The 57380-nt window shown below is 58.4% G+C and carries 50 protein-coding genes, 1 tRNA gene, 2 rRNA genes and 4 pseudogenes (2 of these 57 running past the window's edge); 19 read left to right on the top strand and 38 right to left on the bottom strand.

The window, feature by feature from the left end; genetic code table 11:
* From ATU_RS19825 to ATU_RS19750, 16 genes are all read right to left on the bottom strand, one after another.
* Nucleotides 1-314, bottom strand: partial view of an LLM class flavin-dependent oxidoreductase gene (locus ATU_RS19825; RefSeq protein WP_010973673.1) — the beginning only. It extends 727 nt beyond the left edge of the window; 314 of the gene's 1041 nt are visible here — the first part of the coding sequence; it begins with the start codon at nucleotides 312-314; the stop codon falls past the left edge of the window.
* Nucleotides 311-1249: a flavin reductase family protein gene (locus ATU_RS19820; protein WP_010973672.1), complete on the bottom strand. Its 939-nt coding sequence runs from the start codon at nucleotides 1247-1249 to the stop codon at nucleotides 311-313. The genes ATU_RS19825 and ATU_RS19820 overlap by 4 nt, the downstream gene beginning before the upstream one ends.
* Nucleotides 1246-2091, bottom strand: coding sequence for an alpha/beta fold hydrolase (locus ATU_RS19815; RefSeq protein ID WP_010973671.1), 846 nt, complete (start codon nucleotides 2089-2091; stop codon nucleotides 1246-1248). The genes ATU_RS19820 and ATU_RS19815 overlap by 4 nt, the downstream gene beginning before the upstream one ends.
* 11 nt (nucleotides 2092-2102) lie before the next feature.
* A complete protein-coding gene (locus ATU_RS19810) occupies nucleotides 2103-2705 on the bottom strand; it encodes an amino acid synthesis family protein (protein ID WP_010973670.1) in 603 nt (200 codons plus the stop codon).
* A 117-nt stretch (nucleotides 2706-2822) separates the two neighbouring features.
* Nucleotides 2823-4001 carry an iron-containing alcohol dehydrogenase gene (locus ATU_RS19805; protein WP_010973669.1) on the bottom strand — a complete coding sequence of 393 codons (1179 nt, stop codon included), beginning with the start codon at nucleotides 3999-4001 and terminating at the stop codon, nucleotides 2823-2825.
* 80 nt (nucleotides 4002-4081) lie between these two features.
* Nucleotides 4082-4813 carry an amino acid ABC transporter ATP-binding protein gene (locus ATU_RS19800; protein ID WP_010973668.1) on the bottom strand — a complete coding sequence of 244 codons (732 nt, stop codon included), beginning with the start codon at nucleotides 4811-4813 and terminating at the stop codon, nucleotides 4082-4084.
* Between the two features lie 29 nt (nucleotides 4814-4842).
* Nucleotides 4843-5532, bottom strand: coding sequence for an amino acid ABC transporter permease (locus ATU_RS19795; RefSeq protein WP_006316017.1), 690 nt, complete (start codon nucleotides 5530-5532; stop codon nucleotides 4843-4845).
* Nucleotides 5533-5609: 77 nt separating this feature from the next.
* The gene (locus tag ATU_RS19790; RefSeq protein WP_010973666.1) at nucleotides 5610-6470 is read right to left on the bottom strand and encodes an ABC transporter substrate-binding protein; all 861 of its coding nucleotides are present in this window, start codon (nucleotides 6468-6470) and stop codon (nucleotides 5610-5612) included.
* 183 nt (nucleotides 6471-6653) lie between these two features.
* Entirely contained in the window at nucleotides 6654-7349 is a 696-nt protein-coding gene (locus ATU_RS19785; protein WP_010973665.1) for a GntR family transcriptional regulator, read from the bottom strand.
* A 154-nt stretch (nucleotides 7350-7503) separates the two neighbouring features.
* Nucleotides 7504-8388, bottom strand: a complete 885-nt coding sequence (gene purU / locus ATU_RS19780) for a formyltetrahydrofolate deformylase (protein WP_010973664.1) — start codon at nucleotides 8386-8388, stop codon at nucleotides 7504-7506.
* Nucleotides 8389-8476: 88 nt separating this feature from the next.
* Nucleotides 8477-9784: a type III glutamate--ammonia ligase gene (glnT, locus tag ATU_RS19775; RefSeq protein ID WP_010973663.1), complete on the bottom strand. Its 1308-nt coding sequence runs from the start codon at nucleotides 9782-9784 to the stop codon at nucleotides 8477-8479.
* Between the two features lie 85 nt (nucleotides 9785-9869).
* Entirely contained in the window at nucleotides 9870-11198 is a 1329-nt protein-coding gene (locus ATU_RS19770; protein ID WP_010973662.1) for an FMN-binding glutamate synthase family protein, read from the bottom strand.
* A gap of 16 nt (nucleotides 11199-11214) precedes the next feature.
* A complete protein-coding gene (locus ATU_RS19765; RefSeq protein ID WP_010973661.1) occupies nucleotides 11215-11901 on the bottom strand; it encodes a GltB/FmdC/FwdC-like GXGXG domain-containing protein in 687 nt (228 codons plus the stop codon).
* A 37-nt stretch (nucleotides 11902-11938) separates the two neighbouring features.
* Complete coding sequence (locus ATU_RS19760; RefSeq protein WP_010973660.1) at nucleotides 11939-12844, bottom strand: class II glutamine amidotransferase; 906 nt, start codon at nucleotides 12842-12844, stop codon at nucleotides 11939-11941.
* Nucleotides 12845-12940: 96 nt separating this feature from the next.
* On the bottom strand, nucleotides 12941-13621 hold the full coding sequence (locus ATU_RS19755) for a helix-turn-helix domain-containing protein (RefSeq protein ID WP_035257882.1): 681 nt from the start codon (nucleotides 13619-13621) through the stop codon (nucleotides 12941-12943).
* Between the two features lie 33 nt (nucleotides 13622-13654).
* On the bottom strand, nucleotides 13655-14629 hold the full coding sequence (locus ATU_RS19750) for a GlxA family transcriptional regulator (RefSeq protein WP_010973658.1): 975 nt from the start codon (nucleotides 14627-14629) through the stop codon (nucleotides 13655-13657).
* Nucleotides 14630-14719: 90 nt separating this feature from the next.
* Here ATU_RS19750 and ATU_RS19745 point away from each other — a divergent pair, with 90 nt between their 5' ends.
* Genes ATU_RS19745 through ATU_RS19730 form a run of 4 tightly spaced genes read left to right on the top strand, consistent with a single transcriptional unit; the run spans nucleotide 14720 to nucleotide 19771 of the window.
* Nucleotides 14720-15970 (top strand): sarcosine oxidase subunit beta family protein, encoded by a 1251-nt coding sequence (locus ATU_RS19745; RefSeq protein WP_010973657.1) that lies wholly within the window; start codon nucleotides 14720-14722, stop codon nucleotides 15968-15970.
* Nucleotides 15971-15994: 24 nt separating this feature from the next.
* The gene (locus ATU_RS19740; protein ID WP_010973656.1) at nucleotides 15995-16270 is read left to right on the top strand and encodes a sarcosine oxidase subunit delta family protein; all 276 of its coding nucleotides are present in this window, start codon (nucleotides 15995-15997) and stop codon (nucleotides 16268-16270) included.
* The gene (locus ATU_RS19735; protein WP_010973655.1) at nucleotides 16267-19230 is read left to right on the top strand and encodes a sarcosine oxidase subunit alpha; all 2964 of its coding nucleotides are present in this window, start codon (nucleotides 16267-16269) and stop codon (nucleotides 19228-19230) included. Before ATU_RS19740 ends, ATU_RS19735 begins: the two co-directional genes overlap by 4 nt.
* Entirely contained in the window at nucleotides 19223-19771 is a 549-nt protein-coding gene (locus tag ATU_RS19730) for a sarcosine oxidase subunit gamma (protein ID WP_010973654.1), read from the top strand. Before ATU_RS19735 ends, ATU_RS19730 begins: the two co-directional genes overlap by 8 nt.
* A 23-nt stretch (nucleotides 19772-19794) precedes the next feature.
* On the opposite strand, the gene ATU_RS19725 is transcribed toward ATU_RS19730, so the two are convergent.
* The 3 genes from ATU_RS19725 to ATU_RS19715 all read right to left on the bottom strand — a co-directional run bounded on the left by ATU_RS19725 (nucleotide 19795) and on the right by ATU_RS19715 (nucleotide 24919).
* The gene (locus ATU_RS19725) at nucleotides 19795-20625 is read right to left on the bottom strand and encodes an SDR family NAD(P)-dependent oxidoreductase (RefSeq protein WP_035257877.1); all 831 of its coding nucleotides are present in this window, start codon (nucleotides 20623-20625) and stop codon (nucleotides 19795-19797) included.
* A gap of 74 nt (nucleotides 20626-20699) precedes the next feature.
* A complete protein-coding gene (locus tag ATU_RS19720) occupies nucleotides 20700-23810 on the bottom strand; it encodes an efflux RND transporter permease subunit (protein ID WP_010973652.1) in 3111 nt (1036 codons plus the stop codon).
* Nucleotides 23810-24919, bottom strand: a complete 1110-nt coding sequence (locus ATU_RS19715) for an efflux RND transporter periplasmic adaptor subunit (RefSeq protein WP_010973651.1) — start codon at nucleotides 24917-24919, stop codon at nucleotides 23810-23812. Before ATU_RS19715 ends, ATU_RS19720 begins: the two co-directional genes overlap by 1 nt.
* Nucleotides 24920-25016: 97 nt before the next feature.
* Between ATU_RS19715 and ATU_RS19710 the strand changes: the two genes are divergently transcribed.
* The 5 genes and pseudogenes from ATU_RS19710 to ATU_RS19695 all read left to right on the top strand — a co-directional run bounded on the left by ATU_RS19710 (nucleotide 25017) and on the right by ATU_RS19695 (nucleotide 28082).
* On the top strand, nucleotides 25017-25604 hold the full coding sequence (locus tag ATU_RS19710; RefSeq protein ID WP_010973650.1) for a TetR/AcrR family transcriptional regulator: 588 nt from the start codon (nucleotides 25017-25019) through the stop codon (nucleotides 25602-25604).
* 146 nt (nucleotides 25605-25750) lie between these two features.
* Nucleotides 25751-27049, top strand: coding sequence for a beta-ketoacyl-ACP synthase II (gene fabF, locus ATU_RS19705; RefSeq protein ID WP_010973649.1), 1299 nt, complete (start codon nucleotides 25751-25753; stop codon nucleotides 27047-27049).
* A 55-nt stretch (nucleotides 27050-27104) separates the two neighbouring features.
* Nucleotides 27105-27479 (top strand): annotated as a pseudogene (locus tag ATU_RS19700) (cell division protein FtsZ); the annotation flags it as partial.
* 72 nt (nucleotides 27480-27551) lie between these two features.
* Nucleotides 27552-27693 (top strand): annotated as a pseudogene (locus ATU_RS26705) (IS3 family transposase); the annotation flags it as partial.
* Nucleotides 27694-27878: 185 nt separating this feature from the next.
* Nucleotides 27879-28082: a cold-shock protein gene (locus ATU_RS19695; protein ID WP_035216621.1), complete on the top strand. Its 204-nt coding sequence runs from the start codon at nucleotides 27879-27881 to the stop codon at nucleotides 28080-28082.
* A 624-nt stretch (nucleotides 28083-28706) separates the two neighbouring features.
* Here ATU_RS19695 and ugpQ read toward each other — a convergent pair.
* The 5 genes from ugpQ to ATU_RS19670 form a co-directional block, all read right to left on the bottom strand.
* Nucleotides 28707-29453: a glycerophosphodiester phosphodiesterase gene (gene ugpQ, locus ATU_RS19690; RefSeq protein WP_010973645.1), complete on the bottom strand. Its 747-nt coding sequence runs from the start codon at nucleotides 29451-29453 to the stop codon at nucleotides 28707-28709.
* A 12-nt stretch (nucleotides 29454-29465) separates the two neighbouring features.
* Nucleotides 29466-30578 (bottom strand): ABC transporter ATP-binding protein, encoded by a 1113-nt coding sequence (locus ATU_RS19685; protein WP_010973644.1) that lies wholly within the window; start codon nucleotides 30576-30578, stop codon nucleotides 29466-29468.
* A 5-nt stretch (nucleotides 30579-30583) separates the two neighbouring features.
* Nucleotides 30584-31642 (bottom strand): carbohydrate ABC transporter permease, encoded by a 1059-nt coding sequence (locus ATU_RS19680; RefSeq protein ID WP_010973643.1) that lies wholly within the window; start codon nucleotides 31640-31642, stop codon nucleotides 30584-30586.
* A complete protein-coding gene (locus ATU_RS19675; protein ID WP_010973642.1) occupies nucleotides 31642-32553 on the bottom strand; it encodes a carbohydrate ABC transporter permease in 912 nt (303 codons plus the stop codon). Before ATU_RS19675 ends, ATU_RS19680 begins: the two co-directional genes overlap by 1 nt.
* 67 nt (nucleotides 32554-32620) lie before the next feature.
* Nucleotides 32621-33994 carry an ABC transporter substrate-binding protein gene (locus ATU_RS19670; RefSeq protein WP_010973641.1) on the bottom strand — a complete coding sequence of 458 codons (1374 nt, stop codon included), beginning with the start codon at nucleotides 33992-33994 and terminating at the stop codon, nucleotides 32621-32623.
* An 89-nt stretch (nucleotides 33995-34083) separates the two neighbouring features.
* Here ATU_RS19670 and ATU_RS19665 point away from each other — a divergent pair, with 89 nt between their 5' ends.
* Nucleotides 34084-35232 (top strand): ROK family transcriptional regulator, encoded by a 1149-nt coding sequence (locus ATU_RS19665; RefSeq protein WP_010973640.1) that lies wholly within the window; start codon nucleotides 34084-34086, stop codon nucleotides 35230-35232.
* A 139-nt stretch (nucleotides 35233-35371) separates the two neighbouring features.
* On the opposite strand, the gene tet(30) is transcribed toward ATU_RS19665, so the two are convergent.
* Nucleotides 35372-36556 (bottom strand): tetracycline efflux MFS transporter Tet(30), encoded by a 1185-nt coding sequence (tet(30), locus tag ATU_RS19660; RefSeq protein WP_010973639.1) that lies wholly within the window; start codon nucleotides 36554-36556, stop codon nucleotides 35372-35374.
* An 88-nt stretch (nucleotides 36557-36644) separates the two neighbouring features.
* Between tet(30) and ATU_RS19655 the strand changes: the two genes are divergently transcribed.
* Nucleotides 36645-37292, top strand: a complete 648-nt coding sequence (locus tag ATU_RS19655) for a TetR/AcrR family transcriptional regulator C-terminal domain-containing protein (RefSeq protein WP_010973638.1) — start codon at nucleotides 36645-36647, stop codon at nucleotides 37290-37292.
* 26 nt (nucleotides 37293-37318) lie between these two features.
* Here ATU_RS19655 and ATU_RS26700 read toward each other — a convergent pair.
* A pseudogene (locus tag ATU_RS26700) lies at nucleotides 37319-37480 on the bottom strand (GNAT family N-acetyltransferase); the annotation flags it as partial.
* A 538-nt stretch (nucleotides 37481-38018) separates the two neighbouring features.
* Here ATU_RS26700 and ATU_RS19650 point away from each other — a divergent pair.
* From ATU_RS19650 to ATU_RS19640, 3 genes are all read left to right on the top strand, one after another.
* Nucleotides 38019-38912, top strand: coding sequence for a helix-turn-helix transcriptional regulator (locus tag ATU_RS19650; RefSeq protein WP_046033695.1), 894 nt, complete (start codon nucleotides 38019-38021; stop codon nucleotides 38910-38912).
* A gap of 90 nt (nucleotides 38913-39002) precedes the next feature.
* Entirely contained in the window at nucleotides 39003-39713 is a 711-nt protein-coding gene (locus ATU_RS19645) for a YbhB/YbcL family Raf kinase inhibitor-like protein (RefSeq protein ID WP_010973636.1), read from the top strand.
* 29 nt (nucleotides 39714-39742) lie between these two features.
* Nucleotides 39743-40432 (top strand): class I SAM-dependent methyltransferase, encoded by a 690-nt coding sequence (locus tag ATU_RS19640; protein WP_035257871.1) that lies wholly within the window; start codon nucleotides 39743-39745, stop codon nucleotides 40430-40432.
* 439 nt (nucleotides 40433-40871) lie between these two features.
* Here the strand turns inward: ATU_RS19640 and ATU_RS19635 are convergent, their stop codons facing one another.
* Both ATU_RS19635 and ATU_RS19630 read right to left on the bottom strand, forming a co-directional pair.
* The gene (locus ATU_RS19635) at nucleotides 40872-41453 is read right to left on the bottom strand and encodes a flavodoxin family protein (protein ID WP_010973634.1); all 582 of its coding nucleotides are present in this window, start codon (nucleotides 41451-41453) and stop codon (nucleotides 40872-40874) included.
* A gap of 100 nt (nucleotides 41454-41553) precedes the next feature.
* Complete coding sequence (locus ATU_RS19630) at nucleotides 41554-41901, bottom strand: DoxX family protein (RefSeq protein ID WP_035257867.1); 348 nt, start codon at nucleotides 41899-41901, stop codon at nucleotides 41554-41556.
* A gap of 134 nt (nucleotides 41902-42035) precedes the next feature.
* Here ATU_RS19630 and ATU_RS19625 point away from each other — a divergent pair, with 134 nt between their 5' ends.
* Together ATU_RS19625 and ATU_RS19620 are read left to right on the top strand one after the other, a co-directional pair.
* Entirely contained in the window at nucleotides 42036-42608 is a 573-nt protein-coding gene (locus ATU_RS19625; RefSeq protein WP_010973632.1) for a TetR/AcrR family transcriptional regulator, read from the top strand.
* 52 nt (nucleotides 42609-42660) lie between these two features.
* Nucleotides 42661-42942, top strand: a pseudogene (locus ATU_RS19620) (LacI family DNA-binding transcriptional regulator); the annotation flags it as partial.
* A 219-nt stretch (nucleotides 42943-43161) separates the two neighbouring features.
* On the opposite strand, the gene ATU_RS19615 reads toward ATU_RS19620, so the two are convergent.
* From ATU_RS19615 to ATU_RS19590, 6 genes are all read right to left on the bottom strand, one after another.
* Entirely contained in the window at nucleotides 43162-44028 is an 867-nt protein-coding gene (locus ATU_RS19615; RefSeq protein WP_035257866.1) for an aldose 1-epimerase, read from the bottom strand.
* Nucleotides 44015-45202, bottom strand: a complete 1188-nt coding sequence (locus tag ATU_RS19610; RefSeq protein WP_010973629.1) for a galactarate dehydratase — start codon at nucleotides 45200-45202, stop codon at nucleotides 44015-44017. The genes ATU_RS19615 and ATU_RS19610 overlap by 14 nt, the downstream gene beginning before the upstream one ends.
* 44 nt (nucleotides 45203-45246) lie before the next feature.
* Nucleotides 45247-46971 (bottom strand): ABC transporter ATP-binding protein, encoded by a 1725-nt coding sequence (locus tag ATU_RS19605; protein WP_035257864.1) that lies wholly within the window; start codon nucleotides 46969-46971, stop codon nucleotides 45247-45249.
* A gap of 10 nt (nucleotides 46972-46981) precedes the next feature.
* On the bottom strand, nucleotides 46982-48106 hold the full coding sequence (locus tag ATU_RS19600; RefSeq protein WP_006316066.1) for an ABC transporter permease: 1125 nt from the start codon (nucleotides 48104-48106) through the stop codon (nucleotides 46982-46984).
* A 9-nt stretch (nucleotides 48107-48115) separates the two neighbouring features.
* Nucleotides 48116-49102, bottom strand: coding sequence for an ABC transporter permease (locus ATU_RS19595; RefSeq protein ID WP_010973627.1), 987 nt, complete (start codon nucleotides 49100-49102; stop codon nucleotides 48116-48118).
* A 110-nt stretch (nucleotides 49103-49212) separates the two neighbouring features.
* Entirely contained in the window at nucleotides 49213-51162 is a 1950-nt protein-coding gene (locus ATU_RS19590) for an ABC transporter substrate-binding protein (RefSeq protein WP_010973626.1), read from the bottom strand.
* A gap of 303 nt (nucleotides 51163-51465) precedes the next feature.
* On the opposite strand from ATU_RS19590, the gene ATU_RS19585 reads away from it, so the two are divergent.
* Genes ATU_RS19585 through ATU_RS19575 form a run of 3 tightly spaced genes read left to right on the top strand, consistent with a single transcriptional unit; the run spans nucleotide 51466 to nucleotide 54050 of the window.
* Nucleotides 51466-52197, top strand: a complete 732-nt coding sequence (locus tag ATU_RS19585) for a FadR/GntR family transcriptional regulator (protein WP_010973625.1) — start codon at nucleotides 51466-51468, stop codon at nucleotides 52195-52197.
* A 43-nt stretch (nucleotides 52198-52240) separates the two neighbouring features.
* A complete protein-coding gene (locus ATU_RS19580) occupies nucleotides 52241-53122 on the top strand; it encodes an SMP-30/gluconolactonase/LRE family protein (protein WP_010973624.1) in 882 nt (293 codons plus the stop codon).
* A gap of 31 nt (nucleotides 53123-53153) precedes the next feature.
* Nucleotides 53154-54050 (top strand): dihydrodipicolinate synthase family protein, encoded by an 897-nt coding sequence (locus ATU_RS19575; RefSeq protein ID WP_010973623.1) that lies wholly within the window; start codon nucleotides 53154-53156, stop codon nucleotides 54048-54050.
* 69 nt (nucleotides 54051-54119) lie between these two features.
* Here ATU_RS19575 and ATU_RS19570 read toward each other — a convergent pair whose 3' ends face one another.
* The 4 genes from ATU_RS19570 to ATU_RS19555 all read right to left on the bottom strand — a co-directional run.
* Nucleotides 54120-54281 (bottom strand): hypothetical protein, encoded by a 162-nt coding sequence (locus ATU_RS19570; RefSeq protein WP_155276040.1) that lies wholly within the window; start codon nucleotides 54279-54281, stop codon nucleotides 54120-54122.
* Nucleotides 54282-54374: 93 nt separating this feature from the next.
* Nucleotides 54375-54451, bottom strand: a tRNA-Met gene (locus ATU_RS19565).
* A gap of 241 nt (nucleotides 54452-54692) precedes the next feature.
* Nucleotides 54693-54807: ribosomal RNA gene (gene rrf / locus ATU_RS19560) — 5S ribosomal RNA — on the bottom strand.
* 267 nt (nucleotides 54808-55074) lie between these two features.
* Nucleotides 55075-57380: ribosomal RNA gene (locus tag ATU_RS19555) — 23S ribosomal RNA — on the bottom strand (it continues 494 nt past the right edge of the window).

Below are 57380 nucleotides of genomic sequence, written 5' to 3'. Positions count from 1 at the left end.
CCGATATCGAGACGGCCATCACAGATGAGATCGGTCATCGCCGCTTCGCCGGCAAGCTTGATCGGATGCCAGAAGGGCGCGATGACCGTACCGGTACCAAGACGTGCCGTCTTCGTGCGGCGCGCGAGATCGGCAATCGTCACGAAGGGGTTGGGCGCAATGGTGAAATCCATGCCGTGATGTTCGCCGGTCCAGATGGCATGCATGCCGCCGCGATCGGCGATTTCGCAAAGGGTGACGAATTCCTCGTAGAGGGTCTTGTGATCCTGCGAGGCGTCCAGCCGCTCCATGTGGACGAAGAGGGAAAATTTCATGGGTTTACCGCCTTCATGGAAATGGGATGAACCTTGCCGGCGGTCTCGTTGCCGACATAGACGCCGAAATTGCCGATGGAGCTTTCCAGCGCGAAGCGATTGACGATATCCGCCGTTGCGCCGGAGTCGAATTTTGCGGAGCCGAGCGCGCCGGGCGACAGGAAGCGGCCCTGACGCGGTGCATCATCGCCCTCGGCAAGTGCGTGGTAGACGATATGCTGGCGGCCATCCGCCTTGTTTTCGTAAACGGAGTATAGAAAACCTGTCCTGACGGAGAGGCCCGTCAGGTCCTGAAGGCGCGATGTCAGCGCCGCAACCGGATCGCCGCCTGCGACGACACAGCCGGGCAGCGACAGAACATCATCTCCAACAAGGTAAATCTCGCCACGGCGTTCCAGCACCGCGCCGACAACAATTTCACCCTCGGCCGCTGCTGACACCGCCTTGGCGGCCAGCATCGGCGTGAAATATCCGCCGCGCGCATAACCGAGACCGTTCAGGCCACTATTATCGAAAGCACCGATACGGCCGAGCAGGATGACATGATCACCCGCCTCGATAACCTCCTGCATGGTGCATTCGAACCAGGCTGCGACTTCAGCAAAGACGGGCGAACCCTGCGGCGCATCCGACCATTCGGCGGCGGCAAAACGATCCTCCACCGGGCGCGCGAAGGTATTGGACAGGTCTTTCTGGCTTTCCGACAAAATGTTGACGGCGAAGTTTTTCGCGCCGGTCATTGTCGCGAAATTGCGCGAGGTACGCGCGAGGCAGATCAACAGCAGCGGCGGATCGAGCGATACCGAAGTGAAGGAATTTGCGGTGAAGCCCACGGGCTTTCCCGCATCATCCCGCGTGGTCACGATCGTTACTCCCGTTACGAAAGCGCCGAAGGCGTCGCGTAGCGCGCGCGGGTCAAGCGTTGCAACAGTCATTGCGGCTCCTCCTCAATAGCCAGCCATTCGGCCATCAATGCATTGACAGTTTCAGGTGCGGTCAGATTGACCATATGCCGGTGCGCCTCGACGATACGAGCGTAACCGCGCGGCGTGATCCCCGCCATCTGCTCGGCCATCAGCGGCGTCGAATTCGGATCGTCAGAACCGGTCAGAAACAGCGCCGGGCAGGTGACAGACGGCCAACGGTCCGCATAAATCTCATCTCCGCCCGCAAAGGCGGTGTAGGCAACCGCGTAACCTTCCGGATCGACCATTTCCAGCCAGCCGCGTGTCAGTTCCCGCGCATGCTGGCTCTTGGCGTCATCACCGAACCAGCGCAGCAGCGGTCCTTGCTTGTCCACGCCTTCGGTGCGGATGGCCGCAGCCCGTGCAAGCACCGCCGCCTTCGCCGCGGGATCACGGCGATAGACACCGTTCAGGTAACCAACGCGCGCGACACGATCGCTGAAGGTCGCAGCGGCACCGCCGGAAATCAGCGCCCCCATGGAATGGCCGGCGACATTGGCGCGGTTGATCCGCATATCGTCCAGAAAACGGCCGAACCAGCCGACAAAATCCGTAAGCGTACTGCCCGCAGGCAACCGTTCGCTGCCGCCATGACCCGGCATATCGACCGCGATGACACGGTGCGTGCGGGAAAAGACGTCGATCTGCGGCTCCCAGGCTTCAAGCCGCATGCCGACGCCGTGGATGAGGATCAGCTCTTCTCCGGCACCGGCTTCGAAATAAGCCGCCCCACCCTCGGTCATCTTGCGAGGGAGCGCGGCAGCACCTGCCTTTGCAACATTGACCCGTGACGTGGTGGCGGCCTCCTGCATTGACGTCACCCTCAAACGCCGGCCGGATTGGCGACGTCCTGACCGAGATCCTGCAGATCCTGGTAACGGTCGCCAATACGGTGATGGGGCCGGCCGCCGACGGAAGCACCGAGCGCGACCACGATCTCGTCCGCAGCCGGGGCATCGGGAATGGAAGTCTGTATGGTCAGATAATGCGAGCGGCGGCCTTCATCGTTCTTGTCCATCAGCGGGATCATGATCGGCGCATTGCCCGGACCACGGGTATTGCAGAAGGCGAGGTAAGACTTGGCGCCCACCGCCTGACGATAATGATTGCCGAAGCGCAGCGTGTGAATGAGCGCGGAGGCATGTTCGATTTCGCCATCCAGCCCGACAACCGCCGCCTTGCCATAGGCCTCCACGGCCTCGCCAGAGCCAACGGCATCAAGGATCATCTTCGTCAGCAGCTCCCCGAGCACAGGCGCACCGGCATGGATTTCCGGCTTGAGGTTTTCCACGAAGCCTTTTCCCGCCCAGGGATTTTTCACCACCGCAATCGCGCTGAACAGCTTCAGAGGCGTTGCGGCGGCCCTGCCTCCCTCAATCAACGTCGTTTCGACCTGCAGCAGGGTCTTGCGGATCTGGATGGACATGGGCGTTTTCTCCGTAAATATGATGTCTTATGGTATGCCATAATATATGACTGTCAAGTACCGCATGATTTTTCGTCAGAAAGTGGAAAATCATTAACATTAACAGATATTTATGACTTAAAATTCCGCGATGCTTCCGTCATAGGCGAGTTCATATAGCCTCGTCATTTCGGCAACTGTGGGCACTCGGGGGTTATTTGCCGGCGTACCCGAAGCAAGGCCCTGCCGCACCATTTCCGGCACAAGATCGAGATAGCGGCTCCTGTCGATACCGAACTCTTGTGGGGTCGGCACCTTCAACCGCCTGTTCAGGCCGAGGAAAGCCTCCACCAGCTTCGCACCGGAGACCTGATCGCTATCTGTCGCGGCGGCGGAGCCGAGCGCCCGCGCGGCCGCAGCATAATGCGGAAGAGCGGAATTCAGCGAAAACTGCGTGACCAGCGGCAGCACCATCGCATTCGACATGCCATGCGGTACATGGAAAAACGCGCCGACTGGACGGCTGAGGCCATGGATCAGTGCGGTCGATGTATTGGAGACGGCAAGCCCGGCATGGGTCGCGCCCAGCATCATCGCTTCACGCGCATCCCGGTCATCAGGGTTATCAGCCACTTTTTCAAGATTGGCGCCGATCAGCTTCAGGGCGGAAAGCGCCAGCGCCTCGGAATGGGCGTTACCATTGCGGTTGACCAGCGCTTCCAGCGCATGGGTCAGCGCATCGATGCCGGTATCGACCGTGACACGGTAAGGACATGTCAGCGTCAGCTCATAATCGATGATGGCCGCGACCGGCAAAGCGGCGGTGCCGAGGATCAGCATTTTTTCGCTGGCAGCCGTGTCGGTGACGACGGCGGCGCGGGTCACTTCCGAACCGGTACCGGCCGTCGTCGGAATGGCAATCACCGGCATGACGGCGAAATCCACGATCCGCGGCACTTTCAGGGCGCGCAAATCCTCCCCGCTCGTTGCAACGATGGCGCCCGCCTTGGCCGTATCCATGGCGCTGCCGCCACCAAGTGCGACGAGACTGTCATGGCCGCCATCGGAAATGCGTTTCACCAGGGTGGCGATGGATATATCCGTCGGGTCTTCCACGACGTCCGAGAACACGGCGGCCTCGATGCCTTCCTCGGCCAGCGCCTGCAAAAGCGCATCGGCATGGCCGAGCTTCTGCAATACGGGATCGCAGACCAGCAGGGGGCGATGGACGCCAAGCGATTTTACCACGGCGGGTAATCGAAATCGGCTGCCGCCGCCGATAAGCATTTCGCGGGGCATCAGGACACGGTTTATCATTGCGGTTCTCCGCCACTATCATTCTGCGTTGTTCGGAATGGCCGAAGCAGATTTACGACCCTGCTCCGGCATGCATGGGCCTAGTGGGCCAGGATTTTCGACAGGAACGAGCGGGCTCTTTCCGTCTTCGGATCGGTGAAGAAACTGTCGCCCTCACCGATCTCGACGATCTTGCCGCCATCCATGAAGACGATGCGGTCCGCCACCTTGCGGGCAAACCCCATCTCATGCGTCACCACCATCATCGTCATGCCCTCCTGGGCGAGCGAGACCATGACGTCGAGGACCTCGTTGATCATTTCCGGATCGAGCGCCGATGTCGGCTCGTCGAACAGCATCGCAACCGGGTCCATGGCCAGCGCGCGGGCAATGGCGACGCGCTGCTGCTGCCCACCCGACAATTGGCCGGGATATTTTCTGGCATGCGCCGTCAGTCCCACCCTCTCCAGCAGCGCATTGGCCTTGGCCAGCGCTTCCGCCGGTGTACGGCCCAGAACCTTCTCCTGCCCGATGCAGAGATTTTCGAGGATCGTCATATGCGGGAAGAGTTCGAAATGCTGAAATACCATGCCCACTCTGGAGCGCAGTTTCGGCATATCGGTCTTTGGGTTGGTCACTTCCACGCCATTGACGGTAATGACGCCGTTGCCGATCGTCTCGAGTGCATTGACGCATTTGATCAGCGTCGACTTGCCCGAGCCGGAGGGCCCGCAGATCACGACGACTTCGCCCTTGGCGACATTGAGGCTGCAATTGGTCAGAACCTGGAAATGCGGCCCGTACCATTTATTGACGGATTGCAGTTCGATCATGCTGGTTGTTTGCGACATCGGACCGCTCCTTAATGTATGTCAGTCGACATGGGACCATAGGCCTTGCCGAAGCGCTTCTCGATACGGCGCTGAATGAGTTCCCAGGCGGTCGTCATGGCCAGATAATAAAGCGCCGCGACGGTGAACAGCTCCAGCACGAGGAACTTTTCCTGAATGAGCACCTGCGTGCGGCGCAGAAGCTCCTCCATGGAAATGATCGAGGCGATCGATGTCGTCTTCAAAACGCCGTTCACGGAGTTGCCAAGCGGCGGGATGATGATGCGGAAGGCCTGCGGGGCAACGATGTAGCGCATCACCTGCGCCTCGGTCATGCCGATGGCCCGCGCCGCATTGATCTGGCCCTTCGGCACGGCGGCGATGCCCGCCCGGACGATTTCAGAAAGATAGGCCGCTTCGCAGAGCGACAGGCCGATAAGGGTGGATTGCAGCACCGTCAGCTTGATGCCCATTTGCGGCAGGCCGGTATAGATGATGATGAGCTGCACCAGAAGCGGAGTGCCGCGAAAGATCCAGGTGTAGAAATAGGCCGGACCGGACAAGAACCGGTATTTAGACATGCGCATGACCGCAATGACGAAACCCAGCGCAAGACCCGCCGTCATGGCAAACACCGTGAGACCGAGCGTCACCAGCGCGCCCTCGAACAGATAATAATTCGTCAGATATTCGAAGAAACCTTCCCAGTTCCAACCCTTCACGTCTTTCTCCAATTCATGCGGGAACGGTCGCGGCGGGAGCTTTCCCCGCCACGATGACAGTTCAAGATGGGTGGAATTCAGCCTTCCGGGCCGAGAACGGCGAGGTCGCCGGGCGCCATGCTGACACCGTAGCCGCCCATCAGCTTTTCGAGAGAACCATCGGCCCTCATCTCCTTCAGGGCGGCGGAGACGGCGTCGGCCACGTCCTTGCTGCCGAAGGAGAGCGAACCGGGCGTGGGATACATGCCAGAAAGCGCATGGGTGAATTCACCGCGATCCTGATATTGCTTGGCAACGGGGTCGATGGAAACGGCCGCCTGCACCTGGCCAGCGCGCAGCGCCTGATAGACGGTCGCATAATTGTCGAACAGGTTGATGGTCATCGGCGCGAGACCGCGCTTCTTGAAGTCCTCGTTCAGTTCCTTGATCTTGCGCTCGGCGTAACCGCCGATGTCGGTGCTGACGGCCTTTCCGGCGAGATCGTCGATCTTGGTGATGGGATCGGAAGCCCCGACGGCTGTGGAAATGCTGATGGCGAGATTTTCATAGGGGATCATGAACAGGATCTTGCGCCGCTCCGCCGTCACGAACAGGCCGGCATTGATCATGTCCCAACGCCCGCCCTGCAGACCCGGCACCATGGTGGCATATTCGGTGCTGATATATTCCGGCTTCAGGCACAGACGTTTGGCAATCTCATAACCGAGTTCAATACGAAGACCTTTCAGGACACCCTGCTGATCGGCATAGGCCATTGGCGGCAGGGTCGGGCTGGTGGCCATGACGAGATGACCGGGCTTGATGAGATGGTCGTCGGATATTTTCGGCGTGCAATCCTGCGCGACGGCGGCACCGGCGAAAAGAGTGACTGCGGCACCGGCCAGGAGGGTTTTGGCGCGCACGGCTATGCGTTTCCGGGAAATCGGATTCCAGTTCATATTAAGCTCCGCTCTTTATATTATTGATTATGGCATACCATCACACCAAACGGTTTACCCTGTCAAGAAGCGGCTAATTATTTTTCTAAATTATTGAAAAACAACGATAAAGTAAATAAGAACACCTATGCGGCTCCCGGCAGGGGAGCCACAAGAATGGATCGATTTCAGCCGAAAAATCCGTCAGTCGGCGGTTTTTTGCGCCGTCAGGACGGCTTCGGCAATGGCACAGGCGCTGGTCACATGATCGAGCGCGGCTTTGTAAGCGGCGTCACCGTCCCCCTTGCGGATGGCATCGACGATCTTCTCCATCTGCGCCGGACCGTCGGTATCGCGGCTTTTCGTCTTGATCGTCATGGAGCGCAGATGGTTGATCCGCACCGTCAGCAAATTGACGACGCCCCAGGCGACATGCCGGTCGATCTTGCTGAACAGCGTCTGGTAGAAGGACGAGGTATGCGTGAGCACGCCCGGCATATCCTTGGCGACATAACTTTCGCGGATGCGCCTGAGCGAAACCTCCAGGGCCTCGACAATGGCAGGATCGCGGCGTTCGGCGCAAAGACGCGCCGCCATTCCTTCCAGCGCACCACGGATTTCATAAATCTGCTTGGCCTCGTCGAGATCGAGCAGCGCAACCATCGGGCCTTTATTCGGCAGGTTCGCCACCAGCCCTTCGGATTCCAGATGCCGCAGGACTTCTCGCACGATGGTGCGGGAAACACCGAGTTGGGCGCAAAGTTCGCGCTCAACCAGACGGTCGCCCGGGCGGAAATAACCATTCACGATCGCATCCCGCACCTTGTCGAGCGCGAGTTCCCTCAGCGTCTTCGTCGGACGCTCAACGCGAATGGCAGTTCCCTGCAAAGCACCGGTCATGGTATCACCTCGTTTGGCACATCCCGCCTGCGCTCGCCGCACGCCGAAGCAGGTTCTGGCTCTTTATATTATGGCGTACCAACTTATTTAGCCGCGCATCATCTTCATGGCAACAGCCAAGGCGCGGCGGGCGGTCTGACCAGACCGAAACACCTCATCCCATCCTTTCCGATGCATAGGAACCGGGACTGGGTGGAAACACCACCGTTCGGCTGCCGTTCAAAAAGACGCGCCGATGAATATGGGCGTGGATGGCACGCGCCAGCACCTGCGCCTCCACGTCACGGCCAAGCGAGACATAATCCTCGGCCGACTGGGCATGGGTGATGCGAACGATATCCTGCTCGATGATCGGCCCTTCATCCAGATCGGCCGTGACATAATGCGCCGTCGCACCAATCAGCTTCACGCCGCGCTGATAGGCCTGTTTGTAGGGGTTGGCGCCCTTGAAGGACGGCAGGAAGGAGTGGTGGATATTGATGATCTTGCCAGACATCGCCTCGCACATCCTGTCGGAAAGCACCTGCATGTAGCGCGCCAGAACGACAAGCTCCGTGCCGGTGCTTTCAGCGATCTCCATGATCCGGGCTTCGGCCTGCGGCTTGTTCTCCTTCGTCACCGGAATGTGGTGAAAGGGAATATCGTGATTGACGACGACCTTCTGGTAATCGAAGTGGTTGGAGACGACGCCGACAATATCGATCGGCAAGGCCCCGATACGCCAGCGGTAAAGCAGGTCATTAAGGCAATGACCGAAACGCGACACCATCAGCAGAACCTTCATCCGCTCAGCCTGATCATGCAGCGCCACCTCCATGCCGAATGTCTTTGAAATCGGCGCGAGCCCCGCCATCAGCGCCTCCCGCGTCGCGCCTTCCTCGGAGATGAAACCCACCCGCATGAAAAAGCGACCGGTGCCGAGATCATCGAACTGCGAACTGTCGACGATGTTACAGCCCTTCTCCGCCAGAAGGCCTGAAAGGGCCGCGACGATGCCACGGGTGGATTTGCATGTTACGGTGAGGACGAAATTCGTCATCTGGCGCCTCTCTGTCATCGATATGGGAAAAACCCGCGCGGTTTGACGCGCGCGGGAAAAGCCGCAAGGGCGGCGGGGAAAACCGGGCTCAGACGTCGAGCGTGGTCTGGTGCTCCCAGGCGGTGAACTGTGCGCAATAGCTGTTCCACTCCCCCTGCTTGAGCTTGAGATAGGCCTTCGAGAATTCCATGCCGAGCGCCTGCTGCAACTCCGCATCCTTCTCATATTCGCGCAGCGCATCGAGAAGATTGAGCGGCAACTTCGGTGCATCCGTGACGGTATGGCCTTCACGATACATGTCGATATCGTAGTGCGGGCCGGGATCGGCCTTGGAGCGAACGCCGGAGAGACCGGCGGCGATGATGATGGCCTGCAGCAGATAGGGGTTCACCGCACCATCCGGCAGGCGCAGTTCGAAACGCCCCGGACCCGGCACACGCACCATATGGGTGCGGTTATTGCCGGTCCAGGTCACCGTGTTCGGCGCCCAGGTCGCGCCGGAAATGGTGCGCGGCGCGTTGATGCGCTTGTAGGAATTGACCGTCGGATTGGTAACCGCCGCGAGCGCTGAAGCGTGTTTCATGATGCCACCCAAAAAGGTCTTGCCTTTAGCCGAGAGGCCGAAGGGCATTTCCTTGTCGGCGAAGGCGTTGACCTTGCCGTCCATATCCCAGACCGAGATATGCGCATGGCAGCCGTTGCCGGTCAGCCCCTTGAACGGCTTCGGCATGAAGGTGGCGCGCAGCCCGTGCTTTTCGGCGACGGATTTGACCATGAACTTGAAGAAGGAATGTTTGTCGGCAGTCTGGAGCGCATCGTCATATTCCCAGTTCATCTCGAACTGGCCATTCGCATCCTCATGGTCGTTCTGGTAGGGCTTCCAACCCAGCTCCAGCATGTAGTCGCAAATCTCGGCGATAACGTCATAACGGCGCATCACCGCCTGCTGGTCGTAGCAGGGCTTTTCCGCCGTGTCGTATTCGTCGGAGATTTTCGCACCGTCAGGCGAAATCAGGAAAAATTCCGGCTCGACGCCTGTCTTGACCCTGAGCCCCTCGCCCGCCGCTTCCGCGATGAGTTTTTTCAGCATCACGCGCGGTGCCTGCTCCACCGGCTGGTCTTCCATGACGCAATCGGCTGCCACCCAGGCGACGTCCTTTTTCCACGGAAGCTGGATGACCGAGGAGGCGTCCGGCACGGCGAAAAGATCGGGATGGGCAGGCGTCAGATCGAACCATGTGGCGAAACCGGCAAAACCCGCGCCGCCTTTCTGCATATCGGCGATCGCTTCCGCCGGCACCAGCTTGGCGCGCTGGCCGCCGAAGAGATCGGTATAGCTGATCATGAAATATTTGATGCCCTTTTCGGCAGCAAATTTGGAGAGGTCCAGTGTCACGTCATTCCCCTTTTTTTGGTATCAGACACTTCTTTGAAAAAAGACGGGCACATCCTCCCAAATGCGCCCGTCCGTTCTTTGTGGCTTAAAAGCTGCCTTTCCCCGGGAACCAGTTCGTTCCCGCCAGCGGAACCTGCGCCATGGCAGCCGCCTCCATGGTCAGCGCCACCAGATCTTCCGGCTCCAGATTATGGAGATGGTTCTTGCCGCAGGCGCGCGCGATGGTCTGCGCTTCGAGCGTCATGACCTTCAGGTAGTTGGCAAGGCGGCGACCGGCGGCGACGGGATCGAGACGCGCGGCCAGTTCGGGATCCTGCGTGGTGATGCCGGCGGGGTCTTTGCCTTCGTGCCAGTCATCATAAGCGCCGGCCGTGGTGCCGAGTTTCTGATATTCCTCTTCCCAATGCGGATCGTTATCACCCAGCGCCACCAGCGCCGCCGTGCCGATGGCGACAGCATCCGCACCAAGCGCCAGCGCCTTGGCAACATCGGCACCCGAACGGATACCGCCGGAGACGATCAGTTGCACCTTGCGGTGCATGCCGAGATCCTGAAGCGCCTGAACGGCGGGGCGAATGCAGGCAAGTGTGGGCATGCCGACATTTTCGATGAAGACATCCTGCGTGGCAGCCGTGCCGCCCTGCATGCCATCAAGCACCACCACATCGGCACCTGCCTTCACCGCCAAGGCTGTGTCGTAATAGGGCCGCGCACCACCGACCTTGATGTAGATCGGCTTTTCCCAGTCGGTGATTTCGCGCAGTTCGAGGATCTTGATTTCCAGATCATCAGGACCAGTCCAATCAGGGTGGCGGCAGGCGGATCGCTGGTCGATGCCCTTTGGCAGGTTGCGCATATTGGCGACGCGATCAGAAATCTTCTGGCCGAGCAGCATGCCGCCGCCGCCCGGCTTCGCGCCCTGGCCGACCACGACCTCGATGGCATCGGCACGGCGCAGATCCTTCGGGTTCATGCCGTAACGCGAGGGCAGATACTGGTAAACCAGCGTCTGGCTGTGGCCGCGTTCCTCATCCGTCATGCCGCCGTCGCCCGTCGTCGTGGAGGTGCCGGCAATGGTCGCACCACGGCCGAGCGCTTCCTTGGCGTTGCCCGAAAGCGCGCCAAAACTCATGCCGGCAATGGTGATCGGCGTTTTCAGCGTGATCGGCTTCTTGGCGAAGCGCGTGCCGAGCGTCACGGTCGTATCGCATTTCTCACGATAACCTTCGAGCGGATAACGCGAGATGGAGGCGCCGAGAAACAGCAGGTCGTCGAAATGCGGCACCTTGCGCTTGGTGCCTGCGCCGCGAATGTCATAGATGCCGGTCGCGGCTGCGCGGCGGATTTCCGCCAGCGTGTGGTCGTCGAAGGTCGCGGATTTACGCGGCGGGGTGAAGGGGTTGTGATAGCTCATCTGAATATCCCTCGCCTCAATACGCGTCGGCGTTGTCGATGTTGAAATTATAGAGCGTGCGGGCAGAGCCGTAGCGCTTGAACTCTTCCGGCCGAACATCCGAGACGCCGGCCTTTTCGAGGAGTTCTGCGAGCTTTTCGAGATGTTCGGGCCGCATCTCTTTTTCGATGCAGTCGGCACCCAGGCTTTTGACCGAGCCGCGCACGAAAAGCTTCGCCTCATAAAGGGAATCGCCGAGCGCATCGCCAGCATCGCCACAAACGACGAGATGGCCGGACTGGCCCATGAAGGCAGACATATGGCCGATATTTCCCTTCACGACGATATCGATGCCCTTCATGGAAATGCCGCAGCGCGAGGCGGCATTACCCTTGATGACCAGCAGCCCGCCGCGGCCTGTGGCACCGGCATATTGCGAGGCATCGCCCTCGATGACGACGGTGCCCGACATCATGTTCTCAGCGACACCGGGCCCGGCCGAACCATGAACGGTAACAGTGCCGCCATCATTCATGCCGGCACAATAATAACCGACCGAACCGTGCACATCGACGGTAACGGGGCTGTCGATGCCGACAGCGACGGCATGGTGGCCGCGCGGATTGACGACTTCGAATTCGGTATCGTTGACACCGGAGGAAAGACCGTGAAGTGCGCTATTCAATTCACGCAAGGGCGTGTGGGAGAGATCGAAAACTGGCATGGATTATGACTTTCAAAACAGGCGCCGATGACGGGTCTCAGGCAGCCTTTTCATGGTCCCAGAAATAGACGGTCGCCGGTTCCGGCTCCCACACCCGGGCATTTTCAATGTCGGGCAGGTTGACCAGAGCGCGATATTCCGAACCGAAAGCGACGTATTGATCGGTCTCGGCCATGACTGCCGGCTTGCAGGCGATGGGGTCGCGCACCACGCCGAAACCGGATTTGGTGCCGACGACGAAGGTGAAGAAACCGTCGAGATCGTCGAGCGCACTTGTCAGTGCCTCGCCCAGATCCTTGCCCTTGGCCATTTCCGCCGTGAGATAGGCGGCCGCCACTTCCGAGTCGTTCTGGGTCTCGAACGTCATGCCCTCGCGCACCAGTTCGCGGCGCAGATTATTGTGGTTGGAAAGCGAACCATTATGCACCAGGCACTGGTCGGCACCGGTGGAGAAGGGATGCGCGCCAAGCGTCGTCACCGCCGATTCCGTCGCCATGCGGGTGTGGCCGATGCCATGGCTGCCGGCCATGGAACGGACGTCGAAACGGGTGACGACATCCTTCGGCAGGCCGGTTTCCTTGTAGATTTCCACACTGTCGCCAGAGCCCATCACCCGCACATTCGGCCGGATGGCGGCGAGAACCGCACGAATACCGTCAAGCTTCTGCGACGGAATATCCAGCACCGCATGGGTGCTTTTCACCGTGACCGAGGCTTCAACGCCGTTTTCCTTCAGCGCTTCGGCAAGGCCGGAAAAATCAGTGGTGGGATCGGCCGACTGGATCGTCACTTTCGCGCGGCCATCGGCCGCACCTCCATAGATCGCGATGCCGGCTGAATCCGGCCCACGATCGGTCATGGTGACGAGCATGTCCGAAAGCAGCTGACCCAGCTGCGGTTCAAGGCTTTTGTCTTTCAGGAATAGTCCAACAATGCCGCACATCGACAGGCACCTCCATTCGTTTCTGCATGAAGGGCTAACATATGGAATTCCATTCCGTCAACTATCAGGAATATTTTTTTCTTCTAAGGCAAAATCTCAATCACTGGTCATCCGCCGTTGCGGATAGGAAATGATCGATAGATAACGCGCGGGAAGTTTTACCAGCTCTTCCGGCCCGTGCGGCGCATCGGCGTCGAAAAACAGGCTATCGCCGGCCTGCATGGTGAAAAGCTGTTCGCCATGGCGATAGACCACCTCGCCTTCCAGCATGTAGAGAAACTCCATGCCTTCATGCTGGAAGGTCGGGAACACATCCGAATCCGTGGTGAGCGTGATGAGATAGGGCTCGACGGTGACGCCGCTGGTATTGTTGTCGATATGGCCAAGCAGGCTGTATTGATGACCGGCGCGGGTGCCGCGGCGCTCGATATTCACCCCCTGCCCCGCCTTGACGAAAGTGGCGCTGCGCGGCTCCTCGAAACCACGGAAGAAGGCCGTGATCGGCACGCCCAGCGCCTTGGAGAGCGTTTGCAGCGTGGTGAGCGACGGCGAGATATTGCCGTTCTCGATCTTCGAGAGCATGCCCACGGATACGCCGGTCGCCGATGCAAGATCGGTGACGGTAATGCCGAGCTTCTTGCGATAGGCGCGAACCTCGTGGCCGATTGCCATTTCCAGATTGTTGACCCTCGGCTCGCGAACGGCATGCGGGTCCTGCGACAGGAACTGCGCAGCGTCGCTCTGGTTGGCATCCTTGGCCATGGTGTCCTCCGGCATTATCGTGTTTCCCTTCCTTACAGGAAAACTATTTTAATTCAGAGGAAATCTTTGCCGCATGGCATTCGGCGTCTGGCCGAAGCGGGTCTTGAAGCTCCCTGAAAAATGACCTGCACTGGAAAAACCGGTGGCAAAGGCCACTTCCGCGATGGAGAGCGGGCTTTGCTCCAGCAATCGCCGGGCGTGATCAAGGCGGATTGCGCGGTATGTCTCCAGAAAACTCGACTTCAGATGGGTCGCGAAAAGCCGGTCGAGGTGGCGCGCGCTTGTGCCCGCCAGTTTTGCCATCGTCTGTCGGTCGAGCGGGCTTTCAATTGTCGTTTCCATTTTTTCCAGCACGGTCAACAAGGCCGGATGGTTGGTGCCATAACGTTCCGCAGAGGAACCGCGCTGCGGTGCGCCGGGTTCGGCGACGGCCGTGTGCAGGTACCAGTCGCTGACACGCCTTGCGAAATGTGCGCCCATTCTCTGCGAAATCATCGCATGCATCATGTCGAGGGGGGCAACGCCGCCGGCGCAGGTGATGCGGTCGCCATCGAAAACAAACCGCGCCTGCCGGGGCGTGAGATGGCCAAAGGCCTCTTTCAGCACCGGCGCATGTTCCCAATGGATGGTGAAATCGCGGTTTTCCAGCAATCCCGCCGCTGCCAGCACATAAGCGCCGCTGGAAATGCTCCCGATCCTGACACCCTGCCGCGCCAGCCGCCGTAACGTCCCGTAAGAATTTTCCGCAGCGGTCCAGTCCTGCGGCCCGCCGCCCGCACAGACGAAAATCGTGTGGCATTTCTCGCCGGCAGCGGCAAGCGCCTCACAGCTAACAATGATGCCGGACGAACTTCTGACGGCCTCGCCATCAAAAGACAGGGGAACCGCATCGTAAAGATCGGTTCCAGCGATCAGATTGGCGGCGCGCAACGGCTCCGCAGCCGAAGCATAGGACATCAGCGCAAAATTCGGAACGAGGATAAAACCAATGCGCTGGATATTCTTCGGCTCGATGATCGTCATGTCTCTTTTTTAAATCATAATGTCCCTTATCTGCAATCCCCATCCGAACGGCATCGCTAAGCTTGCTCGATATCGTTCGAGGTACGCCAGATGCGCTATTCTGCTTTTTCGATTTTCAAGAACGGCCTTTTCGGCAACAAGGCGTGGAAACCCGCATGGCGGGAGGTGTCGCCGAAACCGCATTATGACGTCATCATCGTTGGCGGCGGCGGGCATGGGCTGGCGACGGCCTATTATCTCGCCAAGGAATTCGGCATCACCAATGTCGCCGTGCTAGAGAAAAACTACATCGGCTCCGGCAATGTCGGCCGCAATACCACGATCATCCGCTCCAATTATCTGCTGCCGGGCAATAACCCGTTCTACGAACTTTCGATGAAGCTATGGGAAGGGCTGGAGCAGGATTTCAATTTCAACGCCATGGTTTCCCAACGTGGCGTGCTCAATCTCTTCCACTCGGATGCGCAGCGCGATGCCTATACAAGGCGCGGCAATGCCATGCGGCTGCACGGCGTCGATGCCGACTTGCTGGATCGCGCCTCGGTCAAGGCGATGTTGCCATTTCTCGATTTCGACAATGCCCGCTTCCCCATTCAGGGTGGATTGCTGCAAAAGCGCGGTGGCACCGTCCGTCACGATGCCGTCGCCTGGGGTTATGCGCGCGGTGCAGACAGCCGGGGCGTCGATATCATCCAGGGGTGCGAGGTAACAGGCATCCGCCGCGAAAACGGCGCGGTCGTGGGCGTCGAGACGAGCCGCGGCTTCATCGGCTGCGGCAAGCTGGCTTTGGCAGCGGCGGGCAATTCTTCACAGGTCGCCGCCATGGCCGGGCTGAAACTGCCGATCGAAAGCCATGTGCTGCAGGCTTTTGTGTCGGAAGGGCTGAAACCCTTCATCGATGGCGTCGTCACTTTCGGGGCGGGGCATTTTTACGTCTCGCAATCCGACAAGGGCGGCCTCGTCTTTGGCGGCGATATCGACGGCTACAATTCCTACGCCCAGCGCGGCAATCTGGCGACGGTCGAACATGTGGCGGAAGCCGGCAAGGCGATGATACCGGCGCTTTCCCGCGTCCGGGTGCTACGTTCCTGGGGCGGCATCATGGATATGTCGATGGACGGCTCGCCGATCATCGACCAAACCCCGATCGACAATCTCTATCTCAATGCCGGCTGGTGTTACGGCGGCTTCAAGGCGACACCCGCTTCTGGTTTCTGCTTCGCCCATCTTCTCGCACGCGGCACACCGCAGGAAACGGCAACGGCCTTCCGACTGGATCGTTTCCGGCGTGGTTATCTCATCGATGAAAAAGGCCAGGGCGCCCAGCCCAACCTTCATTAATCCAGCGGATCAAGGACGTTCGATATGGCAAGTCTCGTATCCTGCCCGCATTGCGGGCCAAGACCCAAGGAAGAATTCACCGTCAAGGGTGCAGCCCTCCAAAGGCCCGCCGCCGATGCTGGCTCCGATGAATGGTTCGACTATGTCTATCTGCGCGACAATCCGCGCGGCTCCTATGAGGAATATTGGCACCACACCTCCGGCTGCCGCCGCTGGCTGGTCGTGGCCCGCGATACCGTCACCCACGAAATATCCGCCTGCCGCGACGCTGCCGAAAAGACGAAAGTGACAAGCGCATGAGTTCCCACCGCCTGAAGACTGGCGGTCAGATCGACCGCTCCAAACCGCTTTCCTTCACCTTCGACGGCAAGACGATGTCAGGCTTTGCGGGTGACACCCTTGCCTCCGCCCTGCTCGCCAATGGTCAGCAACTCGTCGGCCGCAGTTTCAAATATCACCGCCCGCGCGGCATATTGACGGCTGGCGCCGCCGAGCCGAATGCGCTGATGACCATTGGCAGCGGTGGCCGCACCGAGCCGAACACACGCGCCACCATGCAGGAGCTTTATGCCGGGCTGGAAGCGAAAAGCCAGAACCGCTGGCCCTCCCTCGATTTCGATATAGGCGCAATGACCGGCCTGCTGTCGCCCTTCCTCGGCGCGGGGTTTTACTACAAGACCTTCATGTGGCCCGCCGCCTTCTGGGAAAAAATCTACGAGCCCTTCATCCGCAAGGCGGCCGGTCTCGGCAAGGCGAGCTACGAGGCGGACCCGGATGCCTATGACAAATGCTGGGCGCATTGCGATCTGCTGGTGATCGGCGCGGGCGCTACAGGACTTGCGGCAGCCCTTGCCGCCGGCCGCGCTGGCGCGCGCGTCATCATCGTCGATGAACATTCCGTCGCAGGCGGCGGGCTTCTTTCCGAAACCGCGACCGTTGGCGGCAGAAGCGCTGCGGATTTCGCCGCAAGCTGCATCGCCGAACTCGAAGCCCTGCCTGATGTGACGGTGCTGACGCGAACAACGGCTTTCGGCTGGTATGACGGCAATGTCTTCGGCGCGGTGGAGCGGGTGCAGAAACACCTGGCCAACCCGAAATCGCATGTGCCTGTGGAACGCCTGTGGCGCATTGTGGCCAAGCGCGCGCTGCTCGCCACCGGCGCAGAAGAGCGGCCGCTGGTGTTTGGCGGCAACGACATTCCCGGCGTGATGATGGCCGGCGCGATGCGCAGCTATCTCAACCGCTATGCCGTCAGCCCCGGCAAAACGGCGGCGATTTTCACCACCAATGACAGCGGTTATGCACTCGCCCGCGATCTGGAGGCACAGGGCATTCCTCTTGCCGCCATCATCGATAGTCGCGAGCAGGGTCATCCGGGCTATGACGGCAAGGCGCGTGTCATCAAGGGTGGCGTCGTCTCGAATGCAAAGGGTGGCAAGGCGCTTTCCGCCATCGAGATTTATGCGAACGGACGCACGGAAAACCTCAATGTCGATGCGCTGGCGATGTCGGGCGGTTTCAGCCCGGTCATCCATCTCGCCTGCCATCGCGGCGGCAAACCGGTCTGGTCGGAAGACCATGCCGCTTTCCTGGCGCCCGGCAATCTCAAGGGCCTGGAACTCGCCGGTGCTGTATCTGCGACAAACGGCATCGCAGCCTGCCTTGAGGATGGCGGGCGAAAGGGCGCGGCACTTGCGCAAAACCTCGGTTTTGCAGCGACCGCACCCGCATTCGGCATGGTGGAAAACGATATCGTGGCTCCTCCCGCAAAGGCGCTCTGGTCCATCCCCGGCATCAAGGCGAAAGCCTTTATCGACTACCAGAACGATGTTCATCGCAAGGATCTGGGCCTCGCCATCCGTGAAGGTTATGGCCATGTCGAACTGGCCAAGCGTTATACGACAAACGGCATGGCGACCGATCAGGGCAAGCTTTCCAATGTCAATGCCGTCGGGCTGCTGGCCGAAGCGCGTGGGGTTTCCCCGGCGGAGGTCGGCACGACCACCTTCCGGCCTTTTTATACGCCCGTCTCTTTCGGCGCCCTGACAGGAGCCTATCACGGCCATCATTTCCAGCCGGCTCGCAAATCGCCGCTGCATGGCTGGGCCGAGAAAAACGGCGCGGTCTTCGTTGAAACCGGTCTCTGGTATCGCTCCTCCTGGTTTCCCCGCAAAGGCGAAAGCGGCTGGCGGGAAAGCGTCGACCGCGAGGTATTGAACGTCCGCAAAAATGCCGGGCTCTGCGACGTCTCGATGCTTGGCAAGATCGAAATCTGTGGCAAGGACGCCGCCGAATTTCTCAACCGGGTTTATTGCAACGCCTTTCTCAAGCTACCGGTCGGCAAGGCGCGTTATGGCCTGATGCTGCGCGAAGACGGCATGATTTATGACGACGGGACCACCAGCCGGCTGGAGGAAAACCGCTTCTTCATGACGACCACCACGGCCTATGCCGCTGGTGTGATGAACCATCTGGAATTCTGCGCCCAGGCGCTCTGGCCGGATCTCGACGTGCGGCTCGCCTCCGTCACCGACCAATGGGCGCAAATGGCGATTGCCGGGCCAAAGGCACGGGACATTCTTCAAAGGATCGTCGATGACGACATTTCGGATGAGGCCTTCCCCTTCCTTGCCGCCAAAGAAGTCTCGCTGTTTGGCGGGCAATTGCATGGGCGCCTGTTCCGGATTTCCTTCTCCGGCGAACTGGCTTACGAGCTTGCCGTCCCCGCCGGTTACGGCGAGAGCGTTGCCGATGCGCTGATGGAAGCGGGCGCGCCCGAAGGCATCATGCCCTATGGCGTCGAGGCGCTCGGCGTGCTGCGGATCGAAAAGGGCCATGTCACCCATAATGAGATCAATGGCACGGTGGTGCCCGCCGATCTCGGCTTCGGTAAAATGGTTTCCACCACCAAGGCCGATTTCATCGGCCGGCGGATGCTGGAGCGCGAGGGCCTTTCGGCAGCGAACCGTCCAGGCCTCGTTGGCGTCATGCCGCTTGATCCCGGCCACTCCTTCCGGAGCGGCTCGCATATTCTCGCCAGGGATGCTGCGGCAACGCTGGAAAACGATCAGGGTTATGTGACCTCAAGCGCGTTCTCACCGCACCTCGACTCGACCATCGGCCTCGCCCTCGTCAAGAACGGTGCTGCCCGCCACGGCGAGGAAGTCATGGTCTGGAACGGTCTGCGCAACGAGTTCACCGCCGCCCGCCTCTGCCATCCGGTTTTCTTCGACCCTGAGAATGAGAAGCTCCATGTCTGATCCCAAGACCGATTTCAAATCCGGTTTCCGGCCAGCCCTCCGCCCGGTGCTTGGCGCCAAGGCAGCGATTGCCTCCGCCGCCATCAAGCTCTCGCCGCTGCCGGAAGGCGCGATCGTCCATGTGCTGGCCTCACCCGACGCATCGGATATGGAGGCCCGCCTGCGTAGCCTCGGAAAAGGCGATGTGCGCGCCGTCTCTCCCGGTCAATGGTTCATCGTCGGTGAACAGCCGCTGTCTGGCGTGGATATGAAGACGCTTCTCGCCGCGCTCGAGCCGCAGGCAGCGGGTGTGGACCAGAGCCAGGGGCGCGTGCGCATCCGCATTGAAGGCAAGATGACCGAACGGGTGCTGGCAAAAGGAACAGCGGTCAACCTTTCGCTCGCCACTTTTCCGGTCGGACGCTCCGCCGCGACGCTGATCGGCCATATCGCCGCCCATATCACCCGTATCGATATTTCCGCTTTTGAAATTATCGTACTGCGCGGTTTCGCGGAGAGCCTGTGGGACGATCTCGTTCGCATGAGCCTGGAGTTCAATTAAACCCCGTGCCGCATTCTCCAGTCCTACGGCACCATTACTTTGCGCATGGAAGCCCGCTGCATGGAACGCGGGGTCAGACGAGTTGAAAACGCAACCACCTTATTCATGAAACCGGCAATAACGGACGCCTTGCCTTTGGCGAGAGCTTCAAGTCCGGCTTCTGCAACGGGACGGGGTTTCATGGTGAGCAGGCGCAACATTGGCGAGACCTGAGCGCCGGCAGCGGCATCAAATCCTGTTTCAGTGTGCCCCGGGCAAAGGCTGGTGACGACCACGCCTTGCGTGCGAAGTTCGTCGTGCAAAGCCTCACCAAATGACAGCACGTAAGATTTCGTGGCCGCATATGCGGCATAGGTAGGGACAGGCTGGAAAGCCAGTAGACTGGCTATCAGAAGAATCTCTCCCGATCCCCTGGCGGCCATGTCCCGGCCGAAAACATAGCTGAGTTCAGTCAGCGCCGTGATGTTGAGCTGAATCATGTCGGTGGTGCGCTCGATCGGGGTTTTCAGAAACTCACCCTGTAGCCCGTATCCGGCATTGTTCACCAGTATGTCGATCTGTATCGCCCTCTCGTTCAGGCTGTCTTTCAGGCGAGCGGCGGCTCCGGGTGCGGCAAGGTCGATAGGCTCGACAAGAATGTCGACGCCATGTCTTCGGCGAAGGTCCTCGGCAAGTTTTTCCATCGGCTCCTTTCGACGGGCTGCGAGCACGAGGTTCATCTTCTGCGCTGCCAGCAGCTCGGCAAATTCGATCCCAAGGCCACTCGATGCGCCCGTGATGAGGGCTCGTCTTCCCGATGGAGCCTCCGGCTTTTGTACACCGGCGATGTCTCTCGTATCATCTGTATGCTGCATCTGTTTTTCCTTCACATTCATTGGGTCAGGCTCACGCAAAAGCATAGGTGGTGCGTGACCAGTTGATTTGCGCGCTACTCGGCAGCTAGCGAATGCTGATATTCTTCAACTGTCGCTGCTACTGGCAGTGCCTCGCTACGAGGCGGCTTGATGCGGAACCAGGCCGCATAAAGTGCGGGAAGAAAAAGCAGGATCATGATGGTCCCGACAGCCGTGCCGCCGATTAGCGTATAGGCCATTGATCCCCAGAAAACCGAATGCGTCAGCGGGATGAAGGCGAGGACGGCGGCGAGCGCGGTCAGGATAACCGGCCTTGTTCTCTGCACGGTGGCTTCGATGACGGCATGATAGTCATCCAGACCAGCCGCCTGATTTTCCTTGATCTGCTCCGTCAGGATCAAGGTGTTGCGCATGAGAATACCCGCCAGGCCGATAAGCCCGAGGATGGCGTTGAAACCGAAGGGTTGATTGAAGATGAGCAACATCGGAACCGCGCCGGCAAGGCCGAGCGGGGCCGTCAGCATCACCATGGTCATCGTCGACAGGCTGCGGACCTGAAGGATGATGACGATGAGCATGGCGGCAACCATGAGCGGGAAAATCTTCACAAGCGCTGTATTCGCCTTGAGAGATTCCTCGATATTACCGCCCATTTCGATGCGGTAGCCGGCGGGAAGCGAGGCGATCAACGGCTGGAGAGCCTTGAATACCTGCTGCGACACTTCCGGCGGCTGGGTTGCCTCGTTTATGTCAGAACGGATCGTGATGACCGGCGTGCGGTCACGGCGCTTCATGATTGGCTCCTCGAAACGGATCTCGGAGTGGCCGATCTGATCGAGCGGAACCGGGCGGCCGCTTCTGCTCATCAGAGAAAAATCCGAAAGCCGTGAAGGATCGAGCCGGTTTTCGCCGGCGCTGCGCGCAATCACCGGAACGTTGCGGATGTTTTCACGGACCTGTGTGATCGGCACGCCGCTCAGCAGCAATTGCATCTGCTGCGCAGCCTCGGCAGGCGAGAGGCCGATAAGGTTGAGACGATCCTGATCGGGGATAAAGCGCAGGACTGGCGTGCGGTTGCCCCAGTCGCGGTTGGGCTGGCGCACATCCGGCACACTCCGCATGATCGAAAGGGCCTCATCGGAAATCTTGTACAACTGGTCCGGATCCGGCCCTGTGATACGGAACTCTACCGGGAACGGCGTATAGGGACCGAAGACGAGCTGCGTAACGCGCACGCTGGCTTCCGGAGCAAGGCCGCTTGCAATCGCTTCCCGAAGTCGATGTTTGAGTTCCTCACGCGCATGGGCGTCGGGCGTCAGTGCGACGATCTTGGCGAAAGCCGGATTCGGCAGTTCAGGCGCCATGGCGAAGAAGAAACGTGGCGCGCCCTGGCCGATGTAGCTGGTGGCGATCTTCGTTTCGGGCTGCTCTTTCAGCCAGCCTTCGAGTTTTTTGACGGTTGCCGTCGTGGTCTCGATACTGGCGCCCTCAGGCATGCGCACTTCCACCAGCACTTCGGGACGATCCGACGTTGGGAAGAACTGCTGCTTGACGGAACCCATGCCGACGACGGAGACGGCCATGATAACGCCGACGAGACCGCAGGTCAGGAACTTGTGACGGACTGCGAACTCGATGAGGCTGCGAAGCCGCCGGTAATTCGGCGTATTGTAGATCGCATGATGACCACCCTCCACCGGCTTTATCTCCGGCAGCATCTTCACGCCGAGATAAGGTGTGAATGTCACCGCGACGATCCAGGAAACGATCAGGGCGAAGCCCACGACCCAGAAGATGTTGCCGGCATATTCGCCAGCGCTCGACTTGGCGAAGCCCACAGGCATTAGTCCAATGATAGTGACGAGTGTCCCCGACAGCATAGGCGCCGCCGTGTGGCTCCAGGCATAGGCCGCCGCCTTAATCCGATCCATCCCCTCTTCCATCTTCACGACCATGACTTCGATGGCAATGATGGCGTCGTCAACCAGAAGGCCGAGCGCAAGGATCAGCGCGCCGAGCGTGATGCGATCGAAGAACCGGCCAGTCTCCAGCATGATGAGGAAGACGACGGCCAGCGTCAGCGGCACGGCAAGCGCAACAACGATGCCGACGCGCCAGCCCAGTGCAATCAGGCTCACGAACAACACGACACCGAGGGCCATGGCGAACTTCAGCATGAACTCGCCAACGGCCTCGTCGATGTTAACCGCCTGATCGCTGACTTTAGCGAGTGTCACGCCGAGCGGCAGGGTTTGCGCGATTGTCGAAGACCGTTCTTCCAGCGCCTTGCCCAGTTCCAGGCCGTTCCAGCCCTGCTGCATCACCACGCCGAGCATGATGGCTGGCTCGCCGTCATGGCGGATGAGATAGGTAGCGGGGTCCTGATATCCGCGGCGTACCTCGGCAAAATCCGAAAGCTTGAGGACGCGTCCGGCCGCGACGATCGGCGTATCGGCAATCGACTCGACACTGTCATAGGCGCCATCGAACCGGATGAAGACTTGCGGCCCCTGCGTATCGATCGAACCCGCCGGGGTGACGGTATTGCGTCGTTGCAGGGCGGAAGCAATGTCCTGCGCCGAGATCCCCAGGGTCGCCAGCTTGGAATAGGAAAACTCTACGAAAATCTGTTCCGGCTGCTCGCCGAGAATGTTGATCTTTTTCACACCGGGAACGTGAAGCATGTCCTGACGGATCGTCTCGGCCTGACGCACGAGTTCACGCATCGCCATGCCTTTGGCTTTCAGGGCATAAAGGGCGAAGCTGACGTCGGAATACTCATCGTTGACAAAGGGACCGATCACCCCCGGAGGAAGATTGCGGGCTTCGTCGCCAAGTTTCTTACGCGCCTGGTAAAATTCCCCTTCAACGGCCGATGCCGGCGTATCATCCCGGAGCGTCACGGTCAGGAAAGCGTAACCGGGTCGCGTGGTCGTCTCGACGCGATCGTACCAGGTCAGTTCCTGAATGCGCTTTTCGAGCGGTTCCGCGACAAGGTCCTGCATCTCACGCGCGGTCGCGCCGGGCCAGACGGATGTGACGGTCAGTGTCTTGATGGTAAATGACGGATCTTCGGCTCGGCCAAGTTTGATGAATGCATAGACGCCGGCGGCGGCCAGCAGGACGATGAAGAACAGGGTGACTGCCCGCTCACGAACGGCGAGCGCGGATAGGTTGAAGCTCATCAGTTCGCCGCCTCTGCTTTTTCCACGCCGACGCGAACGCTCGCACCATCCTGAAGCAGATGCGCTCCGAGAGCGACGACTGTCTCCCCTGCCCTCAGGCTCGAAACAACGGCCTTATCCTCGCCAATCCGCTCTACTTTCACCGCCTGGAAATGAACGCTTGAGGATTGCTCGTCGACGACCCATACGCCCGTGCGATCGCCGTTATCCAGAAGGGCGCCAACGGGGACCTCGGCGTGGCTCAGCGCGTCCTTGTTTTCGACGCTGATCGTAACCGTCGCCCCCAATGGCGCGGTCGCGGCAGCGCCCTGCAACACCCAGCGCGTTTCATAGGTCCGTGTCTGCGGATCCGCAGCATTGGATATCTGGCGGAGCGCCGCTTTTTCTTGCCTGTTACGACCGTAAACGGCGGCCAGCGCCACAGCGCCAATCTCGGGCCGCAGATTTTCCGGCAGCCAGACCAGTGCTTCGCGCGGCCCTGCCTTCGCCAGCCGGATGACCGGCTGCCCCGCTGAGACCACCTGGCCCGGTTCGGCAAGTGTTTCGACGATCGTGCCATCCGCGTCTGCGACAAGCAGAGCATAGGCCGCCTCGTTTTCAGCCACTGTCGCATCAGCCCTGGCTGCGGCGAGTTGCGCTGTCGCCGTATCCAGTGTGGCCTTTGACCTTTCATACTGCTGGGTGGACGCGGCGTTGGATTTGACGAGGACCGCAAAGCGCTTCTCGTCTGCTTGCGCTTGGATAAAGGTTGCCTGTGCCGCTACCACGGCATTTCGTTTGGCCGTCAGGGCAAGTCGAAGATCTGTCTCGTCGATCCGCATCAAGGGCTGCCCGGCCTTTACTTCCTCGCCAAGGCCCACCAGCCGTTCGACGATCTTTCCGGGGACCCGAAAGCCGAGATCGCTTTGCACCCGGGCAGCAACCGTGCCGGTGAAGCTTCGGCTTGCCGTGTTCGGGGTCTTGACCTTCGTCACGCTGACGAGCGGAGCGAGGCTGCGAGGATCCGCGGCCTCCGCATCCTTGCTCGTCGATGGGAATAGGAAAATAGCAGCCCCGACCCCGAAGAGAGCGGCCACAGCCACAGTTGACAGGAGGATTTTTCGTTTCATGGGACTGGCCTTCTCGACGGTGATAGCGTAATTCTTAGATTGCATCCTAAATCTAAAGCATATATAGATGTCAAGTGAAATCTAATTGGAGGTCCACATGAGAGTGAGCCGCGCACAGGCCGAGGAAAATCGAGAGAGGGTCATCACCGTTGCAAGCCGGCTGTTTCGAGAGCATGGGTTCGACGGGATAGGGCTGAAGGATCTGATGAAGGGCGCCGGCCTTACGCAGGGGGGATTCTACAAACAATTCGCCTCGAAGGACGACCTTGCCGCCCTTGCATCCCGGCGCGCGCTCGAAAGCGCCACAAGAAGATGGTCAGACGCGGCCGCAGACACCTCAGATCCGCTGGAAGCAATTATGGCGTTCTATCTTTCCAAGGATCACAGAGGAGAGAAAGCCGAAGGTTGCCCGCTTGTCGCTTTGGGGTCGGATGCCGCCCGGCAGAGCGCGGAAGTCCGACGTCCGTTCGAGGACGGTATCCGTGGCCATTTTGAGGTGCTGGATGAACTCATGGGTCACGCCGACAGTTCCGGCCCCAGCGAAAAGGCGATGGCGATCCTGTCGATGATGGTGGGGGCTGTCACGCTCTCCCGCATCATCGAAGACGAACGCCTGTCGGAAAGCGTCCTCGATGCGGCCGCTGGCGAAGTCAAGCGTATAGCGCGCAGTGATGGTGATGACTGAAGGCGACGGCCCGGTCCGACCACCCTGGAAGGTGAGAGCGTCCTAGGCTCTGCTTAAACTGCATGTCTGGAGAAATGATCCTGACCCTGTTCTCGGTCGGGACGCCGAAGGCATGCCTATTTTATCGTGAAGACAGGTGGAAACAGATGCGTCGTATCGTTGTAACAGGAATGGGAGCCGTCAGCCCTCTTGGCGCGAATGTGGATATCTCATGGTCGCGGCTCCTTGCTGGCCAAAGCGGGATCCGGCGACTGACCGACGATGTCGTCGGAGATCTTCCTGCGAAAGTGGGAGGCGTTGTCCCTTCTCTCGCCGAAGACCCAGAAAGAGGATTCGATCCGGACAGGATCATTGCACCCAAGGATCAGCGCAAGGTCGACCGCTTCATCATCTTCGCGCTGGCGGCGGCGGAAGAAGCGCTCGTGCAGGCAAACTGGAAGCCGGTCTCGAATGAAGACAGGTTGCGAACCGCGACAATCATCGCATCCGGCATCGGCGGTTTCCCTGCCATCACGGAAGCCGTGCGAACCGTTGATCAACGCGGTGTACGCCGCCTCTCTCCCTTCACGATACCGTCGTTCCTCGTCAATCTCGCAGCCGGGCAAGTCTCGATCCGCCACGGTTTCAAAGGTCCGCTGGGAGCACCCGTAACGGCGTGTGCTGCCGGCGTTCAGGCGATCGGCGACGCTGCACGGCTTATCCGGTCCAATGAAGCCGACATTGCGGTTTGCGGTGGAACGGAAGCTTGCATGAACATCGTCAGCCTCGGCGGCTTCGCGGCGGCAAGGTCGCTTTCCACCGGTTTCAACGAGACGCCGACCAAGGCGTCGCGTCCCTTCGATACCGCGCGTGACGGCTTCGTCATGGGTGAAGGCGCGGGCGTACTCGTCATCGAGGCACTCAGCCACGCTCTCGCCCGCGGAGCCACCCCGATTGCCGAACTCGTTGGATACGGCACGACAGCCGACGCCCACCACATCACGTCAGGCCCCGAGGATGGAAGTGGGGCACGCAGGGCCATGGAGATTGCCATCGCGCAAGCGGGCATCGCCCCTCATGAGATTGGTCATCTGAACGCGCATGCGACATCGACGCCGGTTGGGGACCTCGGAGAAATCAGGGCCATCAAGAGTGTGTTTGGGCAACGAAAGTCGGTTGCTGTCAGTGGGACCAAGTCGGCGACGGGGCACCTGCTTGGCGCGGCCGGCGGGCTGGAAGCCATCTTCACGATTCTAGCGCTCAAAAATCGGATCGCCCCTCCGACACTGAACCTGAACGCGCCGGATACGGAATCGGACGGGATCGATTTTGTTGCAAACCTGGCACGATCCCTGGACGCTGAATATGCCATATCCAACGGCTTCGGTTTTGGCGGCGTCAATGCCAGCGTTCTTTTCCGACGTTGGCCAAAGGCAAGCAATAGCGGGATATCCTCCGTGCGCTGATGCCCGTCACCACATAACCGCATGACATCATGCCTTTGCCAGGAGATCGGCTTCCATGAAACCAACAATGGCCACAACGCCGCCCAGCATAACGCTCCTCAAGCCCAGAATTGCCGTCATCAGCGTCGGCGGTGGTGGCGGCAATGCGGTCAACAACATGATCATGCAGTATCTTGAGGGCGCGGAGTTTATCCTTGCGAATACCGATGCCCAGGCATTGTCGATGTCAAAAGCGCCACGGCTTGTCCAGCTTGGCCCGACGGTCACGGAGGGGCTTGGTGCCGGATCATTGGCTGATATTGGACAGGCGGCAGCCGACGAATCGATTGACGAGATCATGGACCACCTCGACGGAATGCATATGTGTTTCGTGACGGCGGGCATGGGGGGCGGAACAGGCACAGGTGCGGCACACGTCATCGCCCGTGCTGGATCACCACTTTCCTGTAATCGAAATGGCTGGTTTGCGGCTCTTATTTTTGAGAACGCGGAGCCGACATGAGTGAGACAACGTTCTATTCCTACGGTGCTGGATATCGAGGCAGAACATCCCTCGCGGCGGGCTGCTGTTTCATCAGTTACGGCACAGATCGGCTGCTCGCCGGCCACGCTAAGTGAGAAATAACGAGGTGGAACGTGGCGAATGAGCTGGTTTGCCACGTGACGCGGCCGAGAATATGAAGGATCTTTATCATTAAAAATTATTGCAAAACATATAGTTAGATAGAATTCATCCGAACCGATGGATTTGCTTGTCACCGAAATCCTTGCCGTACCGATCAATGATCGGTATTGCGTTGAGGTGCACTCAGCAATCAACGAGGACAAGATGGCAACTGGCACTGTAAAATTCTTCGCTCAGGACAAGGGCTTTGGCTTCATTACCCCTGACAATGGCGGTCCTGACGTATTCGTTCACATCTCGGCAGTCGGTTTCGGCGGCTCTCTTCAGGATGGTCAGAAGGTGAGCTACGAGTTGGGACAAGACCGCAAGACCGGTAAATCGAAAGCCGAGAACGTCACTCTCCTTTGATGGCAGCGCCGCGGCCCAACGCACGATAGCGCGTGAGCACTACGCTGCACCTGGGCCGCCACCGCCGGCATTCGAACCGAAAGGCCAAGTGAGGGTATCCCTGCTCGCTGGACCGGGAGTTGCTCTAACGGCAATGGACGAAGCTCCCAACAGCGAGGATGCGCGTTCGACCGCTTTTTTGAAGCGCGGGTCGCGTATCAGGCCTGGAATGCACATGCATCGGTTCGTAGCGCAGGCGAACAGGTCGACGACTCGTTTCAGCACGAATGAAGCGCCACCTTGTCTAGGCGAGGTGGCGCTCTTCGCCAGCGCAATGCTTCACAGTTTCCAGGCAAAATTGCTGGAACGCCGGAATTGGACCCCAGCGCCGTGCGTTTCATATGGCGGCTTTTCCGGCGAGAGCTTCGAGGCATTCACCGCTTATGCCTGGTCAAAATGGACGGCGCGGACATTTACCCGCCCTCGACCGACGGCATCTATTCTGTTTTCCCAAGGGCGACAATCACGCGAATAGTATGACCAAGTGGAACCTGCGTCTTACCCGCTCGCCGATGTGATGGCGACGATCGGGTTATGGGCGTCAATATGTGTCATATACCCCCAAATCTAGAAGCATCTTGACGTTCAGCAAGTGGAAGATGAATTGCTTGCAAGCAATAGTTCCGCCATCCCGCTGCGGACCGCGGCGAACAGGTCCGGGCGGTCAAGGTTGATGTAGTCCACATCACTCGTTGCGATTTCACGATGAACGGCCATGTCATCGCCACCATAATAGACCATGATTTCCAGACCGGCTTTGCGGCTCGCCTCGATGATGCCGGGACGGCGCATCTGCGCGGGGGTTATCTCGATGATCGACGCATGATGCACGGCCCCGACAAGCGACGGTGATTTCGCGATGTCGAGTGTCATCATCCTGCGAAACTCGGGTGCGATCGACTGCAAACCCTGACGCATCTCTTCGGAGAAGGAAAAATAAAAGGTATCGCGCACCATGCCGAGATGACGCACAAGGGCTGCAACCTTGGCGGGGTCGCAATATTTCAGTTCAATATAAACCCCGGCACGACCACGCAGATGTTCGAGATAAGCATCGAGCCGCGGCACGATGGCACCCTTGAACCTGTCGTCGAACCAGCCGCCGGCATCAAGCGTGTCGATCTCGCTCGACAGCATATGCCCGACCGGACCGGTGCCGTTGGTGGTGCGATCCAGCGTCTCGTCATGAATGACGTAAAGCACGCCGTCCGCGCTCTCGCGCACGTCGAGTTCGATATAATCGGCACCCTGCTGAAGTGCGAGATCGGCTGCAGCAAAGGTGTTCTCCGGCGCAAATCTGTTGGCGCCGCGATGGGATACGATCTTGGTCACTGAAAATTCCTGTCAGTTTGCCGGTTGGAGTGTCCTGGCACGCGCCTCTGCGTCATGCGAGAGATCGGCATGAAGGCCGATGATGCGATCGCCTTCCTTGTCGAAGACCAGAGTGAAATCCGGTTTGCAGGCGATGCCGACCTGCGCTCCCGGCGCGTACCGCACGCTTTCACCATATTCGAGCGCATGAACCGGGCCAGCCGGCGTGACGATCGTGTAGAATACTTCACGCCCCATCGGCTCGACGCTGGCGACCTCACCTTTGAGAGCGGCGCGCTCGAGAGAGACAAGCGTGATATCCTCGGGCCGCAGACCGAAGGTAACCTCGCCGGTATGGTCTGACGTCAAATCAAAAGACGCTTCGGCGATCTCCAGCCGACCACCTTTGGCATGGCCTTTCATACGGTTCATGGGCGGCGTGCCGATGAAACCTGCGACGAACAGATTGTTGGGACGGCGATAGAGATCATCCGGCGTGCCGATCTGGGCGATTTCGCCATTGTTCATGCAGATGATCCGGTCCGCCATGGTGATCGCTTCGATCTGGTCGTGGGTGACGATCAATGTGGTGAAGCCGAGGCGTTTCTGGATGCTCTTGAGCTCCGCCCGCATGGTGATGCGCAGCGTGGCATCGAGATTGGACAGCGGTTCGTCGAGGAGGAGAATATTCGGCTCCTTCACCAGCGCGCGGGCAAGCGCCACACGCTGCTGCTGCCCGCCGGAAAGCTGCGAGGGACGACGATCGAGAAGGGAGCTTATCTGCACGAGCGCTGCGGCCTCGTCCATGCGCCTGGCGACTTCCTCTTTTCCCATGCTTTTGAAACGTAAGGGGAAGGCAATGTTTTCGCGGACCGTCAGGTTTGGATAAAGCGCGTAGGACTGGAAAACGACGCCGACATTGCGATCGCGGGCATCGATGCGATTGACGTTTTGGCCATCAAAGGCGATCTCGCCGCCGGTCGGCGCATAAAGCCCGGCGAGTAGAAACAGCGTCGTCGATTTGCCGCAGCCGGAAGGACCGAGAATGGCCACGAACTCGCCGTTCTCGATGGTGAGGTTCATCGGCTTCAGAACCTGGGTCTCGCCCCAGTTTTTGGTGACATTATTGAGGGTGATCTTGGCCATGACGATTATCCCTTGATCCCGCCGAAACTCATCTGCGTGATGTATTTTTGCGTGAAGGTGTAGAGGATCAGCACAGGCAGGAGATAGACGACACCAACGGCGGCGATCATGCCGTAATCAGCGCCCATATTGTCCTGTGCGACAAAGAAGAGGTAGAGGCTCATCGTCATGTGGCTCTTGTCGATGAGCAGCGTCTGGACGAAGACATATTCCTCCCAGCCTCTGAGGAAGGTGAAGGTGGCGACGGCAATCAGGCCGCCGCGAACCTGTGGCAACACCACCATACGAAACGCCTGCGAGCGCGTTGCCCCATCGGTCACCGCGCTCATTTCGATGTCCCAGGGCACATTGTCGAAAAAACCCTTGAGGACAAATATCGCGAAAGGCAGTTCCAGCGCGCTCATGACCAGCACGACGCCCGTAAGGCTGTTGAGCAGGCCCATATAGTGAAGCTGGATGAAAATCGCGACGGTGAGCGCCAGAGCCGGGAAAGCGTGCAGGAGCAGCAGACCACGCAGGAAATTTTCACGCCCCGCAAAAGCAAAACGCGACAAAGCGTAGGCTGCGGGCGTTGCGACCAGCGTTACGATCAATGTCTGGGAAATCGCAAAGACAAGCGAACTGCCCAGCGCCGTCCAGATCGACGGCAACAGATCCATGCGCGTCGTGCCGGTTCCGGCGATATCGCGGTTCCAGAGGAAACGGTAATTCTCGAATGTCAGATGCGGGAAGAGGCCGATGCCGCCGAGTATGACGACTACAAGACCCAGCGCGGCCCAGGCAAATACGGGCCTGCGCAACCGGTCCGCCAGTATCGCGATGACGATCGCACCCAGATAGGCGACGCCGGCAATCCCGGTGCTGCGCCAGAGAACGAGACGGCTGACGGCATCATCCGACGACGTCAACGACTTCACTGCCAGCCAGAGATAGGGCAGCAGTACCGGAACGGACACGACCGTCAAGAAAAGGATGATGGCGGTAAGAAAGCCGGCACGATTGGCAAAGCCACGGCTTTCGAGGCGCTTCCAGTCAGCGGATGTTGCGGGATGGGAAAGCGACATCACAGCACCTCGATCCTGGGAGCGGCAAAGGTGGAGCGCATATTGGTAACGCGCCATTGAACCAAGGTTACGGCGACGCCGATCACCATCAGGCCGAGCGCCAGTGCTGCGCCATAGGCATAGGCGCCATTTTCGAAAGCGCGGCGATAAATATAGAGCGCATAGGGGGTGGAATCGTAAACCGGCCCCCCACCGGTGATCAGCAGGATGTATTCATAGGTCGTCATCAGTGAAAGCGCCTGATAGATGGTGATGAAGCGGATCGGCTGCGACAGGGCCGGCGCCACCACATGGCGCAGCACGCCCCATTCGCTGGCGCCATCAACCCGCGCGGCGTTGGCAAGATGCGATGGGATGGAGCGGATCGCCGAGGTGAGGATCACCATGGCGAAGGATGCGCCTACGATACCATTCGCCAGAATGACCAGGAACAGCGGGAAATCGTTGCGAAGGTTGATCGGCGCAAGGCCAAGAGTGGCGGTAATCTGATTGAGCAGGCCGGAGGGTGACGGATCGGCGATCCATATCCACAGGATGCCATAAAGGACGGCGGGCGACATGCGCGGCAAAAGCCACAGTCCCCGGAAAAAATTGCCGAGCCTGTCCGGGATCGCCGTCGAGGTCATCGCCAGAAGCGCGCCGAGGCCGACGTTGAAGATGAAGAGGGTGGCGGTGACATAGATCAGCGTCGTCAGCAACACCATCGGAATGCGCGCGTCACGCTGCACGATCCGCTCAAAATTCCGCATGGTAAACTCGCCGACCCGAAGGCTGGCCCCCATGTCGGTAAAGGCAATTACCGCATTGATGGCGATCGGCGCCAAGAAGAACACGACGAGAAGGGCGATGGCCGGAGCGAGATAAAACAGCGGCCGGGCCGGCCGGTGAGGCCTGATCTGGAAATTCGACATTGCAAAGTACCGGTGGGAAAGGTGATGCCGCCCGGGGGCAAGGCCGGGCGGCACGGGCTGATCAGGCTTAGTTGCTGGCGGCGTCGCGGATTTCCACCTCGCCACCGAACTGCAGTTCAAGCTCGTCGGCGATGAAATCCACCGCCTGCGCAGCCGTCATCTTGCCGGTTTCGACAGCCTGCAGGCCACTGAACAGAACCTTGTTATAGCTGCCGAACTTGGTGTGGTTCGGCACGAACTGCGCGTGTTTCATCATCGGCGACGCGGCAGAGAGAACCCAGTTGTCACTGTATTTCGGCATCGCGGTCTGCGCGTGGCTGATTGCCGTGTGGTAGGAGGTGACGGCGTGTTCATTGTTGAAATAGGGCAGCGACGCGAGCGCCACGAGATCGGCGGCGATGTCGGCGTTTTTGCTCTTGGCATTGACCGTGTAGAGAAGCGGATGCGACAGGTTTGCGGGCTTGCCGCCCTTTTCTGCCGCCGGCGCCGGAATCCAGCCTATCTTGTGGAAATAACCATCCTTGTCGGTCGGCCAGGTCGCACCGTTCTTTTCACCGACCTGCCAGGCAACGGCCCAGACGCCCTGATGGAAGACAAAGGCCTTTTCCTGCTTGAAGGCCCCCTGGATCGCATCCCAGCTCATGGCTGTATTGTCCACGGGGGTCACGCCCTGCTTGGCGTTGCGCTCATACCAGCCAAGCGCTTTGGCCATCTCGGCCTTCGGGAAGATCAGTTTGCCGGTCTTTTCGTCCATGAATTTTACGCCGTAGGACTGAAAGACCATCAGATAGTCAATACCGACGTTCGGGCGATGCAGCATGCCGTATTCTGCGGCCTTGCCGTCAACGACTTCCTTGGAAAGCGCCGTCAGGTCGTCAAGCGTGAATTCGCCCGCTTCGACCTTGGCCGGCAGACCTTCGATGAAGGCTTCGTCTTTGCCGATCTTGCGCAGCATGTCCTTGTTGTAGAAAAACATGCGGATTTCTGCATCCTGCGGCACGCCGTAGATCTTGCCATCGGTCGCCTTGGCGGAATTCCAAAGCACGGGCAGGATATCGCCATAAACCCAGGGTGCAGCGGCAATCCTGTCGTCCATCTGCAGGGCATAACCCTCCTGAGCGAACTGGCCGATCCACTCATGCGGCAGCACGTAGATATCCGGCCCCTGACCGACCGACAGCGCCTTCAGCGTTTCGAGCGCCAGATCGTCCCAGCCTTTGACGACGCTATTATTGGCCTCGATGACGATGCGCTTGTCTACGCCCGCAGCCTTGAATTGCTGGTTCATGATCTCGGCGGCGCCTTCGATATTGGTGACGCGACCGGGTGCACTGCGCTCGGCAAGGGTGGAAATCTTGATCTTGATGTCTTCTGCATGCGCCAGCCCGGCGGAAAGGGCAGAAATCGCCACGGAGGCGAGGAAAGCAAACGATTTGGTCATGACAATTGATCCGGTTGATGGTTTTTATTTAATTAAGTTGCTTAAGTAACAAAGTCATGACATCGCCATGGGTGGTGGGGGAAACTTCGATGAGACATGCGCCTTTTGAGGGAATTGGAGCGACGCAGGTCGCCGTGCTGCGATATCTGCGTCGCAGAGGATCAGCATCCCGTGTCGAGATCGCCGAACTGTGTGGCGTCACCGCCGCCGCCATCAGCATGATGACGCGCGACCTTCTTGAACGGGGGGTGATACTTGAGGGAGAAAGGCGCCAGGCCGGACGTGGAGCCCCCCATATCAATCTCAAGCTGAACCCTTCGGTTGGGTATGCCTTGGGGGTTCACTGCAACCGCTTCTCTGTTGCGTTGACCCTGCTTGATTTTTGCGGGGACGTCCTGGGTGAATTACGCTGCCCCGGGCGCTACGACACGTTTGAGGACGTTCGGGAAGAGATTATCGAGGGCAAGGCCAAGTTGCTGCAACAGGCTGACCTGGAGGACGAAGTACTGGTCGGCGCGGGGATCGCGATGCCCACTCGCTTTCGTCAGGGCGCGTCTTTTCTCGATCTCGCCCAGGAAGTCGTGTCATGGTCGGGACCGGACCTCGCTGCTTCCCTTCAAAAGGGTTTGGGCTGTGCGGTCAGGATCGAAAACGATGCCAACGCTGCCGTGATGGGCGAACTGACACTTGGCAACGCCGCTGACCACGAAAACTTCGTTTACCTGTATCTGTCCGAGGGTATTGGCGGCGGTATTATCATTGGGAAACAACTTTACCGCGGCAATTTCGGTAACGCCGGAGAAATAGGCGCATTGCGAGCACGGGGCCTGACGCGCCCCTCCTTTGAAGACCTGGCTGAATTTTGCGCGGGTCATTCCGGCAATGTACCGTCAGACCGGTCGCCAGACGCCTGGAACACCTATCTGAACAGCAATCAAGAGCTTGTAGATACGTGGATAAATCGGGCCGGGCCAGAAACTGCCAGACTGGGATTTTCCCTCAGCGCTGTTCTGGCCCCTGAGGCAATATATGTCGGGGGCTCCCTGCCCCGCATGATCCGGGAACAATTATGCCCCTGGCTCGATTTTTCAGTTTCCGATCCGTTCGAGGGTGCGAAAGTTCTTCAGCCGGCAATTCTTTTGCCCGAAGTCTCTGCTGCGGATACCGTGGCTTTCGGCGCGGCAGCCATGATCCTTCATGACCTTCCAGCCATAGCTAATATGCGCTCGCAATCGTGATCGGCCGAAAAGCGTCGCTTGGAGATGCCGTTGAACTGGCGTTCTGATTTCCAGTTCAACGCTCGTACCTGTTTGATTCGAAGCGATGACATCAAATCGGCGGCGAAGATAAACACGAGGCGCATGACGTCCGGAGTCTTTAAGCCGCCACAGCCTTCGGGGTTTTCACCGTTGCGAACAGCGGCAAGGCGAGAAGATAAAGTGCGGCACCCACCAGCCAGATCGTCCCGATCCAGATGCTTTTGGTGGAAAAGAACACTGCGGTGGTCAGCACCGGCCCTATTATACCCGCCAGGCTCATGAGGCTGGCGAGCACGCCCTGCAACTGGCCCTGCTGATCATCGCTCACGCGGCTGGTTACCAGAGATTGCAGCGCCGGCATGGCAACGCCGCCCAATGCAAACAGGGGCGCTACCGCGTAGCCCATCCAGCTCTGGTTGGCGAAGGCCATCAGCATATAAGCCAGCATGTCAAAGCCAACGCCGATCATCAACGTGCCCAAATCACCAAAGCGGCGCGAGAGCGGCCCGACGAGAAAGGCCTGCGCCAGGGCGCCACTGACGCCGAAAACCGATAGCGACAGGCCCATATGCACCGAATCCCATCCGAACCGCTCGGCGCCATAGAGCACCCAGATCGTTCCCGGGATGGCGGCCACCAGACCGAAGACGACAGAGACGGTTACAAGTGGCAGGAGCGGCTTGAAATTCCAAAGCCACACCAATGGCGCCAACGGGTTAAGTTCCTTGAACGCAAACTTGCCCGGACCGGCCTTTCGGCTTTCCGGCAGAACAAACAGCGCGACGAACAGGTTGAGGCCATTGAACAGGGCTGCCACAAGAAATGGTGCCCGAAGCCACCAGGCGCCAATGACGCCACCAATGACGGGACCGATGATAAAGCCCAGGCTCATCACGGCACCAACCGTGCCAAACCGCTGCGCGCGCTGCTCGGCTGGGGTGATGTCAGTGATGTAGGCGCTTGCCACCGCCATATTTGCGCTGGTGATCCCCGCCATGGCCCGCCCGACGACGAGCACCCAGCCGAGCGGGGAAAATGCCATAACAAGGTAATCAAGCAGGGTACCGGCCAAAGAAAGCAACAAGACCGGGCGCCGACCGAACCGGTCGCTGAGCGCACCAAGGATCGGCGAGAACACAAATTGCATGACGGCGAATACCCCCAGCATGACCCCATAGAGGAACCCGATGTCGCCGCCGCCAGTCACCTCGACCAAGATGTCCGGCAGGATCGGGAAGATCAGGCCTGCGCCAATGGCGTCGAGGGCAACGGTTGAGAGAATAACGATAAGGGCCTTGTTCATGGTATGGCATCCCTATAAAGCTTTATCAGTGATAAATTTATCGGCGATAAGCTCCCTTATCAATGATAAGTCAAGAGGGATTCTATCCATGGCTATCGGACGTGATCGCATTGTCGATGAGGCCCTGCGGCTCCTGAACGAGGTGGGAATAGACAAGCTGTCCACCCGCAAGCTCGCGGAACGGCTGGGCGTCCAGCAGCCGGCGCTCTACTGGCACTTCCGCAACAAGGCGGAATTGCTCGACGCCATCAATTCCGAAATGCTGCTGCGTTATCACTGCGATCGCCTGCCCAAACCCGGCCAGGATTGGATTACGTTCACGCTGGCCAATGCCCGCAGCATTCGCAAGACCTTGCTCACCGTGCGCGATGGCGCGCGGCTAACCGCAGGTACACGGCCTTCCGTCGCCGAGTTTGCCGATGTGGAAAGCGTCTTGCAGCTCTATGTCGAGACGGGATTTTCCGCAGAGGAGGCATTTGGGATCGCCATTTGCATCACGCGCTATGTGGTCGGCTATGTGCTCGAAGAACAGGGAGAGCGCGAACGGGATCGGATGGATCAACACTCGCCCAATACCGACATCATGGCAGAACTCGCACAGTTCCCCCTGCTTGCAAAAGCTCTTGAAAGCTTCCCCACGGTTGGAACGGTCAACACCGAAGCCGTGTTCGAGAGTGGGCTAAGTTACCTGCTGGCCGGTATGAAGGAGAAGCTGCGGGAGAAACAGTCTAGATAGGCGAAGACTCTGGCGCGGACGTGCAATCAGTTTCCGGTATACAACATGTCTTTTTCAAACCTTAACATGCCACTGTCGCTGGCATCACTCTCTTCTGTGTCGTGCGGATCAGGATGCCGCGAATTATAATATTCGACAATTTTGAATCCGCATTTGTTGACGTAAAAATGAATGTTGCGCTTTTCGAAAGTATAACTCTATGGAATGGCCTGGATGGGACCGTGAACGGATGGTCCAGTCTTGGAGGCTAAGGATGAAAATAGCTGCCATGAGCGGGGCCGTTCTCCATGACCGTTTCCGAGCCCGAAGCTGCCGTAGTTGCGTCCGAGTGAGAAGACCGCAATGGATGTTGAAAGCAGCGGATGACTACTCCAAGTCTTCTTGAGCAAATTCATCGGTAACATGAATATCGGTCGTCTCCCCCGAACTCCATAGTTTTAGCACACTCTAACGAGGAAAGCCCGGTTTTGGCCCACCCACGACATTGAGCCCAAACACGCGTACGGCTGCTTTGGGGGAAATTTCCGGTCTGCGTGAACAGCCGAAATGAAGGCGCATTGCAGATCTACCGGAACCGACCCGATCTCAAACGTTGGAACCCTTAAAAAAAGATCGCCAATATCAGACATTGCCTTTCCCGTTTCAGCGCCCTTCGGCGGCATATCGACAGCCACCTGATTTCGACGTAGCAATGACGCCTGATCCAATTTCGAGATGGCTTGTTCAATGCGCCACAGCGACAAAACACTGCGGCGGCGTCTGGTTGATGCACTGCGCCCGTTGGCCGAGCGCGACACGCGCTTACTGCTCAACAACGAAGACCCACCGTTCATCTCGGCCTTTGTCGCCCGTCACCGGGAAACGATTTCCGAGCTCAGCATGCCAGCCGCCGGCCTAGTCATCGTTATTGAAGGCCGCAAAGAAGTGCTGTGGGGCGCCGAATGTAATATCTACCACGCCGGTGACGCCTTCGTACTGCCGGCCGGTGCGGAGGTCGACGTTGTCAACGAACCAGATGCAGACACTGGCGTCTATCGCGCCCTGTTCGTCCGCTTCTCTCGTGCCCTGGTCATTGAGGCGGCGCGCCTTTGGCCACAACTCATCGTGCGCGAAGTGCCCCTCGGCTCTTCCATCACAATCAGTCCAACACTCTGCTCGGCAATCATCCATAGTGGCGAGGTGCTGGCAGGTCCGCTCGACCAATCCCGGCGCGTCGTAGACCACCGTCTCCTCGAGGTTCTGCTTATCCTGGCCGAACAGGGTGCACTGCCATTGATGCCCAAATATGTCGACGGTTCAGTCACAGAGGCGGTGCGGCTCTTGATCCGCCACCGGCTCGATCACGCGTGGTCCACCGCTGCGGTCGCCGCGTCCCTGTCGATGTCAGAGGCCACCCTGCGGCGTCGACTGCGGGACGAAAACCAATCACTCCGCGCGCTGCTGCTCGCCGAAAGAATGCAAGCCGCTTATCTCATCCTCTCGGATCGGGATGCCGATGTTGCCGAGGCAATCGCCGCTACGGGCTATGCTTCACGTTCACACTTCTCGCGGCGCTTTCAGGATGCCTTCGGACAGGCTCCTTCGACCGTTCGAAGGGCACGTAAAAAACCAACGGCCTGATCGCTTCAGGCTCATTTCTGATCAGATCTGGCCCATCCGCGCGGGCATCGTTCCCTATGCTCGACTGAAATCAACCAAGCGAGATGAACAATGATCGGGAATAAAAGCATATGGGCCGCCATTACAGTGGCCGCCATATTTTCGGCGACGGCGCCCATGGCAGCAGACTCCACGCTGTCCGTGAAAATCGAAGCGCTTGACAGCTCTGGCCGGTTTGCAGACGCAGCCACCTTCTGCCCACCCGGGATTGGGTCCAAAGACGTGAGCCCCGGCGTCTCATGGTCGGCAGGCCCCGAGGGCACCAGATCTTACGCGTTGCTGATGATCGATCCGGACGTACCGCAGGATTTTAGCCTCATCAATAAACCTGGCACCACAATTCCAGCCGAGGCGCCGCGGATCAGCGTTTTTCACTGGGTGCTGGCCGATATTCCCGCCGGTATCATGTCCATCGGCGAAGGCGCAGAAAGCGAGGGTCTCGTGCCGGGCGGTAAGCCGGTCGGCGTAACGCCTCACGGGCTGCGCGGCGCCAATGTCTATACCAGTTTTCTGGCCAAAACTGATGGCATGGCTGGCACCTATGGCGGTTACGACGGCCCCTGCCCGCCCATAAACGACCAGCGCATCCACCACTACACCCTTAAAGTGTTCGCACTCGATGTTCCGACATTGGGCCTTTCCGGGCCGTTCACTGGCGAAGACGTGAAAAAATCCATGGCTGGCCACATTCTGGCGAGCGGCGAAGCAATAGCGACCTATTCATTGAACCCGAGCCTGATCCCCGCCGCCACGCCGAACTAGATCACCATCTCGAAAGGTTGAACCGCACCATGTCATCGATAAACGTTTTGTCCTTACCCGTCTTCAATCGGGATGCATCCGGCTACGACGCCCTTCGGCGCGGCCTCATTCCCTGTTTCGATGCGTTTTACGGCACAGCACTCGACTTGATCGACGACTGGCGGGACGCCGAGAAACTGCGGGTACTCGATCTTGGCGCTGGCACGGGCCTTTTCACCGCCATGCTGCTGACCCGCCACCCCGATGCCCAGATCCACCTCATCGATGCCTCCGAAAAGATGCTCGAGCAGGCCCGGAAACGCTTCGATGGTAATCCGGCCATCACCTATGCTGTGGCCGACATGGCCAATACCGAACTCGGCGGTCCGTGGGATCTCATCATATCGGCATTGGCGATTCATCATCTGGAAGACATCGGGAAAAAGCACCTCTTCGGTGAAATTCGGGGCGCCTTGTCGGAGGGCGGCCTGTTCGTCAACGTCGAGCAGGTCCTTGGCCACGATCCCGAGGTAGAAGCGCGCTACGCTCGTACCTGGCTTCAGCAAGTCAGAAGGCTGGGCGTAGCCGAAGTGGAAATCGCAAAAGCGCACGAGCGCATGTCCCATGATCGCTGCTCACCGCTCGAAAACCAGTTGCAATGGATGCGCGATACCGGATTTTGCGAAATTGACTGCAGCTTCAAAGCATGGCGTTTCGCTGTACTCAGCGGCCGACGTTAGGACCGAGCAGGCGCCCGTGACGGATTGTCGAGCCCTCGCAGCCTCCGTTACGATCGTTGATTGGTCCAAGCCTGTCATGGGACGCTGGCATCCCTGTTTTGGGATTGCTCATTCCAGGGATATTCTCGCTGCTGGCGATTATCTGGGCGGGAGGTACGGCATCTTCTGAATGACCCAGATAATGACGCGGGCCGTCCGCTTTTAGAGTATCGTGTCCGAAAGTTTTCAGTCCGTTACCCACCCCCTAAACGGTCGTTGACAGCATGATAAGCGAAAAGACCGCTTTTGGGAGCGTGTAAATGTTACGCGAATGTCCAGAATTGGCGGCGCTTTGCTGAAATCGTTTCCGCATTCAGCCCTTGGCGGACATTCAGGCTATGAACCCAAGCCTTCCGCATCATAACGCGGAAGGCACTTATTGGATTTACCAAAATCCATATCATACCCGTTCAGTTGATTTGTGCTGTCGCGCGACGTTCGCCACTCGCGCCCCGTAGAGACGTGCGGTTTCAAGATCGCCGACAGACATTTCCTCTGGTGCCGCGTCCGCATCCGACTGCGCCATCGGTGCGATATATGAACCCATTCGATTTGCATCGTTCCGCACCGACGATTTCAGGTTCGACGGCTTGATACCAAGACTCACCCATAGGCCACCATGCTGCCCCGCAAGAAGAACTAAATATTGCAGGGTATTGAGCTTGTCGCCGTTGAGACTGGCGCTATTGGTGAAGCCGCCGAAGACCTTGTCCTGCCATTTTGCGGAAAACCAAGGCTTCGAGGATGCGTCGGCGAACTTCTTAAACTGCCAGCTCGGTCCGCCCATGTAGGTGGGTGTGCCGAAGATGATGGCGTCGGCGGCATCAAGTGCCGCCCATCCGTCTTCGGAAAGGTTACCCTCTGCATCGATAGCATGAAGCGTCGCTTCGGCTCCTTCGGCGACGGCTTCTGCCATGCGGTGGGTATGGCCGTAACCGGAATGATAAACGACGACGGTGTTTGAGGATGAGTTGGTGGTCATGATTGGCTCCTTTGGCCGTGTTTTTTCACCTCGCCGACAGGACTCGGCGCGGTTCGATGTTTTGCAATTTGGTGGTGAGACCGACGACTTCCCGTCTAGACTACGAGAACTGGACGAAGACTGCGATCAGCAGCAGCAACAGGAATACTGCTGGCGGCGAGATGCGACTGAAATCGCGTGCTTTAACGACAGAGAAGATCGCGGCGACCATGGTGCAAACCCCAAGCGCTGCGCCAATCGCGAATGTCGGGCGAAGGACAAGAAGAACGGCCGTCATAAATTCGAGGAGCGCCGTTACCCAGCACCACCACCATGGGAATCCGTGGCGGACGAATTCTTCACGGATGGGTTTGCGAGCGGTAGCGTTGATAACTCCTCCGAAGAGAAAGGCGGCAGCTGCGGCGAGCGTCGCAGCATTTGCAAGCGAGAACGATATCAGGTTCGACATTCGGAGACCTCAAGGGCGGCATGGCCGCATTGGCTATAGCGTCGAACATAAAACTAGCATTGCTATATTGTCAATCCTTGCAATAAATATTCCTGATTGCTAGTGTGGGCTCGATAGCGGACCAAGGTGCAAGCATGGGTATCAACGAGCGCAAAGAGCGGGAACGGGCTGATCGGGAGAAGCGGATCATCGCCGCGGCAAGAATGCTTGCCGAACGGGATGGATGGGCTTCGGTCACGGTCAGGCGTCTCGCTCAGGAGATCGAATACAGTCAGCCCGTCCTGTACGCCCACTTTGAGAATCGTGACGCGATCGTCGGGGCGGTCGCGCTCGAAGGGTTCGGAGAACTTGGGCCGACATTGCGGGCTTCTGTCCGCCGAAATACCAGTCCAGCAGAGGCTCTTGACGACGTCGCCACGGCTTATCTTGATTTCGCCTTTGCAAGGCCAGCTCTCTACGAAGCCATGTTCGTTCTGCCGAGCGGCCTTCGGTTCGCCAAGTCCGACACGCCCCAGGTGCTGCGCGACACGTTCGGAGCGATGATGGCGGTCGTTGAGCCGTTTTGCGACGACCCTGAAATCACAACCGAAACTTTCTGGGCTGCTTTACACGGACTGGCAGAGCTTGAGCGCCACGGCCGGATCAGAGCGGCGTTCCGGGGAGAGCGCATAAGGCGCATCGTTGGAATGTTCGCGATGGTGAATTGAGTCACCTGCAGGACACCGAGACGCAGAGGCCGACGTAAGAGATGTCAATTGCAATAGCGTCACCGTCTTCGTGGATGACTTTTCCAACCCGCAAAAACTCCCTTTTCTTGAGGCTCTTACCGAGAAGCTCCAGGCCGCAGGCTTGGTGGTGATGCTGATCAATATCAACAGTCACTTTGACCATGTGAACGCCCTTCTCCACGCGGACCAGCGTCAGGTCGACGCCATCATTCTGTTTGGTACGGCGTTTCGCGACGAAACCTTGACAGATCTGCAGCAGGGACACGGCATGCCGCCTATGTTCGTGCTTGCGCGCGACAGTCAGATCGATGGTCCAGAGCGAAGCCGCAATAGTTGCGGGCTATAAGCCATCGATGGCGTCACCCGCCGGCTTCGACCCGATAGAGCAAGAAAGCTTTATCCAGTCAGGATTGAACATGCATTGAGATCCAACCGCCCCGCAGTATACGAAGAGCCGGATCTGCCCCGATTTTAAACAATTATTGCAATAATACGTCGATCGATTCACTTGTGTTATATTTAGGCAGATTCCTCAGCCGCGAATAGACAAAGAAATGCGACCCGAAAGCCGGCCTTCCGGCAGAATGGTTCTCAACCCCCGGCTTTCCCGTTCTGTTTCCGGTAAGCACAAAGCACCTGCTGCCATGGAAACAGGCTCAAGGCAGAGATACTTTTCCATTCGATGAACAGCGAGATATTCAAATATTGGATCAGCCTCAAGCAGCAACGTTCCCTTGTCGAGCTCTACCGTGGCCGTGGACCAGTAGCGGAAATGCAAGGTGTAGCCGGTGGCAGCCGGAATCGAGCGGCTGGAGCGCGGGTGCGCCTCGTTCCCGGTTGGCACGTTCAGCGCGTCAAGAGGATACTCCAGTCTGGCGTCCGTTTCCGCATGAGACGACAGAGGCACGGCGAGATACGGGTGCCATCCAAGGCTCACGGGCGCTGAAGCATCGGATGAGTTGATTATCGACAGTTCGACGATCAAGCGATCAGGTTCAAGCCGAAAATGTTGTTCTGCGACGAATGAGAAAGGCCATTCGTCATCCGCTTCGTAGTTCAATTGCAGCGTCACGCGATCTTCGGCAGCACTTGCCACATGCCAAGGACGGCGGTGGGCCGGCCCGTGCATCGCATCAGGCGTCAGGGCCGGATGTGGAAGAAGGCGATGCGTCTTGCCGCTCTCAACAAATGAAGCGCCGTAGACGCGATTATGATAGGGCACTAGAGGGTAGGCGCCAGCGCGCGGCCAGTTATAGGGCTCGAAAACGTCCGCTTGCGTGGGTGCAAGTATGTCACCCATCTCTGCGTGCACTAGGTGGGTCATCCGTCCACCCCAGTCAGAGCGAAAGCGGGCCGAGAGCGGTCCGCTTTCGATGAAGATCGTTTCAGGCGAAGGCATAAGAACCATCAGGCCGCTTGGGTACCCGGCGTTGCCAGTGAACGTAGCCGTCTTCCTGCATGGCTTTTTCGTCCATCTCGACGCCCCAGCCGGGACGATCCGGCCGCAGTTCGAGATAACCGTCCCTTGGCAGATAGGGATCGACGACGTAACGCGTGACGTCTTCTTCCTTCACCAGATCGTTGCCGCCGTAAGCATAGACCTGACCCTTTGGCAGCCTGTATTCCAGAATGCGGAAGTTCTGTTGGACGGCGCAGAAGTGAACATTGACTGCCGTTGCCAACGGCCCCATGGGATTATGCGGCGCAATGCTGACGAAGTGGGCTTCAGCAAGAGTTGCGATGCGACGCATTTCCGAGATACCGCCGACGACGCAGATATCCGGCTGGATGATGTCGGCGCCCTTCACCTGAAGAAGTCGGAGAAACTCATTGCGATTGTATAGGCTTTCGCCCGTTGCAAGGGTACAATTCAAACCCTGCTTGAGATCGCCGTACATCTCGATGTTCTCAGGACGAAGAGGCTCCTCGTAGAAAAGCGGGTCGTAAGGCGCAAGCGCATTGCCAAGCTGCCGCGCGGCAGAGGGCTCGAAAATCTTGGCGTGGGCATCAAACGCGATGTCATAATCGGCGCGAACGGTTTCGCGCAACGTACGGAAATATTCCGCGGAGCTGCGCACCACTTCGCCCCAGCGATGCGCATGAATATCGACACGCCACGGGCTGAGCTTGAAGGCAGAAAAGCCCCAGCCTTCATTGAGACGGTCGAACTCATCTCTGGCGGCGGGTGCATCCGGAGCGGTATAGACGCCCGCATAGACCTTGATTCGATTCCTCACCTCACCGCCGAGCAACTTGTAAACGGGTACCCCGACAGCCTTGGCGGCCAGATCCCACAGGCAATGATCCAGCGCTGAAATAGCCGACAGGCCGAGTGCGCCGGGCGGGAAGCGGTTCTGCTGCAACATCAGATTATAGAGAAACTCTACCCGCGTCGGATCCTGCCCCGCGAGGAAGTTGTAGAGGTAATCCAGAACCGGCGGCAAGGCGAGATCGGGTCCGTGATTGTAGCATTCCCCCCAGCCGGTCATTCCGTCATCGGTATCCAATGCGACGATGACGCGGGGACGGTCCTTGTCGCGGGTGACGAACACCCGCATGCGATCGATTTTCATGCCTCAGTCTTCCTCATGAATTCAAGGAGATGGAAAATGTGGGGTCATTGGGCGGCAGCGCCATTTTTGATTGGTGCCGGCTCGACATAACGGAACCGCCTCGTCCGGTCGCGATCCCGCGGATCCGGCCGTGGGATGGCGGAAAGCAATGCCTGGGTGTAGGGATGATCCGGTGCGTTGCAGACCTTCTCGGCCTCCCCCACCTCGACCAGCTTGCCGCGATACATGACGCCGACCCGGTCGCACATGTATCGGATGACGCCAATGTCATGACTGATGAAGATGTAGGCGAGACCCAACTCGTCCTGCAATTTCATGAGCAGATCCAGCACCTGAAACCGGACGGAAACGTCCAGAGCCGACGTGGCCTCATCTGCAACGATGATGCGGGGCCGCAGCGTAATGGCTCGCGCAATCCCGATGCGCTGACGCTGACCACCGGAAAAGGCGTGCGGATAGCGTTCACGCCCACTGGGATCCAGACCCACTTGCTCCATCAGGGAGCAGACGCGCTCTTCCAGTTCCTTGCCCTTGGCAATGCCGTTGACAAGCAGCGGTTCTCCAATCACCTGCGCGACGGTCATGCGTGGATTGAGCGACCCGAAAGGATCCTGGAACACCATGCGCAACTCCCTGCGCGCCGCCTTCAGTTCCTTTCCTTCTATCTTAGACAAATCGACAACCGAGCCGTCGGCTCTTCTATAAAGCATCTCGCCAGCCGTCGGATCATAGAGGCGCATGATGGAGCGGCCCATGGTTGTCTTACCCGACCCGCTTTCGCCGACGATGCCGAGGGTCTCGCCGGGCAGGAGCTTTATCGAAACACCGTCCAGCGCCTTCATCTCGCCAAAGTGCATCGACAGGTCCTTGACTTCCAGTATCGGCGCTGCGGTCTGATCAAGCGGCGGACGGGCAAGGCGGATTTCGGCCTTCTGCTCCAGCTTGAGGACCGAGCCGATCAGCATCCGCGTATAGGGATCCTGCGGCTTGTGGAAGATTTGCTCGACTGTCCCGTATTCCTTCACGACGCCATGATGCATGACAAGAACATCATCAGCGATCTGAGCGACGACGCCCATATCGTGCGTGATGAACAGCACGGCCATACCGTGGGCCTTTTGCAGCCGCGATATCAGATCGAGAATTTCCGCCTGCGTGGTGACGTCGAGCGCCGTCGTCGGCTCGTCGGCAATGAGGAGCTGTGGTTTGCAGGCAAGCGCCATCGCGATCATGGCGCGCTGGCGCATACCGCCGGAATATTGGAAGGCGTATCGGTCTAGCGCCTTTTCCGGGTTTGGAATTTCGACCTGCCGCAGCAGCTCGATTGCCTCTGCCCTCGCCTGTGCCTTACTCATTTTCAGGTGAAGCCGCAAAACTTCGGTAATCTGGTCTCCGACTGTATGAACTGGAGAAAGCGACGACATTGGCTCCTGGAAAATCATCGCGATATCGGCACCGCGAACAGCGCGGATGGCACGCCCGCGTGGGTCCAGTTTCGCCAGATCAACTGACGAACCGTCAGCCTTGTTCAGGATGATCGAGCCGGAGGTGATATAGCCGGGGCTATCGATGATCTGGAGGATGGAGCGGGCCGTGACTGACTTGCCCGAGCCGCTTTCTCCCACCACGCAGAGCGTCTTGCCAGGCTCTATCGAGAAAGAAATATCGTTGACGGCGCGAAAAACGCCGGTACGCAACGGAAATTCGGTAACGAGATTGCGAACTTCAAGAAGGGGCTTTGCAGGCTTCATCGAGACGACTTCACTCATATAAAGGCCCTCACTTGTTATAGGGGTCGGCTGCATCGCGCAGACCATCACCGAGGAGGTTCAGCGCCATGACGGCAACAACAACGGCAACACCGGGCAGGAAGAGCCACGGAGCCGTCGCAATCGAACGGATGTTCTGGGCCTCGCGCAGCAGCACACCCCACGAAATCGTTGGCGGCTGAAGGCCGAGACCGAGGAAGGACAGCGACGTTTCCGCGAGGATCATTGCGGGTACAGCCAGCGTGACGGATGCGATGATGTGGCTGGAGAAGCTGGGCAGCATGTGACGGAAGATGATGCGCCCTTCGGGTACGCCGTCCAATCTGGCAGCAGCGACAAACTCTTCCGTTCTGAGCGACAGGAACCTGCCACGCACGACGCGGGCAAGCTGCGCCCAGCCAGTCAGGGAGAGGATGATGGTGATCATCATATATTGAAGCGTCGCGGGCCAGCCCTGCGGCAGCGCCGCCGCCATGGCCAGCCATATGGGGATGGTGGGCAGCGACAGGACGAAATCGATTACCCGCTGCATGACGAAATCGATACGCCCGCCATAATACCCGGAAATACCGCCCAAGACGACGCCGAGCAGCAGCGAAAAGAACACGCCGACAAGACCAATCGACAGGGAAATCTGCGAACCCTGCACGACACGGCTGAAGACATCGCGGCCAAGCCGGTCAGCCCCGAAAAGAAACAGCGGTCGCGTCTTATCGGTGGAGGCCAGAAGATGGATGTTGGTGTCGAACAGTCCAAGCACGGAATATTCGTAGCCGCGACCAAAAAGCTGGATCGGTATTTTCTTGCCCGTGTCTTCGACGAAGACGGCGGCCAGCGTTTCGGGGTTACGGGTCAGCTTGAGAGGGTAATAATGCAGCCCGACGGAGAAACCATCCGTCGTGTCGATCAAATGAACCCGTTGCGGCGGATAAAACGTCGCGCGGGCATTTTGCAGCACCGGATCATTGATCGCAAAGAAGCCGGGCACGAGGGCCACGACATACATGGCAATGGTCACGACGAGAGCGGCCATGGCCAGACGGTGACGCTTGAACGCCCACCAGATGAGTTGCCATTGCGATGCGACGGCGGCGCGGTCGGGGCGAATGGTGGTGGCTACAGCAATATCGGCCATGACGCCCTCCTATTCGAGACGGATTCGGGGATCGACCAGCGCCAGCAGAATGTCGCTGATCAGCGATCCGATCAGCGTCAACGCGCAGATCAGGAGCACGAAGGCCCCGGCGAGATACATGTCCTGCGCCATCAGCGACTGCAAAAGAAGCGGCGCTGCGGTGGGCAGGTTGAGCACGATGGCAACGACGACAGAGCCCGAAATGAGGTTGGGTAACAGCCATGCAATCGTGGAAATGAAGGGGTTGAGAGCAATTCTCAGAGGATATTTCGTCAACAGGCGAAACTCCGACAGGCCCTTGGCGCGGGCCGTGGTCACATAGGGTTTCGGCAATTCGTCCAGCATATTGGCGCGCATGACGCGGATGAGGCTGGCCGTGGAGGAAATGGCAAGGATGGCGACCGGCAACCAGATATGCGCCATGAGGTCGATCATCTTTGCGATGCTCCACGGCGCAGTTTCGAACTGGGCCGAGAAGAGGCCGCCGACATCCGCACCGAATTCGACCGCCGCGACATACATCAGAACCAGCGCAAGCAGGAATGACGGGATGGAAAGTCCGAAGAAGGAGAAGGCGGTGAACATGTAGTCGCCGATGGAATATTTCCGCACGGCGGAGAAGACGCCGATAGGCAGCGCGATGGCCCATGTGGCCAGCAGACTTGCAATTGCCAGCACGAGCGTCAGCGCCATGCGCTCCCAGATCAGGCCGGAAACCGGCTGCTGCCACTCGAAGGATATGCCGAAATCACCGCGGCTGATGATGCCCCATATCCATTTCAGGTACTGGATGATCATGGGATCGCCGAGGCCGAAACGTTCGCGCAACTGCGCGGCGGTGTTCTGGTCGATGACTTCGTTCGAAGCGGCAAGCGTGGCGATATAGGTCGTCACATAGTCGCCTGGCGGCAACTGAATAAGGACGAAGGCAAGGAAGCTGACGGCAAACAGCGATGGGATCATCCATAGCAGCCGTTTCACGATGAAGACCAACATGTCGTTCTCACAATCACGTTTTGCAGCATATCCGCCTGGCGAACGCGAATATCTGCCACTCGACCCAATCGAAAAGTGTCGCCGCGCAAACGGCGACACGCATCAGTCGTTTAGCTTGTGAAGGTGAACTGCTGCGGCAGCGCCGGACCGGGGTTCGGCCAGGACCAGCTGTCTGGTTCCTTTTCCGGAACATTGTGAAGATTGTTCCTGATGATGCCGAAACCGCCAACAGCCAGGCAGACGCCAATCGTTTCGAATTCTTCCGCCGCGATATCGAAAATCTGCTTCATGAATTCGCCACGCTTGGCGATATCGGCAGTCGAGCGCGCTTCATCGAAAAGCTTGAACCGCTTCTTCTGGCTTTCCGGCGGCTCCTCGCCCTTCTGGCCGTTGGACGTATACCAGAGCGCCCACGGAATGGCGTAACGCGACCCTTGTGGATGGAAGGCGAAGAAGTCGCGCGGATCGAGCATCGGGTCCAGTCCACCCGGACCTGGCCAGACAGCCGCATCGTGGGCATTGTCGTCACCACGCGTGTAATACAGAGCCCGTTCGATGGTGTTGACCTTGATATCGACGCCGATCTGCGCCCACTGCGCCTTCACCAGTTCCAGCGTGTCGACGAGATCGGGATAAAGCGTTGGAATGACATCGATTGAGAAGAAGATCGGTTGACCATCGGGACGCAGGCGAATTCCATTGCCGTTCTTCTTGTCGTATCCAGCCTTGTCGAGAAGCTCGTTGGCCTTGTCGGCATCAAACTCGGTGCTCTGCCGCGCCAGTTTCTCATGATACCATGGATGCGTCGGGCGCGGGCCGGTCTGATAGGCTTCGCTCTGGCCGAAATATACGATCTCGATGATCTCCTGGCGATTAAGCCCCAGCGACAGGGCCTGCCGGAAGGATTTGTCCGCAAACATCTTGCGCATGGCAGGATCTTTATGGGTGATGTTCAGATAAATCTGGCATTGCTGGGCAGCAGACGGAACCAGCGTCATCAGCCGGTAATTGCCCTTCTCCATGTTCTGGGAAAGCGTCGGCTTGTTGGCGAGCACGCTGATGTGGCGTTCCTGAATATCGATCTTGCCCGAAATCACGTTGAGCATCAGGGATTCGACATCCTGCGAGATGCCGAAATTGATCTCGTTGATATAGGGCAACTGGTTGCCATCCGTATCAACCTGCCAAAAGTATGGGTTGCGGGTCATGACAACACGCGTCGCGCCGCCGGAATAAGGCTCCTTGACGACCCACGGATCGAGCGTCGGCTTGTCGACATTTGACCAACGGGACGGGATTTCGATATCGCCGCATTTGGCACGGAAAAGTTCGGTCCAGCTGGAAACACCGGCCGCCTTGACCTCTGCATCGAGAGCCGCATTGTATTTGGGCAGGAACTTGCTGCAATAATGCTTGGGGAACAGCGTGGGGTGCTGGCCAAGCGGGGTCGCAAGATTTTCGAGATACAGCGCGTTCGGTGCCGCAAACTTGAACTTTACCGTAAAATCATCGACCTTTGATACGTCGACGGCCTTGCCTGCCACGGACAACTGCGCCGGAGTGGCGCTGTAAAGCTCCTTGTTCTTGATGCAGTCTTCGATCGCGAAGACCACGTCATCGGCAGTGAACGGATGGCCGTCAGACCACTTCGCGCCCTCAATCAGATGGAAGGTGAACTCGGACGCGTCAGGACTGACTTCCCATTTCTCCGCAAGGTTCGGCAAGACCTCGGTGAAGTCCATGTTCCAGCGAACAAGGCTCTGGTTGCCGACCATGCGCAGGATGCCGTTATGGTCCGACGACCCGCGAAGACCACGGCGCAGGGTGCCGCCATAAGTGCCGACCTTCTCGAACGGCGTCACCACCATCGGGTTCTTTGGCAGGCGATCGGCCAAAGGTGGTAACTTTCCATCCTTGACCAGGGCAGCCAATTCAGGCGCTTCCTTGCCGGCGGCAGCTTGTGCCGAAGTGCCGACGAGAGACAGCGCAGCAACGCCTCCAAGCCCGGCAATAAAGGTACGGCGCGTCACGCCGTGCGAGATTTCATCCCCATCGCGCATCGATCGATTTCCTCCCAAAAGATCGCAGGTCGCAGCGAGGTGCAGAACCTCGTTACTTCAGCCCTCCTGGCCGACCCACGTGCCGATCCTCCATCGGCACGGTGACCATATGGGTGTTTTCAGATGATTACAAGTATTGACAGATTTTTACATATTTTTTATTCATGGATGGAGTTTTCGCAATCAGATGCCCCGTTCGCGGTTGGGAGTTGATCAGCTTCCAGCGCGCCTGTAGAGACGCACTTGATACGATGTGAAATGAAATGCTGAAAAGATTCAGCGATTTGCGACGAGAGGGCGCAGATGGATAATCTGACAACATCCGCTCCCTCCAGGAGCGAGACGCGGCTGAGCGACATCGTGTACGAGAAGATCGTCGGCATGATCAGCGATGGCCGTTTCCCGCTTAACGAGCGGCTGCCATCCGAACAAAGCCTGGCGTCGATGTTGGGCGCATCGCGTCCAGTGGTCCGCGAGGCGCTGGAGAGATTGCGCAACGATGGCCTTATCGTGTCTCAAAAAGGTTCTGGCTCCTATGTTCGCCAGCAGCCCGATTCCTCCGTTCTGCAACAAGTACCTGTCGGTTCGCTCGCCGACGTACAGCGCTTCTTCGAATTCAGGTCTGGCCTCGAAGCCTCTGCCGCAGAACTGGCGGCAAGAAACTGGCAGCCCGCAGACAGGTCGCGAATCGAGCAGGCGCTCGCAGCGCTGGAACTCTGCCTCGAGCGGGGTGATCTCGGCGCGGAGGAGGACTTTGCCCTGCACGACGCCATCGCCAGAGCCAGCCACAACCAGTTTCACATCACGGTTCGCACCTGGTTCAAGCCCCACTTTGCAATCGGACAATCCGTAACGCGCAGCCTTAGCCTCAAACGCACGCCTCAACATGTTCGTGACGTGCAGAACGAGCATACCGCAATCGTTGAGGCCGTATTCGAGCGACGGGAGCAGGCCGCCCATGACGCGATGAAGGACCACATCCTGAAAGCGCGTGCCAGAATGTTCAAAGGCGTGGGCGGTGAGGGAGGAACCTGAACTTCTGACTGATCGACGCCACACGGATGATGGAGGAGAATTCGTGAGCCAGCCGCGCATTATAGAGCCTGCAATTCGCACACTTATCGACACACCGCTGCGGGTGGGCGAGTCTCCGACATGGGACGAGCGAACCGGCGACCTGTGGTTCGTGGACATTCTGGCGCCTGCAATTTTTTGCCTATCACCAAGCGGAAAACTCCAGCGTTTCGACATGCCGGCACAGATCGGCTGTCTTGGCCTCTGCCAAAGTAACCTGATCGTCGCGGCATTGAAGACAGGCGTTCATCTGCTCAATCCGCAGAATGGTGAACTCGAGCTTCTCTGCGATCCCGATGAGGGGAGAGCCGACAGCCGGTTGAATGATGGAAAGGTTGGCCCAGATGGTCACTTCTGGGTGGGCACAAGAGATGAGGCAGACGTTCCCACCGGCAATGCTCGCCTCTATCGCGTTTCTTCCAGCGGTCACGTCGAGCGCTTCATAGACGGCGATATGTTGACGTCCAACGGTCTCGCCTGGAGCCCGGACGAGACACGGATGTACCATTCAGATAGCAGCGGGCTGCTGCTTCAGGTTTTCGACTTCGATGTTCAAACGGGCAGGCTTGGGCCCGCCAAACGCCTCCATGATTTTCAGCCGGACGAAGGCAGGCCGGATGGTGCTGCGACAGACAGCGAAGGTTGTTACTGGAGTGCCGGTGTGCAGGCGGGCAGATTGAACCGCTTCACCCCCGATGGCGAATTGTTTGAAATCTACAAGATGCCATTCAAGGGTCCGACCATGCCCTGCTTCGGCGGTCCCGAACTCAAGACACTCTACGTTACCAGCCTTGTGACAGACACAAACGGCGTCGCGACATCAGGAACATTGGTTGCTTTCGACGCGCCTGTTGCTGGCGCCCCGATTCACAAATTCCCCCTCTGACGATAGATTTTACTCCACGGGAGACCGATTAATGACGACATTTGATATTCGCCAGGCGCTGCACGGCATCTCCGGCGTTCCCGTTACGGCATATGACGCCGATGGAGAGATCAGTTTCGACATCACCGCCGAGGCCTACGCCCGTGTGGCCAGGGCCGGCATTCACAACATCGTCGCGGCTGGCAATACAGGCGAGTTTTACGCGTTGACGCCCGCTGAAATCCTGACGGTTTACGAGGCCGCAATCAAAGGCGTGGACGGCATTGCTCCCGTCACCGCAGCCATTGGACGCTCGCAGCGCGAAGCAATTGCGATGGCGCGGACCGCAAAGGAACTCGGCGCATCCGCAGTGATGTCTCACCAACCGGTTGATCCGTTCGCCGCTCCTCAATCTCAAATCGCCTATTTCCTGGGGCTGGCTGAAGACAGCGCGCTTCCTCTTGTCGCCTATGTACGGGCCGATGGATTTGCGGTGGACGATATGGTGAGGCTCTCCAGCCATCCAAATGTCGCGGGCATCAAATTCGCCACGACAGATATCATGCTGCTGTCGCGCGCCATCGCCGCCTCCGACGCAGACGGAGCCTTGTATATTTGCGGCCTTGCAGAAAGCTGGGCCCCAGCCTTCGCCGCAGTCGGAGCGCGTGGCTTCACCTCCGGTCTCGTTAATGTCGCCCCGCATTTTTCAATGCAGGTACACGAGGCTCTCATGGCAGGCGATTTCGACAGCGCCCGAAAGATCGTTGAGAAGATCGAATTGTTCGAGCGGCTGCGCACGCGCTACCGAAACGGCGCCAATGTGACTGTAGTGAAAGAAGCTATGGAAATCATGGGGCTCGCCGTCGGTCCGGTGCGCGCCCCTGGGCTCGTGCGCTTGGATGCGCCTGACCGCGCTTTGCTCGAAAACCTGCTGGCCAGCTGGAAATAACCTCCCAAGGGCGAGATGCTCCCAACGCTTTCGGACGTTGAGAGCATCATACGACGATGCTGTTATTTTTCATGTGAGTTTGATCCATTTTTCCGTTTTGCCGTGATCCACATCCACGCTCGACCGATCATCACCGGGATTGAACACGCACGGCCCCTCGCGCCATGCGTTACCATTTTTTGAAGCAACATCCTTCAAAATGGCGCTGTCCAGCATCATCTCGGCAAGCAACGTCTTCAGCTTGGCGTTTTATATTCCAAGGCGTTCTGAACGCAAAAAGGGCTCCGAGTTTCCTCGGAGCCCTTTGATATTGGGTGTAAACTTTGGTTGCGGGGGCAGGATTTGAACCTGCGGCCTTCAGGTTATGAGCCTGACGAGCTACCGGGCTGCTCCACCCCGCGTCCAGCGCATTCGGCAAGGCCGAATGTCGCGGTTACGTCGTTGCTTTAGCGACGACGGATCTTTGCCGGAGATAAATTGCGGAGCAATTTATCTCCTGTAAGGGGCGCACATGATTTTGTACGCCATTTCATTTTCTTTAAAGCTCTGCCTTAAACGACGAAAGGCCGCTTGGATAGCGGCCCTTGGTGTCGGCTGGGCCGAGGTATGTGAGTTGAGAAGATTTTGAGTTGCGTTTTGCAGACCTGGCAGCGACCTACTCTCCCGCGTCTTGAGACGAAGTACCATTGGCGCTGGGGCGTTTCACGGCCGTGTTCGGAATGGGAACGGGTGCAGCCGCCCCGCGATAACCACCAGGTCGGCAAAACGCAACATTGTTCATGTTTTAACATGGACTGTTGTTTTCGAGAAGCTGGCAGACTTTCGTCTGATTTAATTTAACACGTCTTTCTGTGACTTGTTCCGTATGTTGCGTTGCTCGAGATCGAGCATGGCAACCATACAGGACGCTAGTCCGTCGCCAATCGTTTGGCGCGCCGTCTGCAGCGTAGTGGCCGAAGGCCACGTCAGCGTGAAGACAGAACAGATGTCATCGACCTTTGTTCGATGAACATAATCAATGGGAACGAAGAAGTCGATCGAGCTATTAGTAACGGTAAGCTTCACACATTGCTGTGCTTCCACACCCGTCCTATCAACGTGGTCGTCTTCCACGGCTCTGATAGGGAACACTCGTTTTCAGGTTGGTTTCCCGCTTAGATGCCTTCAGCGGTTATCCATTCCGTATATAGCTACTCTGCTATGCCCTTGGCAGGACAACAGATCCACCAGAGATACGTCCATCCCGGTCCTCTCGTACTAGGGACAGATCCTGTCAATATTCCTACACCCACGGCAGATAGGGACCGAACTGTCTCACGACGTTCTGAACCCAACTCACGTACCGCTTTAAATGGCGAACAGCCATACCCTTGGGACCTGCTCCAGCCCCAGGATGCGATGAGTCGACATCGAGGTGCCAAACAACCCCGTCGATATGGACTCTTGGGGGTCATCAGCCTGTTATCCCCGGCGTACCTTTTATCCGTTGAGCGATGGCCCTTCCACACGGGACCACCGGATCACTATGACCGACTTTCGTCTCTGCTCGACTTGTCAGTCTCGCAGTCAGGCGGGCTTATGCCATTGCACTCGACGACCGATTTCCGACCGGTCTGAGCCCACCATCGCGCGCCTCCGTTACTCTTTCGGAGGCGACCGCCCCAGTCAAACTACCCACCATACACTGTCCCGGATCCGGATAACGGACCGCGGTTAGACATCCACGAAGATAAGGGTGGTATTTCAAGGATGGCTCCACACGAACTGGCGTCCATGCTTCAAAGCCTACCACCTATCCTACACATGCCTTGGCGAATGCCAGTGTAAAGCTATAGTAAAGGTGCACGGGGTCTTTCCGTCTGACCGCAGGAACCCCGCATCTTCACGGGGAATTCAATTTCACTGAGTCTATGTTGGAGACAGCGGGGAAGTCGTTACGCCATTCGTGCAGGTCGGAACTTACCCGACAAGGAATTTCGCTACCTTAGGACCGTTATAGTTACGGCCGCCGTTTACTGGGGCTTCAGTTCAGAGCTTGCACCCCTCCCTTTAACCTTCCAGCACCGGGCAGGCGTCAGACCCTATACGTCGTATTGCTACTTCGCAGAGCCCTGTGTTTTTGATAAACAGTCGCTACCCCCTGGTCTGTGCCACCCCATCATACTTGCGTACAAAAGGGTCACGCTTCTTCCGAAGTTACGCGTGCAATTTGCCGAGTTCCTTCAACATAGTTCTCTCAAGCGCCTTGGTATACTCTACCTGACCACCTGTGTCGGTTTCGGGTACGGTCTATACGGTGGAGCTATTTCCTGGAACCTCTTCGCCGCACATTCAATCCAGTAAGAATGTACAACACACGAGATCCGTCACTACCACCAGGCCCACGAATATTAACGTGGTTCCCATCGACTACGCGTGTCCGCCTCGTCTTAGGGGCCGGCTAACCCTGCTCAGATTAACTTTAAGCAGGAACCCTTGGTCTTTCGGCGAGGGAGTCTCTCACTCCCTTTATCGTTACTCATGTCAACATTCGCACTTCCGATATCTCCAGCAGCCCTCACGGGTCCGCCTTCACAGACTTACGGAACGCTCCGCTACCACTTGCACAAAGTGCAAATCCTCAGCTTCGGTGCATGGCTTTAGCCCCGTTACATTTTCGGCGCAAAGACCCTTATTTAGACCAGTGAGCTGTTACGCTTTCTTTAAATGATGGCTGCTTCTAAGCCAACATCCTGGTTGTTTTGGGATCCTCACATCCTTTCCCACTTAGCCATGACTTGGGGACCTTAGCTGGAGGTCAGGGTTGTTGCCCTTTTCACGACGGACGTTAGCACCCGCCGTGTGTCTGCCGACTAGTACTCCTCGGTATTCGGAGTTTGGTTAGGATCAGTAAGACGGTGAGTCCCCATAGCCCATCCAGTGCTCTACCCCCGAGGGTATTCGGTCGACGCTCTACCTAAATAGATTTCGCGGAGAACCAGCTATTTCCGAGTTTGATTGGCCTTTCACCCCTAGCCACAAGTCATCCCAATCTATTGCAACAGATACGGGTTCGGCCCTCCAGTTGGTGTTACCCAACCTTCAGCCTGCTCATGGCTAGATCACTCGGTTTCGGGTCTAATGCAACTAACTAAATCGCCCTATTCAGACTCGCTTTCGCTGCGCCTACACCTACCGGCTTAAGCTTGCTAGTTACACTAAGTCGTTGACCCATTATACAAAAGGTACGCCGTCACCCTTGCGGGCTCCGACTGTTTGTAGGCATCCGGTTTCAGGTTCTATTTCACTCCCCTCGTCGGGGTGCTTTTCACCTTTCCCTCACGGTACTTG

The sequence above is a fragment of the Agrobacterium fabrum str. C58 genome (assembly GCF_000092025.1).
In the GTDB taxonomy this organism is placed as follows: domain Bacteria; phylum Pseudomonadota; class Alphaproteobacteria; order Rhizobiales; family Rhizobiaceae; genus Agrobacterium; species Agrobacterium fabrum.
Note: the sequence above shows the minus strand (reverse complement) of the source record. Positions and strands in the feature narration are given on the sequence as shown.

What these genes read in the sequence shown, in the direction of transcription:
- ATU_RS19810 (WP_010973670.1), bottom strand. Translation starts at nt 2,705, where the DNA reads ATGTCCATCCAGATCCGCAAGACCCTGCTGCAGGTCGAAACGACGTTG.
- ATU_RS19715 (WP_010973651.1), bottom strand. Translation starts at nt 24,919, where the DNA reads ATGAAACGAAAAATCCTCCTGTCAACTGTGGCTGTGGCCGCTCTCTTC.
- ATU_RS19770 (WP_010973662.1), bottom strand. Translation starts at nt 11,198, where the DNA reads ATGAGCTATCACAACCCCTTCACCCCGCCGCGTAAATCCGCGACCTTC.
- ATU_RS19615 (WP_035257866.1), bottom strand. Translation starts at nt 44,028, where the DNA reads ATGCCTTCGCCTGAAACGATCTTCATCGAAAGCGGACCGCTCTCGGCC.
- ATU_RS19575 (WP_010973623.1), top strand. Translation starts at nt 53,154, where the DNA reads ATGACGACATTTGATATTCGCCAGGCGCTGCACGGCATCTCCGGCGTT.
- ATU_RS19605 (WP_035257864.1), bottom strand. Translation starts at nt 46,971, where the DNA reads ATGAGTGAAGTCGTCTCGATGAAGCCTGCAAAGCCCCTTCTTGAAGTT.
- ATU_RS19725 (WP_035257877.1), bottom strand. Translation starts at nt 20,625, where the DNA reads ATGCAGCATACAGATGATACGAGAGACATCGCCGGTGTACAAAAGCCG.
- ATU_RS19760 (WP_010973660.1), bottom strand. Translation starts at nt 12,844, where the DNA reads ATGTGCGGCATTGTTGGACTATTCCTGAAAGACAAAAGCCTTGAACCG.
- ATU_RS19685 (WP_010973644.1), bottom strand. Translation starts at nt 30,578, where the DNA reads ATGGCCAAGATCACCCTCAATAATGTCACCAAAAACTGGGGCGAGACC.
- ATU_RS19665 (WP_010973640.1), top strand. Translation starts at nt 34,084, where the DNA reads ATGAGACATGCGCCTTTTGAGGGAATTGGAGCGACGCAGGTCGCCGTG.
- ATU_RS19655 (WP_010973638.1), top strand. Translation starts at nt 36,645, where the DNA reads ATGGCTATCGGACGTGATCGCATTGTCGATGAGGCCCTGCGGCTCCTG.
- ATU_RS19805 (WP_010973669.1), bottom strand. Translation starts at nt 4,001, where the DNA reads ATGATAAACCGTGTCCTGATGCCCCGCGAAATGCTTATCGGCGGCGGC.
- ATU_RS19675 (WP_010973642.1), bottom strand. Translation starts at nt 32,553, where the DNA reads ATGTCGAATTTCCAGATCAGGCCTCACCGGCCGGCCCGGCCGCTGTTT.
- fabF (WP_010973649.1), top strand. Translation starts at nt 25,751, where the DNA reads ATGCGTCGTATCGTTGTAACAGGAATGGGAGCCGTCAGCCCTCTTGGC.
- ATU_RS19585 (WP_010973625.1), top strand. Translation starts at nt 51,466, where the DNA reads ATGGATAATCTGACAACATCCGCTCCCTCCAGGAGCGAGACGCGGCTG.
- ATU_RS19745 (WP_010973657.1), top strand. Translation starts at nt 14,720, where the DNA reads ATGCGCTATTCTGCTTTTTCGATTTTCAAGAACGGCCTTTTCGGCAAC.
- purU (WP_010973664.1), bottom strand. Translation starts at nt 8,388, where the DNA reads ATGACGAATTTCGTCCTCACCGTAACATGCAAATCCACCCGTGGCATC.
- ATU_RS19695 (WP_035216621.1), top strand. Translation starts at nt 27,879, where the DNA reads ATGGCAACTGGCACTGTAAAATTCTTCGCTCAGGACAAGGGCTTTGGC.
- ATU_RS19635 (WP_010973634.1), bottom strand. Translation starts at nt 41,453, where the DNA reads ATGACCACCAACTCATCCTCAAACACCGTCGTCGTTTATCATTCCGGT.
- ATU_RS19790 (WP_010973666.1), bottom strand. Translation starts at nt 6,470, where the DNA reads ATGAACTGGAATCCGATTTCCCGGAAACGCATAGCCGTGCGCGCCAAA.
- ATU_RS19630 (WP_035257867.1), bottom strand. Translation starts at nt 41,901, where the DNA reads ATGTCGAACCTGATATCGTTCTCGCTTGCAAATGCTGCGACGCTCGCC.
- ATU_RS19680 (WP_010973643.1), bottom strand. Translation starts at nt 31,642, where the DNA reads ATGTCGCTTTCCCATCCCGCAACATCCGCTGACTGGAAGCGCCTCGAA.
- ATU_RS19645 (WP_010973636.1), top strand. Translation starts at nt 39,003, where the DNA reads ATGATCGGGAATAAAAGCATATGGGCCGCCATTACAGTGGCCGCCATA.
- ATU_RS19735 (WP_010973655.1), top strand. Translation starts at nt 16,267, where the DNA reads ATGAGTTCCCACCGCCTGAAGACTGGCGGTCAGATCGACCGCTCCAAA.
- ATU_RS19640 (WP_035257871.1), top strand. Translation starts at nt 39,743, where the DNA reads ATGTCATCGATAAACGTTTTGTCCTTACCCGTCTTCAATCGGGATGCA.
- ATU_RS19710 (WP_010973650.1), top strand. Translation starts at nt 25,017, where the DNA reads ATGAGAGTGAGCCGCGCACAGGCCGAGGAAAATCGAGAGAGGGTCATC.
- ATU_RS19625 (WP_010973632.1), top strand. Translation starts at nt 42,036, where the DNA reads ATGGGTATCAACGAGCGCAAAGAGCGGGAACGGGCTGATCGGGAGAAG.
- ATU_RS19755 (WP_035257882.1), bottom strand. Translation starts at nt 13,621, where the DNA reads ATGCCGGAGGACACCATGGCCAAGGATGCCAACCAGAGCGACGCTGCG.
- ATU_RS19820 (WP_010973672.1), bottom strand. Translation starts at nt 1,249, where the DNA reads ATGACTGTTGCAACGCTTGACCCGCGCGCGCTACGCGACGCCTTCGGC.
- ATU_RS19785 (WP_010973665.1), bottom strand. Translation starts at nt 7,349, where the DNA reads ATGACCGGTGCTTTGCAGGGAACTGCCATTCGCGTTGAGCGTCCGACG.
- ATU_RS19600 (WP_006316066.1), bottom strand. Translation starts at nt 48,106, where the DNA reads ATGGCCGATATTGCTGTAGCCACCACCATTCGCCCCGACCGCGCCGCC.
- ATU_RS19800 (WP_010973668.1), bottom strand. Translation starts at nt 4,813, where the DNA reads ATGATCGAACTGCAATCCGTCAATAAATGGTACGGGCCGCATTTCCAG.
- ATU_RS19670 (WP_010973641.1), bottom strand. Translation starts at nt 33,994, where the DNA reads ATGACCAAATCGTTTGCTTTCCTCGCCTCCGTGGCGATTTCTGCCCTT.
- ATU_RS19650 (WP_046033695.1), top strand. Translation starts at nt 38,019, where the DNA reads ATGCGCCACAGCGACAAAACACTGCGGCGGCGTCTGGTTGATGCACTG.
- ATU_RS19765 (WP_010973661.1), bottom strand. Translation starts at nt 11,901, where the DNA reads ATGCCAGTTTTCGATCTCTCCCACACGCCCTTGCGTGAATTGAATAGC.
- ATU_RS19720 (WP_010973652.1), bottom strand. Translation starts at nt 23,810, where the DNA reads ATGAGCTTCAACCTATCCGCGCTCGCCGTTCGTGAGCGGGCAGTCACC.
- ATU_RS19815 (WP_010973671.1), bottom strand. Translation starts at nt 2,091, where the DNA reads ATGCAGGAGGCCGCCACCACGTCACGGGTCAATGTTGCAAAGGCAGGT.
- ATU_RS19595 (WP_010973627.1), bottom strand. Translation starts at nt 49,102, where the DNA reads ATGTTGGTCTTCATCGTGAAACGGCTGCTATGGATGATCCCATCGCTG.
- ATU_RS19750 (WP_010973658.1), bottom strand. Translation starts at nt 14,629, where the DNA reads ATGACGATCATCGAGCCGAAGAATATCCAGCGCATTGGTTTTATCCTC.
- ATU_RS19740 (WP_010973656.1), top strand. Translation starts at nt 15,995, where the DNA reads ATGGCAAGTCTCGTATCCTGCCCGCATTGCGGGCCAAGACCCAAGGAA.
- ATU_RS19610 (WP_010973629.1), bottom strand. Translation starts at nt 45,202, where the DNA reads ATGAAAATCGATCGCATGCGGGTGTTCGTCACCCGCGACAAGGACCGT.
- ATU_RS19590 (WP_010973626.1), bottom strand. Translation starts at nt 51,162, where the DNA reads ATGCGCGATGGGGATGAAATCTCGCACGGCGTGACGCGCCGTACCTTT.
- ATU_RS19730 (WP_010973654.1), top strand. Translation starts at nt 19,223, where the DNA reads ATGTCTGATCCCAAGACCGATTTCAAATCCGGTTTCCGGCCAGCCCTC.